At 68.0% G+C, this 48,651-nt stretch carries 41 protein-coding genes and 1 pseudogene; 29 read left to right on the top strand and 13 right to left on the bottom strand.

Translation table 11 applies throughout. From position 1 onward, the window contains the following. Positions 1-49 precede the first annotated feature (49 nt). Both H610_RS0118410 and H610_RS0118415 read left to right on the top strand, forming a co-directional pair. Positions 50-421 (top strand): YkgJ family cysteine cluster protein, encoded by a 372-nt coding sequence (locus H610_RS0118410; RefSeq protein ID WP_028241021.1) that lies wholly within the window; start codon positions 50-52, stop codon positions 419-421. A gap of 531 nt (positions 422-952) precedes the next feature. Next, positions 953-1,513, top strand: a complete 561-nt coding sequence (locus tag H610_RS0118415; RefSeq protein WP_028241022.1) for a nitroreductase family protein — start codon at positions 953-955, stop codon at positions 1,511-1,513. A 13-nt stretch (positions 1,514-1,526) separates the two neighbouring features. Here H610_RS0118415 and H610_RS0118420 read toward each other — a convergent pair whose 3' ends face one another. The 5 genes from H610_RS0118420 to H610_RS0118440 form a co-directional block, all read right to left on the bottom strand. Next, positions 1,527-2,864, bottom strand: coding sequence for a sensor histidine kinase (locus H610_RS0118420; protein ID WP_028241023.1), 1,338 nt, complete (start codon positions 2,862-2,864; stop codon positions 1,527-1,529). 56 nt (positions 2,865-2,920) lie between these two features. Continuing rightward, positions 2,921-3,331 carry a Spy/CpxP family protein refolding chaperone gene (locus H610_RS0118425; RefSeq protein ID WP_028241024.1) on the bottom strand — a complete coding sequence of 137 codons (411 nt, stop codon included), beginning with the start codon at positions 3,329-3,331 and terminating at the stop codon, positions 2,921-2,923. A 124-nt stretch (positions 3,332-3,455) separates the two neighbouring features. Next, positions 3,456-4,133, bottom strand: a complete 678-nt coding sequence (locus tag H610_RS0118430; RefSeq protein ID WP_028241025.1) for a response regulator transcription factor — start codon at positions 4,131-4,133, stop codon at positions 3,456-3,458. Positions 4,134-4,173: 40 nt separating this feature from the next. After that, positions 4,174-4,473: a YciI family protein gene (locus H610_RS0118435; RefSeq protein ID WP_028241026.1), complete on the bottom strand. Its 300-nt coding sequence runs from the start codon at positions 4,471-4,473 to the stop codon at positions 4,174-4,176. A gap of 2 nt (positions 4,474-4,475) precedes the next feature. After that, positions 4,476-5,063 (bottom strand): septation protein A, encoded by a 588-nt coding sequence (locus H610_RS0118440; RefSeq protein WP_028241027.1) that lies wholly within the window; start codon positions 5,061-5,063, stop codon positions 4,476-4,478. A gap of 132 nt (positions 5,064-5,195) precedes the next feature. Here H610_RS0118440 and H610_RS0118445 point away from each other — a divergent pair, with 132 nt between their 5' ends. The 5 genes from H610_RS0118445 to scpB all read left to right on the top strand — a co-directional run bounded on the left by H610_RS0118445 (position 5,196) and on the right by scpB (position 9,989). Further along, entirely contained in the window at positions 5,196-6,062 is an 867-nt protein-coding gene (locus H610_RS0118445; RefSeq protein WP_028241028.1) for a PHP domain-containing protein, read from the top strand. Positions 6,063-6,075: 13 nt separating this feature from the next. Further along, positions 6,076-6,705, top strand: coding sequence for an L-threonylcarbamoyladenylate synthase (locus tag H610_RS0118450; RefSeq protein WP_028241029.1), 630 nt, complete (start codon positions 6,076-6,078; stop codon positions 6,703-6,705). A gap of 40 nt (positions 6,706-6,745) precedes the next feature. Then, positions 6,746-7,960 (top strand): tryptophan--tRNA ligase, encoded by a 1,215-nt coding sequence (locus tag H610_RS0118455; RefSeq protein WP_043239008.1) that lies wholly within the window; start codon positions 6,746-6,748, stop codon positions 7,958-7,960. Between the two features lie 417 nt (positions 7,961-8,377). Continuing rightward, positions 8,378-9,199 (top strand): segregation and condensation protein A, encoded by an 822-nt coding sequence (locus H610_RS0118460; RefSeq protein ID WP_028241031.1) that lies wholly within the window; start codon positions 8,378-8,380, stop codon positions 9,197-9,199. Positions 9,200-9,206: 7 nt separating this feature from the next. After that, positions 9,207-9,989: an SMC-Scp complex subunit ScpB gene (gene scpB, locus H610_RS0118465; protein WP_028241032.1), complete on the top strand. Its 783-nt coding sequence runs from the start codon at positions 9,207-9,209 to the stop codon at positions 9,987-9,989. 393 nt (positions 9,990-10,382) lie between these two features. Here scpB and H610_RS0118470 read toward each other — a convergent pair whose 3' ends face one another. After that, entirely contained in the window at positions 10,383-10,847 is a 465-nt protein-coding gene (locus H610_RS0118470) for a methylglyoxal synthase (RefSeq protein WP_028241033.1), read from the bottom strand. 37 nt (positions 10,848-10,884) lie between these two features. Further along, a pseudogene (gene gap / locus H610_RS24200) lies at positions 10,885-11,885 on the bottom strand (type I glyceraldehyde-3-phosphate dehydrogenase). 121 nt (positions 11,886-12,006) lie between these two features. Here gap and edd point away from each other — a divergent pair. The 9 genes from edd (at position 12,007) to H610_RS0118520 (ending at position 23,092) form a co-directional block, all read left to right on the top strand. Continuing rightward, a complete protein-coding gene (edd, locus tag H610_RS0118480) occupies positions 12,007-13,836 on the top strand; it encodes a phosphogluconate dehydratase (protein WP_028241034.1) in 1,830 nt (609 codons plus the stop codon). Then, positions 13,833-14,795: a glucokinase gene (locus tag H610_RS0118485; RefSeq protein ID WP_028241035.1), complete on the top strand. Its 963-nt coding sequence runs from the start codon at positions 13,833-13,835 to the stop codon at positions 14,793-14,795. The genes edd and H610_RS0118485 overlap by 4 nt, the downstream gene beginning before the upstream one ends. Before the next feature lie 147 nt (positions 14,796-14,942). After that, positions 14,943-15,677, top strand: a complete 735-nt coding sequence (locus H610_RS0118490) for a response regulator (RefSeq protein WP_028241036.1) — start codon at positions 14,943-14,945, stop codon at positions 15,675-15,677. Further along, complete coding sequence (locus H610_RS0118495; RefSeq protein WP_043239012.1) at positions 15,661-17,142, top strand: ATP-binding protein; 1,482 nt, start codon at positions 15,661-15,663, stop codon at positions 17,140-17,142. Before H610_RS0118490 ends, H610_RS0118495 begins: the two co-directional genes overlap by 17 nt. 147 nt (positions 17,143-17,289) lie before the next feature. After that, positions 17,290-18,537: an ABC transporter substrate-binding protein gene (locus H610_RS0118500; protein WP_028241038.1), complete on the top strand. Its 1,248-nt coding sequence runs from the start codon at positions 17,290-17,292 to the stop codon at positions 18,535-18,537. Positions 18,538-18,650: 113 nt separating this feature from the next. Next, entirely contained in the window at positions 18,651-19,571 is a 921-nt protein-coding gene (locus tag H610_RS0118505; protein WP_028241039.1) for a carbohydrate ABC transporter permease, read from the top strand. A gap of 79 nt (positions 19,572-19,650) precedes the next feature. After that, complete coding sequence (locus H610_RS0118510) at positions 19,651-20,469, top strand: carbohydrate ABC transporter permease (protein ID WP_028241040.1); 819 nt, start codon at positions 19,651-19,653, stop codon at positions 20,467-20,469. 34 nt (positions 20,470-20,503) lie between these two features. Further along, a complete protein-coding gene (locus H610_RS0118515; protein ID WP_028241041.1) occupies positions 20,504-21,658 on the top strand; it encodes an ABC transporter ATP-binding protein in 1,155 nt (384 codons plus the stop codon). 222 nt (positions 21,659-21,880) lie between these two features. Next, a complete protein-coding gene (locus H610_RS0118520) occupies positions 21,881-23,092 on the top strand; it encodes a maltoporin (RefSeq protein WP_028241042.1) in 1,212 nt (403 codons plus the stop codon). Positions 23,093-23,841: 749 nt separating this feature from the next. Here H610_RS0118520 and H610_RS0118525 read toward each other — a convergent pair. Continuing rightward, on the bottom strand, positions 23,842-24,702 hold the full coding sequence (locus tag H610_RS0118525) for a MurR/RpiR family transcriptional regulator (protein WP_028241043.1): 861 nt from the start codon (positions 24,700-24,702) through the stop codon (positions 23,842-23,844). A 154-nt stretch (positions 24,703-24,856) separates the two neighbouring features. Here H610_RS0118525 and zwf point away from each other — a divergent pair, with 154 nt between their 5' ends. The 4 genes from zwf to rluB all read left to right on the top strand — a co-directional run bounded on the left by zwf (position 24,857) and on the right by rluB (position 28,933). Next, the gene (gene zwf / locus H610_RS0118530) at positions 24,857-26,326 is read left to right on the top strand and encodes a glucose-6-phosphate dehydrogenase (RefSeq protein WP_028241044.1); all 1,470 of its coding nucleotides are present in this window, start codon (positions 24,857-24,859) and stop codon (positions 26,324-26,326) included. Beyond that, complete coding sequence (gene pgl / locus H610_RS0118535; RefSeq protein ID WP_028241045.1) at positions 26,313-27,026, top strand: 6-phosphogluconolactonase; 714 nt, start codon at positions 26,313-26,315, stop codon at positions 27,024-27,026. The genes zwf and pgl overlap by 14 nt, the downstream gene beginning before the upstream one ends. A 20-nt stretch (positions 27,027-27,046) precedes the next feature. Next, a complete protein-coding gene (locus tag H610_RS0118540; RefSeq protein WP_028241046.1) occupies positions 27,047-27,691 on the top strand; it encodes a bifunctional 4-hydroxy-2-oxoglutarate aldolase/2-dehydro-3-deoxy-phosphogluconate aldolase in 645 nt (214 codons plus the stop codon). 96 nt (positions 27,692-27,787) lie between these two features. Beyond that, positions 27,788-28,933 (top strand): 23S rRNA pseudouridine(2605) synthase RluB, encoded by a 1,146-nt coding sequence (gene rluB, locus H610_RS0118545; protein WP_028241047.1) that lies wholly within the window; start codon positions 27,788-27,790, stop codon positions 28,931-28,933. Positions 28,934-29,675: 742 nt separating this feature from the next. On the opposite strand, the gene H610_RS0118550 is transcribed toward rluB, so the two are convergent. From H610_RS0118550 to H610_RS0118570, 5 genes are all read right to left on the bottom strand, one after another. After that, a complete protein-coding gene (locus H610_RS0118550) occupies positions 29,676-30,599 on the bottom strand; it encodes a GGDEF domain-containing protein (protein WP_236614325.1) in 924 nt (307 codons plus the stop codon). A gap of 186 nt (positions 30,600-30,785) precedes the next feature. Beyond that, positions 30,786-31,532, bottom strand: a complete 747-nt coding sequence (locus H610_RS0118555) for a YciK family oxidoreductase (RefSeq protein ID WP_028241049.1) — start codon at positions 31,530-31,532, stop codon at positions 30,786-30,788. 109 nt (positions 31,533-31,641) lie between these two features. Then, on the bottom strand, positions 31,642-32,313 hold the full coding sequence (gene mupP / locus H610_RS0118560) for an N-acetylmuramic acid 6-phosphate phosphatase MupP (protein WP_028241050.1): 672 nt from the start codon (positions 32,311-32,313) through the stop codon (positions 31,642-31,644). Continuing rightward, entirely contained in the window at positions 32,313-33,011 is a 699-nt protein-coding gene (gene ubiG / locus H610_RS0118565) for a bifunctional 2-polyprenyl-6-hydroxyphenol methylase/3-demethylubiquinol 3-O-methyltransferase UbiG (RefSeq protein ID WP_028241051.1), read from the bottom strand. Before ubiG ends, mupP begins: the two co-directional genes overlap by 1 nt. A 133-nt stretch (positions 33,012-33,144) precedes the next feature. Further along, positions 33,145-34,473: a TRZ/ATZ family hydrolase gene (locus tag H610_RS0118570; RefSeq protein ID WP_028241052.1), complete on the bottom strand. Its 1,329-nt coding sequence runs from the start codon at positions 34,471-34,473 to the stop codon at positions 33,145-33,147. 143 nt (positions 34,474-34,616) lie between these two features. Here H610_RS0118570 and mtnA point away from each other — a divergent pair, with 143 nt between their 5' ends. From mtnA to rpsA, 9 genes are all read left to right on the top strand, one after another. Further along, positions 34,617-35,693 (top strand): S-methyl-5-thioribose-1-phosphate isomerase, encoded by a 1,077-nt coding sequence (gene mtnA, locus H610_RS0118575; RefSeq protein ID WP_028241053.1) that lies wholly within the window; start codon positions 34,617-34,619, stop codon positions 35,691-35,693. A 605-nt stretch (positions 35,694-36,298) separates the two neighbouring features. Continuing rightward, the gene (gyrA, locus tag H610_RS0118580; protein ID WP_028241054.1) at positions 36,299-39,097 is read left to right on the top strand and encodes a DNA gyrase subunit A; all 2,799 of its coding nucleotides are present in this window, start codon (positions 36,299-36,301) and stop codon (positions 39,095-39,097) included. 171 nt (positions 39,098-39,268) lie between these two features. Next, positions 39,269-40,354 carry a 3-phosphoserine/phosphohydroxythreonine transaminase gene (serC, locus tag H610_RS0118585; RefSeq protein ID WP_028241055.1) on the top strand — a complete coding sequence of 362 codons (1,086 nt, stop codon included), beginning with the start codon at positions 39,269-39,271 and terminating at the stop codon, positions 40,352-40,354. Next, positions 40,354-41,451, top strand: coding sequence for a prephenate dehydratase (gene pheA, locus H610_RS0118590; RefSeq protein WP_028241056.1), 1,098 nt, complete (start codon positions 40,354-40,356; stop codon positions 41,449-41,451). The genes serC and pheA overlap by 1 nt, the downstream gene beginning before the upstream one ends. A 146-nt stretch (positions 41,452-41,597) precedes the next feature. Further along, entirely contained in the window at positions 41,598-41,996 is a 399-nt protein-coding gene (locus H610_RS24205; protein WP_051231865.1) for an endonuclease domain-containing protein, read from the top strand. A 578-nt stretch (positions 41,997-42,574) separates the two neighbouring features. Continuing rightward, positions 42,575-43,684 carry a histidinol-phosphate transaminase gene (gene hisC / locus H610_RS0118600; protein WP_028241057.1) on the top strand — a complete coding sequence of 370 codons (1,110 nt, stop codon included), beginning with the start codon at positions 42,575-42,577 and terminating at the stop codon, positions 43,682-43,684. Then, positions 43,681-45,924, top strand: a complete 2,244-nt coding sequence (locus H610_RS0118605; protein ID WP_028241058.1) for a bifunctional prephenate dehydrogenase/3-phosphoshikimate 1-carboxyvinyltransferase — start codon at positions 43,681-43,683, stop codon at positions 45,922-45,924. Before hisC ends, H610_RS0118605 begins: the two co-directional genes overlap by 4 nt. Further along, the gene (gene cmk / locus H610_RS0118610; RefSeq protein WP_028241059.1) at positions 45,921-46,610 is read left to right on the top strand and encodes a (d)CMP kinase; all 690 of its coding nucleotides are present in this window, start codon (positions 45,921-45,923) and stop codon (positions 46,608-46,610) included. Before H610_RS0118605 ends, cmk begins: the two co-directional genes overlap by 4 nt. 168 nt (positions 46,611-46,778) lie before the next feature. Continuing rightward, positions 46,779-48,461 carry a 30S ribosomal protein S1 gene (gene rpsA, locus H610_RS0118615; protein WP_028241060.1) on the top strand — a complete coding sequence of 561 codons (1,683 nt, stop codon included), beginning with the start codon at positions 46,779-46,781 and terminating at the stop codon, positions 48,459-48,461. Positions 48,462-48,651: the final 190 nt, after the last annotated feature.

Here is a 48,651-nt window from a genome sequence, read left to right on the forward strand (position 1 = left end):
TAGAATAGCCGCCCGGGCGCCGGCCTTTTCCGGTTTCTGAGTAGCCTCCATGTCCGTCGAGAATCCCTGCCTCACCTGTGGTGCCTGCTGTGCATATTTTCGTGTGTCTTTCTATTGGGGCGAGTGCGCCTCCAGCGGGGGGACCGTGCCGGACCACCTCACCGTGCAGGTGAGTCCCTACCATGTGGCCATGCTCGGCACCGAGTCCAAGCCGGCGCGCTGCGTCGGCCTGATGGGCGACGTGGGCTGCGGCGTTCGCTGCACGATGTACGAGCAGCGGTCGACGACCTGCCGGGAGTTCGAGGCGTCCTGGGAGAACGGGCAGCACAACGCCCATTGCGATGCGGCGCGAGCGGCCCACGGGCTGCCGCCGTTGACGCCGCCGCTGCAGCCGCACCTTTCGCCGGATCGGGTGGCCTGAGCGTTGACGGTTTAGGCCGGACGCATGATGCATCGCTAAAAACAGCGTTTGTTGACGAAGGGGGTGGCCCACCCTTGCTGATCGCATGCCGCTGCTCCTTCGGCTGGAAAGACTGGGGGCGGGTGCGTAACGACACTACCGGGGGGTAGACGCTTTGCGGTCGAGACCGCTCCACAACGGCATCGCCCCAAGGGCGGGCCTCCCACGAAAGCAAACGGTATCCACCGAATCCTGTGGGAGGCCGCGCCCGTTCCCGATGGGCTTGCGGTATTCACCACATCCCTGTGGATTGCGCGCCCTCGCGGCGACTGCTGGCTGCGAATGACGATCGGGACTCGTTCTGCGGTCAAGACAGTTGTTCCCACGGGGCGCACCACCGAACGCCATCCATCGTTCGTCTGGCGTAAGCTCATGTGGAAGCGGCCTCGGCCGCGAATGGCGGTGGGCACGCATACGGTCTCCGGATCGGACATCCCCGCCCCGGAGACCCACGAACCCCCTACAATGACCTCCTTTGCCGAGGAGGTTTGGATGGACGCGCTCGACCTGTTGCTCAATCGCGTATCGGTAACCCGTCTTTGCGATCCGGCGCCGGATGCCGCGCAGCGTGACCTGCTGTTCCGCGCCGCGCTGCGTGCGCCGGATCATGGCCAGCTGCGCCCCTGGCGCTTTCTCACCGTCGAGGGCGAGGCGCGCCAGGCCCTGGGCGAGCTGTTCGCCGAGGCGGTGGCCGGCAAGCCCGACGCCACGCCGGAAATGCTGGCCAAGGCGCGCAAGATGCCGCTGCGCGCGCCCTTGCTGGTGGTGGTGGTCGCCACTCTGCGCGACCACTCCAAGGTGCCGAAGGACGAGCAGTTGCTCGCCGCCGGCTGCGCCGCGCACGGCATGCTGCTGGCCGCGCACGCGCTGGGCATCGGCGCGGTGTGGCGCACCGGCGCGCTGGCGTACGACGAACAGGTGGCGGCCGGCCTCGGCCTCGAGGGCGACGAGCGGATCGTCGGTTATCTCTACCTCGGCACGCCGGAAGGCAGCCCGCGCACGCCGCCGGCGCTGGAGCCGGAGCAGTTCGTCAAACGCTGGCCAGCCGCCTGAGGCTGGCGTCGCTTCACTCGACGGTGGTCCCGGCGAGCGGAATGCGTAGCGTGGCGAGGAAGCCGCCGTCGGGGTGATTGGCCAGCTGCAGTTCACCGCCATGCCGCTGGGCGGCCCGCCGGGCGATGGCGAGGCCGAGCCCGTGTCCGGCGGCGGTCTGCCCGGGCGCACGGAAGAACGGCTTGCCGAGTTCCGGCAGGTGTTCGGGATCGGCGCCAGGCCCGTGGTCGCGTACGTTGATCGACAGCCAGCCGGCGGCCCGGTCGATGTCGATCTCGATCGGCGCCGGCGGCTGGTTGAAGCGCAGCGCGTTGCGCACCAGGTTGTCCAGCGCGCGTTCGAGCATGTCCGGCCAGCCCTGCAGCTCGAGCCCGGCCGGTGGCTCGCGGGTGACTTCGACGCGTTGTTCCGGGGCCGAGAGGCGGGCGTTGTCGCGCACGCGGGCGAGGATCGGCTGCAGGTCCACCGGCCGCGCCGCACCCGGATCGGCGTCCAGGCGGGCGAGTTCGAGGATTTCGGCGATCAGCGCTTCGAGCCGGTCGCATTCCTGTTCCAGCCGTGGCCAGATCGCCTGGCGCTCGCTTTCCGAGCCGCGCTCGGCCAGCGCCAGCGCGACCTTCAGCCGTGCCAGCGGCGAACGCAGCTCGTGGGAGACGTCGCGCAGCAGTTGACGCTGGCTGCCGATCAGGCTCTGCAGGCGCGCGCCCATGCGGTTGAAGTCGTTGGCCAGCACGCCCAGCTCGTCGCGCCGGCGCGCCAGGCGCGCCAGCGAGTTCTGCTGGTAGGCGGTCTGCCCGAGGTCGTGCACGGCGCCGCGCAGGCGGTCCAGCGGGCGGGTGATCGAGAGCGTCAGGAGCAGGGCGAAGGCGGTCAGCACCACCAGCGCGATGCCCAGCGCGCTGAGCGGCCACAGCAGACTGCCGCGGTGCCAGGCCGCCAGTTCGGTGAGCGGGATGCGGTAGATGAACAGGTAGGTCTCGCCCGTCAGCGGGCTGGTGTAATCGTTGGTCAGGCGGCGCCAGGGCAGGCGTTTGGCGTTGGGCTGGCGCGCTTCGAAGGCGGCGGCGCGAGCCGGGAAGGTGCCGCGTACCACCGGGCGACCGGTTTCGCCGAGCACCTGGATGTCGACGCGGAAGCGCTGCTTGTGCGCCTCCAGCGCTAACTGCGCGGCAAGCGGGCCCTGTTCTTCGTAGAGCTGGGCCCAGCGCGGCGCGAACTCACGCAGCGCCGGATGCCGGCTGAGGATCCAGGCGTCCTGGTTCAGCGCCTGGCCGAGCAGGATGGCGAGTGCGGCGACCACCGCGATGGCGAGCCAGAAGGTGGCGAGGATGCGCCAGAACAGTGATCGCACGACGTCTCTCCGTCAGGTTGGCGCCGCCACGCCCGGGCATGGCGGCAGGGCTGGGATCAGGCCTTGTCCTTCTCGGCCTTCCACTTGAGGAATTCGGCGCGCTCGGCGCGGCGTTCCTCCATCTTCTTCTGCATCTCGTCGAAGGCTTTCTGCTGCTCGGGCTTGAGCAGGTCGCGCATGGCCTTGCGGTTGGCCTCGCGGCTGGCGACCAGCTCGTCCTGCATGGCCTTGCGCTGGGCTTCCGGCAGTTTCTCGAGATAGCGCTGGGTGATCTCGTGACGGCTCTTCATCTGCTGGCTCATCAGCTCGTGCATCTCACGGCGCTGTTCGCGGGTCAGGTCGAGCCCCTTGAAGGCGTGCATGTGGTGGCGGCCGCCGTCATGCTTGCCACCGTCGTGACCAGGGGCGGCGAGGGCGAGAGCGGGCAGGGTGGCGGCGAACAGGGCGGCGATAAGGGTCTTGCGCATGATGACTCTCCTTGGGCTTGCCGGCGGCGCTGGCGTTTGCTGGGCCAGTTGCCTTCACCGGATGCTTGCAGCTTACGGCGCGCTCGGTCAGCGGCGGTCAGTGCTGGGTAAAGCCTCGGTAAAGTCAGGGGGCGTAGAGATAACCGCGGCTGCGCAGGGCGACGATGCGCGGCCGCCCGTCCGGGTGCGGGCCGAGCTTGCGGCGCAGGTTGCTGACGTGCATGTCCAGGCTGCGGTCGTAGAGCGTCAGCTTGCGGCCCAGCGCGTTCTGCGCCAAGGCCTGCTTGTCCACCGGCTCGCCGGGGCGGGCGAGCAGCGCTTCGAGAATGCGTCCCTCGGAGAGGGTCAGGCTCACCTCGTGGTCGCCGATGTTGGCGACGCCGCGGCCGGGGCTGTAGGCGAGGTCGCCCAGCTCCAGCTGGCTCGGGGTGGCGGCCGGGCGGCTGCGGCGCAGCACTGCGCGCAGGCGCGCGGTCAGTTCGCGCGGGTCGCAGGGCTTGGCCAGGTAGTCGTCGGCGCCGAGCTCCAGGCCGAGGATGCGGTCGAGCGGCTCGCCGCGCGCCGACAGCATCACCACGGGCAGTTCGGCATGCTCGGTACGCAACTGCTTGAGCAGTTCCAGGCCGCTGCCGTCGGGCAGCATGACGTCGAGCACCACGGCGTCCGGTGGCGTTTCCGCCAGCGCGGCACGGGCGTTCTGGCCGTCATGGCAGGCGCGCACGGCGAAGCCTTCCTGGGACAGCCAGCTGACCAGCAGCTCGCAAAGTTCCTGGTCGTCGTCGATCAGCAGCAGTTCGCTCATGGCGTATCCCTTCGCTCGCTGGCGGCACGCGCGGGCCCGGTCAGGGCAGGACCTTCTTGAACGGCTTGACCACGACCTCGCCGTAGACGCCGGCCGCCTTGTAGGGGTCGGCGGCGGCCCAGGTCTGCGCGGCTTCCAGCGAGTCGAACTCGGCGACCACCAGGCTGCCGCTGAAACCGGCGCTGCCCGGGTCGTTGCTGTCCACGGCCGGGTGCGGGCCGGCCAGCACCAGGCGGCCTTCTTCCTTCAGTTGCTCGAGCCGCGCCAGGTGCGTCGGGCGGGCGGCCATGCGGGCGTCGAGGGAGTTGGGGACGTCGGTGGCAATGATGGCGTAGAGCATGGCTACTCCTTGAGATTCGCTTCGGAGGGTTGAAGGTGGCGGGCCAGGTAGACGCCCTGGCCGACCAGGAACAGCAGCGTCAGCGCCAGGCTGCCGAAGACCTTGAAGTCCACCCAGAAGGCCGGGTAGTGGAAGGCGACGTACAGGTTGGCGAAACCGCAGACGAGGAAGAACAGGATCCAGGCGACGTTCAGCCGTGTCCAGCGTACCGCGTCCAGGCGGATGGCATGGCCGATCATGCGCTGAATCAGCGGCCGGTCGCCGATGAAGTGGCTGCCGAGGAAGGCCAGGGCGAACAGCCAGTTCACCACCGGCGCCTTCCACATGAGGAAGGTCTCGCTATGGAAGGTCAGGGTCATTCCGCCGAACAGCAGACAGGCGGCGAGGGTCAGCCACTGGCCCTTTTCCAGCCGGCGCTGGCGTACCAGCAACAGGCCGTAGACGACCAGAGAACTCAGGATCAGCACTGCGGTGGCGCTGTAGATGCCGCCGATCTGCAGGGCATGGCCGGCCAGGTCGAGGCTGCGGGGTTCGAGTTTGTAGACGACGAAGAACAGCAGGAGAGGGATGAAATCGATCAGTTGTTTCACGTTGCGCGCCAGGAGCCGAAGTGCCCGGCATAATAGCAAACCCTGTCCGACGCGGAATCGGCTGCTCCGAACGGCACGCGCGACTCCGCGGACGGTCTGTTGAACATGATCGCTTCTGGAGAACGCCAGCGCATGACCGTCGACCTGCACTGCCACAGTACCGCTTCCGATGGCGTGCTCGCGCCCGCCGCCCTGGTGGAGCGGGCGCACGCGCGCGGGGTCCGGTTGCTGGCGCTGACCGACCACGACACGCTGGACGGCCTGGACGAGGCCCGCGCCGCCGCCGAGCGGCTTGGCATCCGCCTGGTCAACGGCATCGAGCTGTCCTGCCTGTGGGGCGGGGCGACCATCCACGTGCTGGGCTACGGCTTTTCCGCCGACGCCCCGGCGTTGCGCGCGGCCATCGCCGAGCTGCACCAGGGCCGCTGGCGGCGCGCCGAACTGATCGGCCAGCGGCTGGAAGCCAAGGGCATGCCCGGCGCCTTCGAAGGCGCCCGCGCCGTCCAGCAGGCGCTGGGCGACAGCGGCAACGCGCCGGCGCGTCCGCACTTCGCCGAATACCTGGTGCGCGCCGGCTACGTGAAGGACCGTGCCGAAGCTTTTTCCAAATGGCTCGGCGCCGGCAAGCTGGGCGACGTCAAGCAGCACTGGCCGGCGCTGGAGGCGACCGTCGGCCTGTTGCGCGAGGCGGGCGCCTGGGTCAGCCTGGCGCACCCCTGGCAGTACGATTTCACGCGCAGCAAGCGGCGCCGGCTGGTCGCCGAGTTCGTCCAGGCCGGCGGCCATGCCCTGGAGGTGGTCAACGGCATGCAGCCGGCCGAGCAGGTCGGCGGGCTGTCGATCCTGGTCCGCGAGTTCGGGCTGATGGCCAGCGTCGGCAGCGACTTCCACGCGCCGGCGGACTGGTCGGAGCTGGGCATGTATCGACCCCTGCCGGATGACCTGTCACCCTTGTGGCGTCATTTCGAGCGCGAACCTCGCCTCCATGCGGCCGGCTGAACAGGGAGTCGCCATGAGCCAGTTCTTCCAGATCCATCCGGAAAATCCCCAGCCGCGCCTGATCAAGCAGGCAGTGGAAATCCTGCGCAACGGCGGGGTGGTGGTCTATCCCACCGATTCGTCCTATGCCCTGGGTTGCGCCATCGGCAACAAGTCGGCGATCGAACGCATCCGTCGGATCCGCCAGCTCGATGACAAGCACAACTTCACCCTGGCCTGCAAAGACCTGTCGCAGCTCGGGCTCTTCGCCAAGGTGGACACCACCGCCTTCCGCCTGCTCAAGGCGCACGTGCCCGGGCCCTACACCTTCATCCTCGACGCCACGCGCGAGGTGCCGCGCATGCTCATGCATCCCAAGCGCCGCACCATCGGCCTGCGCGTGCCTTCGCTGCCGATCGCCCAGGCGCTGCTGGAGGAGCTGGGCGAGCCGCTGATGAGCGTCAGCCTCATCCTGCCCGGCGAGAGCGAACCGATGAGCGATCCGTACGACATGCGCTCGACGCTGGAACACCAGGTCGACCTGATCATCGATGGCGGGTACGGTGGCCTCGAGGCTTCGACGGTGATTAATCTGACCGAGGGGCGGCCGGAGGTGGTTCGCGTCGGCTGCGGCGATCCGCAACCCTTCCTCGAACAGGCCTGAGCGCCATGAAACACGGACCCAACCGATCAAGGAACCGGATTTGAGCGCACTGGATTCGCAACGGCGCGTCGTCTCGGGCATGCGGCCCAACGGGCGCCTGCACCTGGGCCACTATCACGGCGTGCTGAAGAACTGGATACGGGTGCAGCACGAGTACGACTGCTTCTTCTGCATCAGCGACTGGCACGCGCTGAGCACCGACTACGAGGCCAGCGCCGGCATCGCCCAGCACGTCATGGACATGGCGGTGGACTGGCTGGCCGCCGGCATCAGCCCCAGTTCGGCCACGCTGTTCGTGCAGTCGCAGGTGCAGGAACACGCGGAAATGCACCTGCTGCTGTCGATGATCTGCCCGCTTGGCTGGCTGGAGCGCATGCCGTCCTACCGCGATCTGCAGCACGACCTGCAGCACACCGACCAGAACAGCTACGGCTTCCTCGGCTATCCGCTGCTGCAGGCCGCCGACATCCTGCTCTACCGCGCCGGCCTGGTGCCGGTAGGCGGCGACCAGGTCAGCCACGTCGAGTTCGCCCGCGACATCGCCCGCCGCTTCAACCACCTGTACGGCCGCGAACCCGACTTCGAGGTCAAGGCCGAGGCGGCGATCCGCAAGCTCGGACGCAAGACCTCGAAGCTCTACGTCAGCCTGCGCAAGGCCTACCAGGAGCAGGGCGACCTCGAGGCGCTGAACACCGCGCGGGCGGTGGTCAAGGAACAGCAGACCATCACCCTGGGCGACCAGGAGCGGCTGTACGGCTATCTCGAAGGCAGCGGCAGGCTGCTGCTGCCCGAACCGCGCGAGCTGCTCAGCGACAACCCGCGGCTCGCCGGGCTGGACGGCGAGCGCATGGGCAAGTCGGTGAACAACGCGATCTTCCTGCGCGACACCGCGGAGGAGGTCGAGGAAAAGGTTCGGCGCATGCCCACCGACCCGGCGCGGGTGCGTCGCGAAGACCCCGGCGAGCCGACGCGCTGCCCGGTGTGGCACATGCACCGGGCGCATTCCGGCGAGGATGTCTGCCGCTGGGCCGAGCAGGGCTGCCGCAGCGCCGGCATCGGCTGCCTGCAATGCAACACGCCCCTGATCGACGCGATCAAGGCCGAACTGGCACCGCTGCAGGAGCGGGCGCTGGATTACGAACAGAACCCCGACCTGGTGCGCAGCATCCTCGCCGAAGGCGCCGACCGCGCCCGCGACGAGGCCCGCGAGACCCTGGCCGACGTGCGCCGGGCGGTGGGGCTGAATTACCGCTGACTGTCGGCCGCCGGGAGAGGGTCGCAGGCAGAGCCTGCTCCTACAGGAGAGCACCCAGGCCGCCGGTTTTTCCCTTCTCCCTTGGGGAGAAGGTGGCCCGCAGGGCCGGATGAGGGATTCCAGAACAACGGTACGGTTATGGGAGGCCCGCCCCCGGGGCGAGCTTTTGGTTGTGCCTGCTCAGTCGCCGCGAGGGCGCGCCTCCCACAGGCGGAGCGTGCTCCACAGGTGTGCGCCGAAGCCGCGGGCTTTTCCCTTCTCCCTCTGGGAGAAGGTGGCCCGCAGGGCCGGATGAGGGATTCCGGAACAGGGCTTCCCACAGGCAACCCGCGCGACGGATTCCACGCCCGTGGGGTCGGCAGCGCGGCGTCGGCGTGGCACCATGCGCACTTTCCGTCCAACCGCAGGCGAGGTTCCATGCAGGAGTCCGAGGCCCAGGCCGCCGACGTCCCCCAGCCCGGCGAGCAGCTGCCGCTGGCGCTGGTCTATGGCGAGGCGTTCACCGAACTGCCGCTGGATCTGTACATTCCGCCGGACGCCCTGGAGGTCTTCCTCGAAGCCTTCGAGGGGCCGCTCGACCTGCTGCTGTATCTGATCCGCAAGCAGAACATCGACATCCTCGACATCCCGGTGGCCGAGATCACCCGCCAGTACATGGGCTACGTCGAGCTGATGAAGTCGGTGCGCCTGGAGCTGGCGGCCGAGTACCTGGTCATGGCCGCGATGCTGGCCGAGATCAAGTCGCGCATGCTGCTGCCGCGCTCGTCCGGGGCCGAGGCCGAGGAGGACGACCCGCGTGCCGAGCTGATCCGCCGCCTGCAGGAGTACGAGCGCTTCAAGACCGCCGCGGAGGACCTCGATGCGCTGCCGCGGGTCGGCCGCGAACTGCACGTGCCGCGCCTGGACGCGCCGGCCGCGCGGGCCCGCAAGCTGCTGCCGGAAGTCAGTCTCGAGGAGCTGCTGTTGTCCATGGCCGAGGTGCTGCGCCGCGCCGACATGTTCGAAAGCCACCAGGTGACACGCGAGGCGTTGACCACCCGCGAGCGCATGAGCGAAGTGCTGGAGCGGCTCAAGGGCGGCGGCTTCGTGCCCTTCGTGCAGCTGTTCCGCCTCGAGGAGGGACGGCTGGGCGTGGTGGTGACCTTCATGGCGGTGCTCGAACTGATCAAGGAGTCGCTGGTGGAACTGGTGCAGAACGAACCCTTCGCCCCCATTCACGTGCACGCCCGAGTCGAGTGAACGCCCCATGAACCTCTCCGATCCCAAACACCTGGCCGGCCTGCTGGAGGCCTTTCTGCTCGCCGCCGGCCGGCCCCTGTCGCTGGAGCGGCTCGCCGAGCTGTTCGAGGAACACGAGCGGCCCGGCCCGGCGCTGATGAAGAAGGCGCTAGGCGAGCTGGAGAAGTCCTGCAAGGGGCGGGCGTTCGAGCTCAAGGAGGTGGCCACCGGCTACCGCCTGCAGGTGCGCGAGCGTTACGCGCCCTGGGTCGGCCGGCTGTGGGAGGAGCGGCCGCAGCGCTACTCCCGCGCACTGCTGGAAACGCTGGCGCTGATCGCCTACCGGCAGCCGATCACTCGCGGCGAAATCGAGGAGATCCGCGGCGTGGCGGTCAACAGCCAGATCGTCAAGACCTTGCAGGAGCGCGAGTGGATCCGCGTGGTGGGCTACCGCGACGTGCCCGGGCGCCCGGCGATGCTGGCCACCACCAAGGCCTTCCTCGACCACTTCAACCTCGCCAGCCTCGACGAACTGCCGCCGCTCGCCGTGCTCCGCGAGATGGAGCCGGAGCCCCTGCCGGTGCTCGACGACGACCGCCCGGTGCCCGACGACCTGCAGGCCCGCGCCGACCTGGAAACCCCCGCCGAACCGCACGAGCAGACCAGCTTCCGTTCGCTACTGGCCGAACTCGACAACATGGAGCAGGGGCTCAAGACCGATTTCGATGACCTCGCCCGGCAGCAGGAGAGCGACGATGCGGAGCAGGGGGCCGACGAGGCGTCGACGCAGGCGGAGCGGACGGATTCCTAGCAAGCAGGCAGCGCACCAACTTCTTGCAGGTGCGTCCTGACCGCGATGGGCTTGTTCGCGGTCAAGACCGCTCCTACCAGAAGCATCGCCCCGGGGGCGGGCCTCCCACGGAAGCCGCGGTGCCGCACCGGCCCCTGTGGGAGGCGCGCCCTCGCGGCGATCTTCGGTCCCAGTCCGGCTTTTCGTAGGAGCGGCCTTGGCCGCGAATGGGGCGGTGGGAATTTCGTTCGCGGTCAAGACCGCTCCCACAATAAGCGTCGCCCCGGGGGCGGGCCTCCCACGGAAGTCGCGGTGCCGCACCGGCTTTCTGTGGGAGGCGCGCCCTCGCGGCGATCTCCGGCCAGGGGCCGGCTCTTCGTGGGTTGAGCCAGGCCCGACCCCCGGACTCCATCCTCACGGCCGCGCCGCCAGGTAACCCTCGTAGTCGGGGATGCGGCAGGTATGCGCCTGGTCCAGCAACGGGCTGGAGAGCAGGTAGTCGGCGGTGCTTTCGGTGCTCGCCACCGGAATGTTCCACACCGCCGCCAGCCGCAGCAGCGCCTTGACGTCCGGGTCGTGCGGCTGCGATTCGAACGGGTCCCAGAAGAACACCAGCACGTCCACGCGGCGCTCGGCGATGCGCGCGCCGATCTGCTGGTCGCCGCCCAACGGGCCGCTCAGCATGCTCTCGATCGGCAGGCCCAGGCGCTGCGACAGCAACCGCCCGGTGGTGCCGGTGGCGAGCAGCTCATGGCGGGCGAGCACCGCCTTCTGCCGTTCCGCCCAGGTCAGCAGGTACGGCTTGCAGCGATCGTGCGCCACCAGCGCGAAGCGCTTGCGGGCGGGCAGCTGGCCGTTGACGAATTTCATTGGTTCCATGGTCGATCCCTTCTTCGTCTCGCCGGCAGTCGCCGCCTCAGGCCGCGGCGAACAGCGCGCGGCAGGTGTCCAGCATGCGGTTGGAGAAGCCCCACTCGTTGTCGTACCAGGCCATTACCTTGAGCAGGCGACCGCTCACCCTGGTGTGGCTGGTGTCGAAAATGGACGACATGGGGTGTGATTGAAGTCGCAGGAGACCAGCGGCAGCGCGTTGCAGGCGAGGATCGGCGAGTTCCGGCTGGCCTCCAGCATGGCCGCGTTCACCTGCTCCGCGCTGACCTCGCGCGCCACCTCGACGGTCAGGTCGACCAGCGACACGTTGATCACCGGGACGCGCACCGCCATTCCGGTAAGCTTGCCGGCGAGTTCCGGCAGCACCAGGCCGACGGCCTCGGCGGCGCCGGTCTTGGTGGGAATCATCGACTGGGTGGCCGAGCGGGCCCGGTACGGGTCGCTGTGGTAGACGTCCGAGAGGTTCTGGTCGTTGGTGTAGGCGTGGATGGTGGTCATCAGCCCGTGTTCGATGCCGAACTCGCGGTGCAGCACCTGGGCCACCGGGGCCAGGCAGTTGGTGGTGCAGGAGGCGTTGGAGACGATCTGGTGCGAGGCGCGCAGGCTGTCGTGGTTGACGCCGTAGACGATGGTCGCGTCCACCCCCTTGCCGGGGGCGGAGATGATCACCTTGCGCGCGCCGGCCTGCAGGTGGGCGGCGGCCTGGTCGCGGCTGGTGAACAGGCCGGTGCATTCGAACACCACGTCCACCGCGTGCTCGCGCCAGGGCAGCTCGGCGGGGTTGCGGATCGCGCTCACCGCGATAGGGTCGCCGTTGACGACGAACTGCTCGTCATTCGCCTCGACCCGGGCGTCGAATGGGCCATGAACGCTGTCGTACTGCAGAAGGTGCGCATTCATGGCCGGGGTGCCGAGGTCGTTGATGGCGACCACCTGCAGTTCCTGGCGGTGGGGCGAGGCGTACAGCGCACGAAGGACATTGCGGCCGATACGGCCGAAACCGTTGATGGCGATGCGGATGGTCATAGGCTGTCCCGAGTCGTAAATGTTATGGGAATTACGAGATTATTCCTGACAAAATAGAAATCAAGCCGTCGACCACGCATTTTTGTAGCTGAAGCTACGAAGTCTGATCAGGAGTGATGACATGCATCCACGAGTCCAAGAAGTCACCGAGCGGCTGATCGAACGCAGCCGCAAGACCCGTGAACGCTATCTGGCCATGATGGCCGCCGCGGCGAGCGAGGGGCCGCAGCGGGCGCGGCTGCCGTGCGCCAACTTCGCCCACGGGGTCGCCGGCTGCGGGGTGGCGGACGACAAGCAGCGCCTGCGCCTGATGAACGAGGTCAACGTCGCCATCGTCTCGGCCTACAACGACATGCTCTCGGCGCATCAGCCCTACGAGCATTTCCCGAACGTCATCAAGGAGGCCCTGCGCGAGGTCGGCTCGGTCGGCCAGTTCGCCGGCGGCGTGCCGGCCATGTGCGACGGCGTCACCCAGGGCGAGCCGGGCATGGAAATGAGCCTGGCCAGCCGCGAAGTGATCGCCATGTCCACCGTGGTCGCGCTCTCGCACAACATGTTCGATGCGGCGCTGATGCTCGGCATCTGCGACAAGATCGTGCCCGGGCTGATGATCGGCGCCCTGCGCTTCGGCTACCTGCCGACGGTCTTCGTGCCCGGCGGCCCGATGCCCTCGGGCATCCCGAACAAGGAGAAGGCCGAGGTGCGGCAGCGTTTCGCCGAAGGCAAGGCGACCCGTGAGGAACTGCTCGACTCGGAGATGAAGTCCTACCACAGCCCCGGCACCTGCACCTTCTACGGCACCGCCAACACCAACCAGGTGGTCATGGAGATCATGGGCCTGCACCTGCCGGGCGCGTCCTTCGTCAACCCCTACACGCCGATGCGCGACGCGCTGACCCGCGAGGCGGCGCTCCAGGTGACGCGCCTGACCAGTCAGACCGGCAACTACCTGCCGCTGTGCCGGATCGTCGACGAGAAGTCCATCGTCAACTCGGTGGTGGCGCTCAATGCCACCGGCGGCTCGACCAATCACACGCTGCACATCCCGGCATTCGCCCGCGCCGCGGGCATCCAGCTGACCTGGGAGGACATGGCCGACCTCTCGGCGGTCACCCCGACCCTGGCCAAGGTCTATCCCAATGGCAGCGCCGACGTGAATCACTTCCACGCCGCCGGCGGCGTCGGTTTCATGGTGCGCACGCTGCTCGATGCCGGGCTGCTCCACGAGGACGTCAACACCGTGATGGGGCACGGTCTGCGCCGCTACACCCAGGAGCCCTGCCTGGAAGACGGCCGGCTGGTGTGGCGCGAGGGCGCGACCCATAGCCTCGACGAGAACATCCTGCGCCCGGCCGACCGGCCGTTCTCGCCGGAAGGCGGCCTGCGCGTGCTGGACGGCAATCTCGGCAGGGGCGTGACCAAGATCTCCGCGGTCGCGCCGGAGCACCGGGTGGTCGAGGCGCCCGCGCGGGTGTTCGCCGACCAGGCGGAGCTGGCCGAGGCCTTCAAGGCCGGCGAGCTGGAGCGGGACTTCATCGCCGTGGTGCGCTTCCAGGGCCCGAAGGCCAACGGCATGCCCGAGCTGCACAAACTCACGCCCTTCCTCGGCGTGCTGCAGGACCGCGGCTTCAAGGTCGCGCTGGTGACCGACGGGCGCATGTCCGGGGCCTCCGGCAAGGTGCCGGCGGCGATCCACGTCAGCCCCGAAGCGATCGACGGCGGCCCGCTGGCACGCGTGCGCGACGGCGACATCATTCGCGTCGACGGCGAGACGGGCGAGCTGTTCATCCGCGTCGACGCCGCCGAATGGGCCGCCCGCGAGCTGGCGCCGCCGCCGAGCGACCGCGGAATCGGCTACGGGCGCGAACTGTTCGCCTTCATGCGCAACGCGTTCAGTCCGGCGGAGAAGGGCGCCAGTGCCTTCACCGAAGCGCTCGAGGAGCTCGAGTGATGACGGCACTGGTTGGAGACATCGGCGGCACCAACGCCCGCTTCGCACTCTGGCAGGACCAGCAGCTGGAGTGCATCCGCGTGCTGCCAACGAAGGAGTTCCCGACGCCTGAGGATGCCGTGCGCGCCTATCTTGATGACATCGGCGCGTCGGTGGATGCGCTCACCGCGGTGTGCCTGGCCTGCGCCGGCCCGGTCGGCGGTGACGAATTTCGCTTCACCAACAACCGGTGGGTGCTGAGCCGCTCGAACTTCAGCCGCAATCTGGGGCTGGACGACCTACTGCTGATCAACGACTTCGCCGCCATGGCCCTGGGCATGACGCGCCTGCAGCCGGACGAGCGCATCTGCGTGCGCCAAGGCGAGGGCGAGCCGGGGCGGCCGTGCCTGGTGATCGGCCCCGGCACCGGGCTCGGCGTGGCCACGCTGCTGTCGCTGCCCGGCGGCTGGATGGCGCTGCCGGGCGAGGGCGGGCACATCTGCCTCCCGGTGGGCAGCGAGCGCGAGGCGGCGCTCTGGACCTACGTGCACCGGCAGATCGGCCATGTGAACGCCGAAGCCATTCTCAGCGGCGGCGGCCTGCTCAACCTCTACCGGGCCAGCTGCGCGCTCGACGGCTGCGAGGCGACGCTGGACTCGCCGGCGCAGGTCACCGCCTCGGCGCTGGCGGGCGACCGCTACGCCGAGGCCGTGCTGGAACAGTTCTGCACCTGGCTCGGCCGGGTCGCCGGCGACAACGTGCTGACGGTCGGCGCCCGCGGCGGCGTGTACATCGTCGGCGGGGTGGTGCCACGCTTCGCCGATTTCTTCCTGCGCAGCGGCTTCGACGCGGCCTTTTCCGACAAGGGCGGCATGAGCCGCTACCTCGACGGCATCCCGGTGTGGCTGGTGACCGCCGAGTATCCGGGCCTGGAAGGCGCCGGCGTGGCGGTCCAGCAGGTGCTGGCCGGCCGGCGCTGAGCGGCCGCACGGACGGCGCTGGCCGCCGCGACTGCGTGCTCGATCGCAGAACCGCGAGGCGGCCGCCGCCACAGGCGCGGCCTGGTTGACATGGCGCGGCGGCGCGCCATGCTTGGCCGGCCGATATAACAAGAAAAGGGACGCGATGTGACGCAAGCCGGGAAATCCATCCTGCTGGTGGACGACGATCGGGAAATCCGTGTACTGCTGGACACCTACCTGAGCCGCTCCGGCTTCCAGGTGCGCACCGTGCCCGATGGCGGGAGCTTTCGCGAGGCGCTGCTCGAGACGGCGCCCGACCTGGTGATCCTCGACGTGATGCTGCCGGACGAGGACGGTTTCAGCCTCTGCCGCTGGGTGCGCGGCCACCAGCGCCTGGCGCAGATGCCGATCATCATGCTCACCGCCAGTTCCGACGAGGCGGACCGGGTGGTCGGCCTCGAGCTGGGGGCCGACGACTACCTCGGCAAGCCGTTCAGCCCGCGCGAGCTGCTGGCGCGGATCAAGGCGCTGCTGCGCCGCGTGCACTTCGGCCAGGAGCGCAGCAGCGACGTGCTGGCCTTCGGCGAGTGGCGGCTGGACATGATCAACCACCGGCTGTTCCACAGCGACGGCGAGGAAACCTTCCTGTCCGGCGCCGACTTCGCCCTGCTCAAGCTGTTCCTCGACCATCCGCAACAGATCCTCGATCGCGACACCATCGCCAACGCCACCCGCGGGCGCGAAGTGATGCCGCTCGACCGCATCGTCGACATGGCGGTCAGCCGCCTGCGCCAGCGCCTGCGCGACACCGGCAAGTGCCCGCGGCTGATCCGCACCGTGCGCGGCAGCGGCTACCTGCTGACGGCCACCGTGGTGCCGCACCATGACACCCTCGGCTGAGCCGCGCCGCCGTCTGCGCCTGGTGCCGCGCTCGCTGCTCGGGCGCATGCTGCTGCTGACGCTGCTCGCGGTGCTGCTGGCGCAGGGGCTGTCGAGCCTGATCTGGCTGTCGCAGCTGCGCGCCAGCCAGATGGAAGGGCTGCGCACCAGCGCCCGCAGCCTGGCGCAATCGATGGCCGCCAGTGTCGCCTACTTCCGCTCGCTGCCGCTGGGCTACCGGCCGCTGGTGCTCGATCAGCTGCGCAGCATGGGCGGCACGCGCTTCTTCGTCTCGCTCAACGACAAGGAGCTGAGCATGCGCGTGCTGCCGGAGACGCCGCGCAAGCGCGCCGTGCTGAGCGAGGTGGAGCAGGTCCTGCGGCAGCAGCTGGGGCGCTCGGTGGACCTCGCCGTGGAGTTCGTCAGTCCGCACGACCTGCGCATCTTCAACGGCGGCCTGAAGCTCGACGAACTGCCGCGCTCCTGGGCCCACTATGCGCTCGGCTTCGAGCCGCTGGCGCCGCCGGTGCTGGTCACGCAGATCCGGATCGCGCCGAACGAGTGGCTGTACCTGGCGTCACTGATGCCGGCGCCCTACGTCAGCCTGGAGAGCGAGGGGCTGCCGGCCCAGCAGCTGTGGTTCATCGTGCTGACCGGCGCCTTCCTGCTGCTGTTCATCGGCGTGCTGGTGCACTGGCAGAGCCGGCCGCTCAAGCGCCTGGCGGCGACGGCGCGCAACATGTCGGTGGGCGACGAGGTCGAGCCGCTGCCGGAGGCGGGCGGCAGCGAGGTGGTGGAGGTCAGCCGCGCGTTCAACAGCATGCGCGAGCGGATCGGCCGCTATCTCACCGAGCGCGGCCAGCTGTTCAGCGCCATCTCCCACGACCTGCGCACGCCGATCACGCGCCTGCGCCTGCGCGTGGAGCTGCTCGACGACGAGGAGCAGCAGGAGAGCTTCCGCCACGACCTGGACGAACTCGAGCTGCTGGTCAAGGGCGCCCTGCAGTGCGTGAAGGACACCGACATCCACGAGAACGTCGAGCCGGTGGACGTCAACCAGCTGATCCGCTACATCGTCGAGCCCTACCTGCCGCCGCAGGGCGACGGCCGCGTGTCCATCGAGGGGCGGGCGCTGGCGCCCTATCCGGGCAAGCCGCTGGCGCTCAAGCGCTGCATCGGCAACGTGCTGGACAACGCGCTGAAGTACGGCGAGCGGGCGCACCTGCGCATCGAGGACGGCGCCGAGGCGCTGGTGCTGCACGTCGACGACGAGGGGCCGGGTGTGCCCGAGCAGCGCCTCGAGGAGGTGTTCGAGCCGCACGTCCGGCTGTCCGGCCAGCAGCAGGGCTACGGCCTGGGCCTGGGCATCGCGCGCAACATCGCCCATGCCCATGGCGGCGAAGTCAGCCTGCGCAACCTGCGCCAGGGCGGCTTGCGGGTGACGCTGCGCTTCCCGCGCGAGGCGGGGCGCAGCCATGCCGCCTGAGCCGGTTACCGATCCCCATGCATTTGTAACGGCCCGGTGACCTTTGCTTTTCCCTTCGTTACCCATCCTGCTGCCGGCCGCTCCTAGACTCCCTTCAGCACAAGCACACCGACTTGTGGACAGAACAACAAGAAGGAACCGATCGAGATGAATGCCATGAATCGCCTGGCGCTCGCCATTTCCCTTGCCTTTCCCCTGGTCGGCCATGCCGGTGAAGTGGAGGTGCTGCACTGGTGGACCTCCGGCGGCGAGAAGCGCGCGGCCGACACCCTGCAGAAGCTGGTCGAGCAGAAGGGCCACACCTGGAAGGACTTCGCCGTTGCCGGCGGTGGCGGCGAAGCGGCGATGACCGTGCTCAAGACCCGCGCCGTCTCCGGCAATCCGCCCTCGGCGGCGCAGATCAAGGGCCCGGACATCCAGGAGTGGGGCGAGCTGGGGCTGCTCGCCGACCTCGACGAGGTCGCCGAGCAGGGCAGGTGGGACGAGCTGCTGCCCAGGCAGGTGACCGAGGTCATGCAGTACGACGGTTCCTACGTGGCGGTGCCGGTCAACGTGCACCGCGTCAACTGGCTGTGGGTCAACCCCGAGGTGTTCGAGAAGGCCGGCGCCCAGCCGCCGACCACCCTCGACGAGCTCTGGGCGGCGGCCGACAGGCTCCAGGCCGCCGGCTACATCGCCATCGCCCACGGCGGCCAGCCCTGGCAGGACGGCACCGTGTTCGAGGACCTGGCGCTGAGCATTCTCGGCCCCGAGGACTACCACAAGGCCTTCGTCGACCTCGACGAGGAGGTGCTGACCGGCGACAGGATGGTGCAGGCCTTCGCCGCGCTGAAGAAGCTGCGCAGCTACGTCGACGCCGACGCCGCCGGGCGCGACTGGAACCGCGCCACCGGCCTGGTGATCGACGGCAAGGCCGGCATGCAGATCATGGGCGACTGGGCCAAGAGCGAGTGGACCGCGGCGAACAAGAAGGCCGGCGAGGACTATCAGTGCCTGCCGTTCCCCGGCACCCAGGGCAGCTTCGCGTACAACATCGACTCCCTGGCGATGTTCAAGCTCAGCGACGAGGACGACCGCAAGGCCCAGGAAGACTTGGCGCGCACCGTGATCGAGCCGGAGTTCCAGCAGGTCTTCAACCAGAACAAGGGCTCGATCCCGGTCCGCCTGGACCAGGACATGAGCGCGTTCGACAGCTGCGCGCAGAAATCCATGCAGGACTTCAAGCAGGCCGCCCAGGGCGAGGGCCTGCAGCCCAGCCTGGCGCACGGCATGGCCGCCTCCAGCTACGTGCAGGGCGCGGTGTTCGACGTGGTGACCAACTTCTTCAACGACCCCAACGCCGATCCGCAGCAGGCGGCCCGGCAGCTGGCAGCCGCGATCCAGGCGGTGCAGTAGTCGTCCGGCCGCCGGCGCATCGGCGGCCGTCTCCAATTCTTTCCAGGTGCCGCAGGCGCCTTCGGGAGCGTTCGTCCCGAAGGTGCCGGCGAGCCCGGGTCGCGGAGCGCTTCATGAGTTCAGTCGCGGTGTTTTCCCCCAAGGCCTCGCACGGCCGGTCGACGGACTGGCTGCAGGCGTGGCTGCCGAAGCTGGTGCTGGCCCCGAGCGTGGTCATCGTGCTGGTGGGCTTCTACGCCTACATCCTGTGGACGCTGCTGCTGTCGTTCACCAACTCGCGCTTCATGCCGAGCTACAAGTGGGTCGGGCTTGCCCAGTACATGCGCCTGATGGAGAACGATCGCTGGTGGGTCGCCAGCCAGAACCTGCTGGTGTTCGGCGGCCTGTTCATCGCCATCAGCCTGTGTCTCGGCGTGCTGCTGGCGGTGCTGCTGGACCAGCGCATCCGCGCCGAGGGCGCGATCCGCACGATCTACCTGTACCCCATGGCACTGTCGATGATCGTCACCGGGACCGCCTGGCAGTGGCTGCTCAACCCCGGGCTCGGCCTGGACAAGCTGCTGCGCGACTGGGGCTGGGAAGGCTTTCGCTTCGACTGGCTGGTGGACCCCGACCGGGTCGTCTACTGCCTGGTGATGGCCGCCGTGTGGCAGGCCTCGGGCTTCGTCATGGCGCTGTTTCTCGCCGGGCTGCGCGGCGTCGATCCGTCCATCGTGCGGGCGGCGCAGGTCGACGGCGCGAGCCTGCCGACCATCTACCTGCGCATCGTGCTGCCGAGCCTGCGCCCGGTGTTCTTCAGCTCGCTGATGATCCTCGCGCACATCGCCATCAAGAGCTTCGACCTGGTCGCGGCGATGACCGCCGGCGGGCCGGGCTACGCCTCGGACCTGCCGGCGATGTTCATGTACACCCACACCTTCACCCGCGGGCAGATGGGCCTGGGCGCGGCCAGCGCAATGCTGATGCTCGGCGCCGTGCTGGCGATCCTGGTGCCCTACCTGTATTCCGAACTGAGGACCAAGCGCCATGAGTGATGTGAGCGTCGCGCAGCGACGATCCTCCGATGTCCTTCTTCCCCCGGGAGAAGGCGGCGCGAAGCGCCGGATGAGGGCGATGAGCTTAAGCCGCCTGGCCATCCACGCCACCCTGATCCTGGCCTGCGCCCTGTACCTGGTGCCGCTGGTGGTGATGCTGCTGACCAGCTTCAAGACGCCGGAGGACATCCGCACCGGCAACCTGCTGAGCTGGCCGGAGGCATTCACCCTGATCGGCTGGATCAAGGCCTGGGGCGTGGTCGGCAGCTACTTCTGGAACTCGGTGATGATCGTGGTGCCGGCGGTGCTGATCTCCACCGTGATGGGCGCGCTCAACGGCTACGTGCTGTCCATGTGGCGCTTCCGCGGCTCGCAGCTGTTCTTCGGCCTGCTGCTGTTCGGCTGCTTCCTGCCGTTCCAGGTGATCCTGCTGCCGGCGTCCTTCACCCTCGGCAAGCTCGGCCTGGCCAACACCACCACCGGCCTGGTGCTGGTCCACGTGGTCTATGGCCTGGCCTTCACCACGCTGTTCTTCCGCAACTTCTACGTCAGCGTGCCGGAGGCGCTGGTGCGCGCCGCGCGGCTGGACGGCGCCGGCTTCTTCACCATCTTCGGGCGCATCCTGCTGCCGATGTCCATCCCGACGATCATGGTCTGCCTGATCTGGCAGTTCACCCAGATCTGGAACGACTTTCTCTTCGGCGTGGTGTTCGCCAGCGGCGACACCCAGCCGATCACGGTGGCGCTGAACAACCTGGTGAACACCAGCACGGGAATCAAGGAATACAACGTCGACATGGCCGCGGCGATGATCGCCGGGCTGCCGACCCTGGTGGTCTACGTGCTGGCGGGCAAGTACTTCCTGCGCGGGCTCACGTCCGGCGCGGTGAAGGGCTGAGCCTGGCGCGGCCATACGTTTTCGGAGACTGAAGATGGCATCCCTCGAACTGCGCAACCTCAACAAGCGCTACGCCAGCGGCGCGCCGGACACGCTGAAGGACATCGAGCTGAAGATCGACTCGGGCGAATTCCTGATCCTCGTCGGGCCTTCCGGATGCGGCAAGTCGACCCTGATGAACTGCATCGCCGGGCTGGAGGCGATCACCGGCGGGCAGATCCTGATCGACGGGCAGGACGTGGCCGGCACGGGACCGAAGGACCGGGACATCGCCATGGTGTTCCAGTCCTACGCGCTGTACCCCACTATGACGGTGCGCGACAACATCGCCTTCGGCCTGAAGATGCGCAAGGTGCCGCAGGCGACGATCGACGAGGAGGTCGCCCGCGTGGCCCGGCTGCTGCAGATCGAGCACCTGCTCGAGCGCAAGCCGGCGCAACTCTCCGGTGGCCAGCAACAGCGCGTCGCGATGGGCCGTGCGCTGGCCCGGCGGCCGAAGATCTACCTGTTCGACGAGCCGCTGTCGAACCTCGACGCCAAGCTGCGGGTGGAGATGCGCACCGAGATCAAGCTCATGCACCAGCGCCTGAAGACCACCACCGTCTATGTCACCCACGACCAGATCGAGGCCATGACCCTCGGCGACAAGGTGGCGGTGATGAAGGACGGGGTGATCCAGCAGTTCGCCAGCCCGCGGGGGATCTACAACGACCCGGCCAACCTGTTCGTCGCCAGCTTCATCGGCTCGCCGCCGATGAACTTCGTGCCGGTGCGGCCGCGGCGCCAGGGCGCGCAGTGGCTCGCCGCGCTGGACAGCGGGCAGGCGCGTTGCGAGCTGCCGCTCGAGCTTGCCGGGGACGAGACGCTGGACGGGCGCGAACTGTTGCTCGGCATCCGTCCGGAGCAGATCGGCATCGCCGGCAGCCATTCGCTGCCCACCGTGCTGGCGGAGGTGAAGGTCACCGAGCCCACCGGGCCGGACACCCTGGCCTTCGTCGAGCTGAACGACACCAAGGTGTGCTGCCGGTTGCCGCCGGAGATCGACCCGCGGGTCGGCGAGGTGCTGGCGTTGCAGTTCGACCCGGCGCGTGTGCTGCTGTTCGATGCCGGCAGCGGCGAGCGAATCGCCCTGGGGCCGGCCAGGAGCAACGGTTCGGCAAAGAAGGTCAGCCGCCTGCATCCGCGCTGAAACCTCCGGTCCAGAGCGGTACTCATAGGTCCGGAAGGAAACGGTGCAGGCAAGAACGGCGCAGCCGCCGGGTGTTTTCGTACCGGCGGCCGCCGGGGCCGCGTGTTCTGATGGTGCAAGGAGCGCAGGCAGTGACGCGCCGTCCTGTCGCCAGGAGCGATGTTGCGCAGGACGGCGTTCGGTTCCGAGCGGTGAATAACAATAAGAGCAGATGGAGAAACTATGAAAACAACAGCTGGTTTGACGCTGGCAGCGGCTGCGGTTGGGCTGAGCCTGCCCTTGAGCGGTCATGCGCTGGAATTCAGCGGCTACATGCGTTCCGGCATCGGCGACTCCTCGGGCAGCGATTCGCAGAGTTGCTTCCAGCTGCCGGGTGCGCCCGCCAAGTACCGCCTCGGCAACGAATGCGAACAGTACGCCGAGCTGGACCTGCGCCAGGACCTGGTGACCTTCGCCGACGGCTCGGTGCTGAGCGTGGAGGGCATGCTGGCGCTGTACAACGAGTACGACCACACCCCGCGCTTCGACGGCGACCACGGCTGGGCGCGGCTGGTGCAGAACTGGGTCGAGTGGTCGGACATCCCGGCGCTCTACAACGGCTCGCTGTGGGCCGGCCGCCGGTTCTACAAGCGCAACGACATTCACATCAACGACTACTACTACTGGAACCAGAGCGCGACCGGCTTCGGCGTCGAGGACATGGAGATCAACGGGCTGACCTACAGCTACGCCTTCTCGCGCAAGGACAGCTACTTCCAGGACGAGTACATCAGCCGGCACGACTTCAACGTCGGCGGCTTCGATTCCAATCCCAACGGCCAGCTCGAATTCGGCCTCAGCTACATCGACAAGCCGAGCGGGCACGACAAGAACAGCGGCTGGGCGCTGACCGTGCAGCACAAGCAGGAAGAATTCCTCGGCGGCCTGAACACCTTTGCTGTGCAGTATGGCCGCGGGCCGGGCACCGGCCTGGGCTACACCGGCGACGTCACGCTCGACAGCAGCGACCGCAGCTGGCGGTTCGTGGAATTCTTCGACTGGGCCATCGCCCCGCGCTTCTCCGGGCAGGTCGCGGCCATCTACCAGAAGGACAAGCGCAACCTCGGCCCGGACTCGGAGTGGATGTCCTTCGGCATCCGCCCGGTCTACGCATTGACCGAGGAAATCAAGCTGATGGCCGAGCTGGGCCATGATCGCATCGAGACCGACGACGACACCCGCAAGCTGACCAAGGCGACGCTCGCCACTGCCTGGTCGCCGGCCGGCGGTGGCTTCTGGGCACGCCCGGAAGTGCGCCTGTACTACACCTACGCGAAGTGGAACGAGGCGGCCCAGGCGGCGGCCGAGGCGGGCAGCGCCCTGTCGGACACGGGCACCTTTGGCAACGACCTGCACGGCTCGAACTACGGGGTGCAGGTCGAATACTGGTGGTGAAGACTTCGGGCGACCGAGGGTAGGGCGGGGGCGCAAGCCACCGTGCGTGAGCTTGGGGGTTCCGAGGGGACGGACTCGGGGCCTCCTTTTTTATTCAGGCGGCTTCGCCAGGGCGGGGCCGGCAAGGCGGTACGTCTACCGGAGCAGGTCCGCAACCGGGCGGCGCAGACCGCGAGCTTTTCCCTTCTCCCGCGGAGAAGGTGGCCCGCAGGGCCGGATGCGGGCCGTCAGTGCCTCGCGGGCAAGCCCTCACCCCAGCCCTCACCCGGAGGGAGAGGGGGGTGTTCAGTGTTGATTCGCCGTAGCGTGCAGGCCCGGTCGCAGGCAGAGCCTGCTCCTACAGGCGTACGTCGAAGCCATAGACGCGTGCTTTTCCCTTCTCCCCGCGGGAGAAGGTGGCCCGCAGGGCCGGATGAGGGGGCGTGCACGCAAGCCCTCACCTGGCCCTCTCCCGATGGGAGAGGGGGATGGCGTGGCAATGGCCGGGCGTCGTGCAGCCCGGTTCGCGAGCAAGCTCGCTCCTACGGACCTCGTGCCAGAATCTCCGGCTGCACGATCTTTCCCTTCTCTCTTCGGGAGAAGGTGGCCCGCAGGGCCGGATGAGGGCGAGGTCCGGCGAGCTTGCCTGCCTGGTCGCCGCGGGGGCGCGCCTCCCACAGGGCGGGGTGGCGCAGGTTGCTTTTGTGGGAGGCCCGCCCTCGGGGCGATGCTCTGCTGCTACGCCGGGCCACTCGGTCACCAGACCGGGCTCACTCCTCGTTGGGATAGCGCGTCGGCAGCAGGCTTTCCTTGATCTTGCGCAGGTGCGGCTGGAAGTCCACGCCGCGGCGCAGGGTGACGCCGGCGGCCAGGGTGTCGAGCACCGTCAGCTGGATCAGCCGCGAGGTCATCGGCATGTAGATGTCGGTGTCCTCCGGCAACGGGATGTCCAGGCTCAGCGTGCAGACGCGCGCCAGCGGCGAGCCGGCGGCGGTCAGGCCGAGCACCGAGGCGCCGTTGTCGCGCACCAGGCGCGCGACGTCCACCAGCTCGCGGGTGCGGCCGGTGTAGGAAATGATCACGAACAGGTCGCCGGTGTGCGCCACCGAGGCCAGCATGCGCTGCATCAGTACGTCGTCGTGCGCGCTGACCGGCAGGTTGAAGCGGAAGAACTTGTGCTGCGCGTCCAGTGCCACCGGCGCCGAGGCGCCGAGGCCGAAGAAGTGGATCTGCCGGGCCTGGATCATCAGATCCACCGCGCCGCTGATGGCCTGCGGGTCGATGCTCTTGCAGGCGGCGTCCAGCGAGGCGATGGCGCTGCCGAAGATCTTGCGGGTATAGGCCTCCGGCCCGTCGTCGGCCTCCACCGCGCGGCTGACGTAGGCCGCGCCGCTGGCCAGGCTCTGCGCCAGCTGGATCTTCAGCTCCGGGTAGCCGCCGACGCCGAAGGAGCGGCAGAAGCGGTTGACCGTCGGCTCGCTGACCCGGGCGGCCTGCGCCAGGGCGGCGATGCTGTAGCGGGTCGCCTGCTGCGGGTCGCGCAGGATCACTTCGGCGACCTTCTTCTCGGCCTTGTTCAGGTCATCCAGTCGGTTTTTGATCTGCTCGAGAAGATTTCGCACGTGATCCATGTCTGTTCCTTTGAGTGCCGCTGCGTGCGGATCATACCGGGCATGCGGCGCAGCCAGAAAAGAGCCCACAATGTTGTTTGAATAACAACATGGGCTGCTTAAGATACGCCGTGTCGCACGGTTGAAACGCTATTAATTGGTCAGTATTCAGAACATGCCAGCCATCTCTGTCGAAGCCACCACCTTCGCCCTGTTCGGCGCCCTTGGCGATCTCGCCTTGCGCAAGCTGTTTCCGGCCCTGTACCAGCTCGACCGCGCCGGCCTACTGAACGGCGCCACCCGCCTGCTGGCACTGTCGCGCGACGGCGGCGAGTCCGAGGCGCATCTGGCGCGTATCGATGAAGCGCTGCGGCGCTACGTGCCGCCCCACGAACTGGACGAGCGGGTGCTCGACCGCTTCCGCTCGCGCCTGCAGTACCTGACGATGGATTTCCGCCGCGGCGAGGACTACCAGGCGCTGGCCGAGCGGGTCGATCCGGGCCTGCCACTGATCGCCTACTTCGCCACGCCGGCGGCAGTTTACGGCGACATCTGCCGGCACCTGGCGGCCGCCGGCCTCGCCGAGCGAACCCGGGTGGTGCTGGAGAAGCCGATCGGCCACGACCTGGCGTCTTCGCGCGTGGTGAACGATGCGGTGGCCGAGCACTTTCCGGAGAGCCGCATCTACCGGATCGACCACTACCTGGGCAAGGAGACGGTGCAGAACCTGATCGCACTGCGCTTCGCCAACAGCCTGTTCGAGACCCAGTGGAACCAGCACCACATTTCCCACGTGGAGATCACCGTCGCCGAAACCGTCGGCATCGAGGGGCGCTGGGGCTACTTCGACCAGGCCGGGCAGCTGCGCGACATGATCCAGAACCACCTGCTGCAGCTGCTCTGCCTGATCGCCATGGACCCGCCGGCGGACCTGACCGCCGACAGCATCCGTGACGAGAAGGTCAAGGTGCTCAAGGCGCTGGCGCCGATCCCGCCGGAAAAGCTCAGCCAGCGCGTGGTGCGCGGCCAGTACGCGGCCGGCACGGTGGGTGGCAAGGCGGTGCCCGGTTACCTTGAGGAGGAGAACTCCAACGCCGAGAGCAGCACCGAGACCTTCGTTGCCCTGCGCGCGGAGATCTGCAACTGGCGCTGGTCCGGCGTGCCCTTCTACCTGCGCACCGGCAAGCGCATGGCGCAGAAGGTGTCGCAGATCGTCATCCACTTCAAGGAGCCGCCGTTCTACATCTTCGCCCCCGAACAGCGCTCGCTGATCAGCAACCGGCTGATCATCCGCCTGCAGCCGGACGAGGGCATCTCGCTGCAGGTGATGACCAAGGAGCAGGGGCTGGACAAGGGCATGCACCTGCGCAGCGGCCCCTTGCAGCTGAATTTCTCGGAAACCTACAAGAGCGTCCGCATTCCCGATGCCTACGAGCGGCTGCTGCTGGAGGTGATGCAGGGCAATCAGAACCTGTTCGTGCGCAAGGACGAAATCGAATACGCCTGGAAATGGTGCGACCAGCTGATCGATGGCTGGACGCGCCTGGGCGACGTGCCCAAACCCTATCCGGCCGGCTCCTGGGGGCCGGTGGCATCCATTGCACTCATCACCCGTGACGGGAGGTCCTGGTATGGCGATCTCTGAACTCGAACTGCCCACCGGGGTGATCGCGCACAGCCTGGCCAGCGCCGATCAGCAGGCCGAAAAGCTGGCCGACTGCGTGGCCCGTGCGTTGCAGTTCGCCCTCGAAATCGACGACACCGCGAGCCTGGTGGTGTCCGGCGGGCGCAGCCCCGTGCCCTTCCTCGAAGCGCTGTCCAGGCGCGAGCTGGACTGGCGCAAGGTGCAGGTCAGCCTGGCCGACGAGCGCTGGGTGCCACCCGCGCACCCGGACAGCAACGAAGGCCTGGTGCGGCGCCACCTGCTGCAGAACCAGGCCGCGTCTGCGCAGTTCATCGGCCTCTACCATCCGGCAGCGAGCCTCGAAGAAGCCGCGCAGCACGCCGACCAGGCGCTGGCCGCGCTGAAGCAGCCGATCGACGTGCTGGTGCTCGGCATGGGCGACGACGGCCACACCGCGTCGCTGTTCCCCGGCAGCCCGAACCTCGCGCGCGCGCTGGAGCCCGAGGGCGAGGCGCGCTGCCTGCCGATGCTGGCGCCGAGCGTGCCGCACCAGCGCATCACGCTGACCTACCCGGTACTCGCCGCCGCGCACCTGCAGTGCCTGGCGATCCAGGGCGCCGCCAAGCTCGACACGCTCAACCGCGCGCTCGGCGCGACCGATGAAGAGATGCCGGTCAAGGCCTTCCTGCATTCCCCACTCGAGATCTACTGGTGCCCCTGAGGCCCGAGGACGACATGCCCATGAACCTGGAGCAGAAGAACGAACAGATCGAGCGCCTCTGCGAGCAGGCGCGAATCCTGCCGGTAATCACCATCGCCAGCGAGGAGCAGATCCTGCCGCTGGCCGATGCGCTGGCCGCCGGCGGGCTGAAGGCGCTGGAGATCACCCTGCGGTCCGAGCACGGCCTGACGGCGATCCGCCGCCTGCGCCAGGAGCGCCCGGAGCTGTGCATCGGCGCCGGCACGGTGCTGGACAAGGCCATGCTGGATGCGGCGCTCGACGCCGGCGCGCAGTTCATCGTCTCGCCGGGCTCCACGCCCGAGTTGCTGCAGGCCGGGATCGACTGCCCGGTGCCGCTGCTGCCCGGCGTCAGCACCGCCTCCGAGGTGATGCTCGGCTACGCGCTCGGCTACCGGCGCTTCAAGCTGTTCCCGGCCGAGGTGGTCGGCGGCGTCGCGGCGCTGAAGGCGCTCGGCGGCCCCTTCCCGAACGTGCGCTTCTGCCCGACCGGCGGGGTCAACGCCGGCAATGCCGCGCAATACCTGAAACTGCCCAACGTGATGTGCGTCGGCGGCACCTGGATGATCGAGGCAGCCAGCCTGGCCAGCGGCGAATGGGCAGCCATCGAGCGCAAGACCGCCGAGGCGCTCGCCGCCCTCGGCTGACCAGGAGCGCTCGCCGGAGCGTGCGGGGCGCTCGGCGAGCGCGTATGATGCGCGCCCCTTCTTTCCATCGGAACTGACACACCGGGAGGTGCCTCGATGACCGAACATGACCTGAACCAACCCCACGCCCCGGAAGGCGAGAAACTGCAGAAGGTGCTCGCGCGCCTGGGCCTGGGCTCGCGCCGGGAAGTCGAAAGCTGGATCGCCGAGGGCCGCGTGCAGGTCAACGGCGTGGTCGCCACCCTCGGTCAGCGCATCGGCGCCCGGGACGCGATCGCCGTCGACGGCCGACCGCTCAAGCGCGAGCAGGCGACCGAAACCGTGCGCCGAGTGCTGATCTACAACAAGCCCGACGGCGAAATCTGCACGCGCGACGATCCCGAAGGCCGCCCGACCGTGTTCGACCGGCTGCCCAGGCCGAAGGAAGGGCGCTGGATCAACATCGGCCGGCTGGATATCAACACCACCGGGCTGCTGCTGTTTACCACCGACGGCGAGCTGGCCAACCGCCTGATGCATCCTTCCTACGAGATGGACCGCGAATACGCCGTGCGCGTACGCGGCGAGGTCGACGAGGCCATGATCGAGCGCCTGAAGACCGGCGTGATGCTCGAGGACGGCCCGGCGCGCTTCACCGACGTTCAGGAAGCGCCTGGCGGCGAAGGGCTGAACCACTGGTACCACTGCGTGGTGATGGAAGGCCGCAACCGCGAGGTGCGCCGCCTGTGGGAATCGCAGGGCGTGGTGGTCAGCCGGCTCAAGCGCGTGCGCTTCGGACCGGTGTTCATGACCTCCGACCTGCCGATGGGCCGCTGGCGCGAGATGACCCAGGCGGAAGTCGACATCCTCAGCGAGGAAGTCGGGCTGAAGCCGGTGGCGCTGCCGAACGTCAAGGGCAAGGTCCGCGAGAAGCTCGAGCGCATGCAGCGCAAGGCTGCCAAGCCGATGGCGCGCAGCGAGCGGCGCCCGCGCGTACTGCGTCCGGCGCACGAGGCCGACGCGCCGCCGGTGAGCACGGAACGCCGCCCGGCCCGCACGCGCCCGGACACCGAGCGCAAACCGCGTCCCGACACCGAGCGCGGCCGCGGCACACCGCTGGCCGAACGCCCTACCGAAAGCGGCCGCAAGCGCCCCCGGCGTCCCGATGACGAAGCCGGCAACACGCCGAACAAGCGCCGCCCCGTCGCCCGCGACGGCCAGCGCCCGGGGTTCGGCCGTGGTGACCGTCCCAAGCGGCCGTAAGACCGCGAACGCTTCTGCAGCCCCTCATCCGGCCCTTGCGGGCCACCTTCTCCCGGCGGGAGAAGGGAAAGCGCCGGCGCCGCTTAGGGTTGCGGTGAACACCTGTAGGAGCAGGCTCTGCCTGCGACCGGCACCTGCACGGTGCCACGCCCCCCGGCACCAAACAACCCCCTCTCCCCTCGGGAGAGGGCTGGGGTGAGGGCGCTGTGCACGCTTCCCTCATCCGACCCTGCGGGCCACCTTCTCCCGGCGGGAGAAGGGAAAAGCGCCGGCGCCGCCTGGGGTTGCGGTTAGCACCTGTAGGAGCAGGCTCTGCCTGCGACCGGCACCTGCACGGTGTGCCACGCCCCCCGGCACCAAACAACCCCCTCTCCCCTCGGGAGAGGGCTGGGGTGAGGGCGCTGTGCACGCTTCCCTCATCCGACCCTGCGGGCCACCTTCTCCCGGCGGGAGAAGGGAAAAGCGCCGGCGCCGCCTGGGGTTGTGGTGAACACCTGTAGGAGCAGGCTCTGCCTGCGACCGGCACCTGCACGGTGCCACGCCCCCCGGCACCAAACAACGCCCTCTCCCCTCGGGAGAGGGCTGGGGTGAGGGCGCTGTGCACGCTTCCCTCATCCGGCCCTGCGGGCCACCTTCTCCCGGAGGGAGAAGGGAAAAGCGCCGGCGCCGCCTGGGGTTGTGGTGACCACCTGTAGGAGCAGGCTCTGCCTGCGACCGACGGGCTGGCCTCCGAGGCTTTCGCTCAAACCGCCAGACTCAGGCGATTCCTCCCGCTGCGCTTGGCCAGGTAGAGCGCCTGGTCGGCACGGCCGAGCAGTTCGTCCAGGTTCTCCGGCGCCAGGTAGGTGGCGCAGCCGAGGCTGATGGACAGCGGCACCGACTGCCCCTCGACCTGGAAGGGCAAGCCTTCGACGGCCGAGCGCAGGCGCTCGCCGACCACCATGGCGGCCTCCGGGCCGGTGTTCGACAGCAGTACCAGAAACTCCTCGCCGCCGAACCGGAACAGCATGTCGGCGTTGCGCAGTCGCATCTTGAGCAGGGCAGCCACCTGCCTGAGCGCCTCGTCCCCGGCCGGGTGGCCGTGGCGATCGTTGAGCGCCTTGAAATGATCCAGGTCCAGCATGATCACCGAAAGCGCATGCCCATGGCGGCGCGCCAGTTCCACCTCGCGTGTGAGCATCTGATTCATCGCCAGGCGGTTGCCGACGGCGGTCAGCGGGTCGCGGGTGGCGGTCAGCAGTGCGCGCCGGTACAGCAGGGTGTTGCGCAGCGGATAGAACAGGGCGCCGAGCAGGGCCTCCAGCTGACTCAGCTGGAAGTCGTCGAGGGGCCGACGGTATTCGAATCGCAATTCGCCGAGGTCCTCACCTTGGTGGCGCAGGCGATAGGCGACGCTATGGGGCGCCGATTCGCCGATCTGCAGCTGCAGATCGGTGTCCGGGTGGCGATAGTCCAGCGCGGCAAGCGGCAGCAGGGTGGCGGCCCGCTCGAAGAAGATGCCCAGCAGGCGGTCCGCTTCCAGGGTGGTCTGCAGTTGCTGGCCGAGTTGCTGGTACAGCTCGGTGAAGCTGGGCGGACGTTTCGAGGGCGGGGCGGCGGGGCGCTTGGCGCGCGCGCTCGAGATGTCGATGGTGTTGGTCTCGCTCTGGGTCATTGCTCGTGGCATGCCGATCCTTATGGCACGACCTGTGCCGATGACGGTTGTCTGGCGAGAAAGATGCCAAATTGCCAACTGATTGATTTTAAAGGGATTAATCGTTAGTCCAGGCGAGGGCGGCAAGCGCTTGCCGCCGTTGGGTGCCGGTCTGCTGGCAGATTGCCTGCCTAGGCCGGCCGGTGCGTCAGAAAGACGTCAGCGGGTCTGGGCGTCGAACGCCTGGCCGTTCACGCCGCGGCTGTCAGGCCCCATGAGGTAGAGGTAGACCGGCATGATCGCCTCGGGCAGCGGGTTGACCTCGGGGTTCTCGCCCGGGTAGGCCTGGGCGCGCATGGCGGTGCGGGTCGCACCCGGGTTGACGCTGTTGGCGCGGACCGCGCAGGTGCCGTCGACCTCGTCGGCCAGCACCTGCATCAGGCCTTCGGTGGCGAACTTGGAGACCGCGTAGGCGCCCCAGTAGGCGCGTCCCTTGCGGCCGACGCTGCTGGAGGTGAAGACCACCGAAGCGTCCTCGGAAAGCTTGAGCAGCGGCAGCAGGGTGCTGGTGAGCATGAAGGTCGCGTTGACGTTCACCTGCATCACGCGCATGAAGTTGTCGCCGGACAGCTGCTCGAGGGGCGTGCGCGGGCCGACGATCGAGGCGTTGTGCAGCAGCCCGTCGAGGCGGCCGAACTCGCGCTCGATCATGGCCGCCAGTTCGTCGTACTGGTGCGGCAGCGCGGTTTCCAGGTTGAACGGAATGATCGCCGGCTGCGGATGGCCGGCCGCCTCGATCTCGTCATAGACGCCGTTCAGGTGCTCCTCGGTCTTGCCGAGCAGCAGCACGGTGGCGCCATGGGCTGCGTAGGTTTTGGCCGCTGCCGCGCCGATCCCGCGCCCGGCGCCGGTGACCATGATGATGCGCCCGGCCAGCAGGTCGGGGCGGGCGGTGTAGTCGAACATCGAAATACCTTTCTAAATCAAGAGACGATAAAAGCGCTGGAGGCTTGAGGCTGGACGGAAAAGCGGCTTCGCAGCCTTCCAGCCTTCCAGCCTTCCAGCCTTCCAGCCTTCAGCAACCACACGCCGCCCGATCCAGCACCGCCCGCAGCTCCAGCGGATGCTCGATGACCACGTCCGCGCCCCAGGAGCGCGGGTTGTCCTCGGGATGGATGTAGCCGTAGGTGACCGCCGCGGTGCGGCTGCCGGCGGCTCGGCCGGATTCGACGTCGCGCAGGTCGTCGCCGACGAACAGCACGCTGGCCGGGTCCAGCTCCAGGTGGCGGCAGGCGAGGGTCATCATTTCCGGGTCGGGCTTGCTGCGGGTGACGTGGTCGGGGCACACCAGCACGGCCGAGCGCTCGGCCAGGCCGAGGCGCTGCATGATCGGCTCGGCATAGCGGATCGGCTTGTTGGTCACCACGCCCCAGCGCAGGCGCGCGCGTTCGATGTCCTCGAGCACCTGCGCCATGCCGTCGAACAGCCGGGTCTTCACCGCGCAGTGGTCTTGGTAGCGGTCGAGGAACTCCAGGCGCAGCCGCTCGAAGTCTTCGGAGAGCGGATCGACCTCGAAGGCGTTGATCACCATCGCCCGCGCGCCGCCGGACACCACGTCGCGCACCTGCTTTTCGGGCACCAGCGGCAGGCCGCGCGCCTCGCGCATGGCCTGGATCACGGCGACGAAATCCGGGGCGGTGTCGAGCAGCGTCCCGTCCATGTCGAACAATACGGCGCGTAGACGCATCAGGCCTCCCGGACCGTCTGGATCATGTAGTTGACGTCGACGTCCGCGGCCAGCTTGTAGTGGCGGGTCAGCGGGTTGTAGGTCAGGCCGGTGATGGCGCCCACCGCCAGGCCGGCGTCGCGGCACCAGGCGCCGAGCTCGGACGGGCGGATGAACTTGCGGAAATCATGGGTGCCGCGCGGCAGCAGCTGCAGCACGTATTCCGCGCCGACGATGGCGAACAGGTAGGCCTTGGGGTTGCGGTTGATGGTGGAGAAGAACACCTGGCCGCCGGGCTTGACCATCTGCCGGCAGGCGCGGATCACCGAGGCCGGATCGGGCACGTGCTCGAGCATTTCCAGGCAGGTGACCACGTCGAACTGACCCGGGCACTCCTCGGCCAGCGCCTCGGCGGTGATCTGCCGGTAGTCGATTTCCAGGTTGGACTCGAACAGATGCAGGCGGGCGACCGACAGCGGCGCCTCGCCCATGTCGATGCCGGTGACCTGCGCGCCGCGGCGTGCCATGGCCTCGCTGAGGATGCCGCCACCGCAGCCGACGTCGAGAACCTTCTTGCCGGCCAGCGGAACGTGCTCGTCGATCCAGTTGACCCGCAGCGGGTTGATCTCGTGCAGGGGTTTGAATTCGCTTTCGCGGTCCCACCAGCGATGGGCGAGGGCTTCGAATTTGGCGATTTCCGCGTGGTCGACGTTGCTCATGTTCCGTTCCGTTCGTGGGCGCTTCGGCAAGCGTGGCTCCGAATCGCGCATGTTGCCAGCTTCCGCCGCTGCCAGGGGGTTGGCTGGCCGGCAGGCGCTGCTTCAATTTGTCACGCCGTGCGTCGGCGCGGTCTCACCGGCCGGCGATCTTCCGGCCCCAGTCCCGTGCATTGGCGATCAGCCGCTGCTCGTCCATGCGCAGCAGCCGTCCGTCCTCGAGCAGTTGCTTGCCGCCGACCCAGAGGTGGCGCACCGAATCGCGGCCGCTGGCGTAGACCAGCTGCGAGACCGGGTCGTAGATCGGTTGCTGGGCCAGGCCGGAGAGGTCGAAGGCGACCAGGTCCGCGGCCTTGCCGACCTGCAATGAGCCGGTCCGCTCGTCGAGGCCCAGCGCACGAGCGCCGTTGAGGGTCGCCATGCGCAGCGCGCGGTGGGCGTCGAGCGCGGTCGCCGAGCCGGCCACGGCCTTGGCCAGCAGGGCGGCGGTACGGGTTTCGCCGAGCAGGTCCAAATCGTTGTTGCTGGCCGCGCCGTCGGTGCCGATCGCGACGTTGACGCCGGCTTCCCAGAGCCGCTCCACCGGGCAGAAGCCGCTGGCCAGCTTGAGGTTGCTTTCCGGGCAGTGGATGACGCTGCAGTTGTGCTCGACCAGCAGGGCGAGGTCTTCCTCGTTCACCTGGGTCATGTGCACGGCCTGGAAGCGCGGGCCCAGCAGCTGCAGCCGGGCCAGGCGCGCCAGCGGGCGCTCGCCGTTGCGCTCGACGGCCTCGCGCACCTCGTGGGCGGTCTCGTGCACGTGCATGTGGATGCCGACGTCCATCTCGGCGACCAGCACGCGGATGCTTTCCAGCTTGTCGTCGCCTACCGTGTAGGGGGCGTGCGGGCCGAAGGCCACCGAGAGGCGCGGGTGGTGCTTGATGTCGTCGTACAGCGCCACGCCCTTGCGCAGCGCCTCGTCGGCGTCGCGCGCGCCGGGGATCGGGAAATCCAGCACCGGAATGGCGATCTGGCAGCGGATGCCGCTGTTGTGCGCCACCTCGCTGATGACCTCCGGGAAGAAATACATGTCGGAGAAACAGGTGATGCCGCTTTTCAACTGCTCGGCGATCGCCAGTTCGCTGCCGTCGCGGATGAAGGCCTCGTCAACCCATTTGGCCTCGGCCGGCCAGATGTGCTCCTGCAGCCAGGTCATCAGCGGCAGGTCGTCGGCCAGGCCGCGGAACAGCGTCATCGCCGCGTGGCCATGGGCGTTGATCAGTCCCGGGCTGAGCAGCATGCCCGGCAGCTCGCGGGTTTCGGCGGCGGGGTATTTGAGGGCTTCGGCGCGCGGCGCGATGAGCGCGATACGTCCATCGCGGATGCCGAGGCCGTGGTCCTGCAACACCACGCCGGCCGGCTCCACCGGCACCAGCCAGGTCGGCAGCAATAGAAGGTCGAGGGGCTCGGCGGCGGGTTTGGGCATGGGCGGCGACCGGTCGGTGGCTAAAGCGCCGAGTGTAAAGCAAAGGCTCGCGGGCATCAGCCCGACGCGGCGAGCGCCGGTCGACTGTCAGGCCGCCGCCGCGCGCGTATAATGCCGGCCTTTTGAATTCGGGGTGGGGCGAAATGCGCGAGCGCTTGCTGGCAGCGGAAAAGGTGAAGGCCATCGAATGGCGCGACGGTACGCTGCACCTGCTCGACCAGCGCAAGCTGCCGATCGAGGAGCAGTGGCTGGCGTACGGCTCGGCCGCCGAGGTGGCGCGCGCCATCCGCGACATGGTCGTGCGCGGGGCGCCGGCCATCGGCATCGCCGCCGCCTACGGGCTGGTGCTTGGCCTGCGCGCGCGGCTGGCCGAGGGCGGCGACTGGCGGGCGGCGCTGGAGGCGGATTTCGAGGTGCTGGCCGACTCGCGGCCGACCGCGGTGAACCTGTTCTGGGCGCTCAACCGCATGCGCGAACGGCTGGATCACCTCAAGCCCGGCGAGGACCTTTACCCGGCCATGGAAGCCGAGGCGGTGGCGATCCACGACAGCGATCGCGAAGCCAACCTGACCATGGCGCAGTTCGGCGTCGACCTGATCCGCAAGCACATGGCGCGGCCGCAGAGCCTGCTGACCCACTGCAACACCGGGGCGCTGGCGACCGGCGGCTTCGGCACCGCGCTCGGGGTGATCCGCGCGGCGCACCTCGACGGCCTGATCGAGCGCGTCTACGCCGACGAAACGCGCCCGTGGCTGCAGGGCTCGCGGCTGACCGCCTGGGAACTGGCGGGCGAGGGCGTGCCGGTGAGCCTCAACGCCGACTCGGCGGCTGCGCACCTGATGAAGACCCGCAGCATCACCTGGGTGATCGTCGGCGCCGACCGCATCACCGCCAACGGCGACGTCGCCAACAAGATCGGCACCTACCAGCTGGCGGTCAACGCCATGCACCATGGCGTGCGCTTCATGGTGGTGGCGCCCAGCTCGACCATCGACATGAGCCTGGAGACCGGCGACGAGATCATCATCGAGGAGCGCCCGGGTCACGAGCTGCTGGAGGTGCACGGCCAGCGCTTCGCCGCGGAGGTGGAGGCGATCAACCCGGTGTTCGACGTCACCCCGGCCGATCTGATCGACGCCATCGTCACCGAGAAGGGCGTGGTCGAGCGTCCGGATGCGAAGAAGATGGCGGAGTTGATGAACCGTAAGCGGCTGCATTAAAAGCCCATAACGAGGCTGGAAGGCTGGAAGGCTGGAAGGCTGGAAGGCTGGACGAAGGGCAGGCTGCTTTTGTGGGAGGCCCGACCTCGGGGCGATTCCTTCCAGAGCGATGGCTTTCGGGCAGGCCTGTGGCCTACTGTCGCCGCGAGGGCGCGCCTCCCACAGGGTGGGTGTGAGCAGGCTGTTTTTATGGGAGGCCCGGCCTCGGGCGATTTCTTCCGGGGCGATGGTTTTCGGGCAGGCCTGTGGCCTGCATCGCCGCGAGGGCGCGCCTCCCACAGGTTTGGCGTAGCTGCGAGGCTGGGCTTGGCTGTGGGAGGCCCGCCCTCGGGGCGATTTCTGGTCGCAGGCAGAGCCTGCACCTGCAGGTGTTCACCGAGGCGACGGGCAGCGCCGTGCCTTTCCCTTCTCCCCCTGGGAGAAGGTGGCCCGCCGGGCCGGATGAGGGCGCGCGAGGCCTGGCCTCGGCGCGGGACTTTCCTGCCAGGTCGCCGAGACGGCGCGCCGCTCTTTCGTCCCGCCTCCAGCCTCCAGCGGCCCGTCGCCTTGTGGTATGATCCGGCGCTTTCGCACGACCTTCCGAAACAACAAGGATCCCGGCTTCCATGGGCGAACTGGCCAAAGAAATCCTCCCGGTCAATATCGAAGACGAGCTGAAACAGTCCTACCTCGACTACGCCATGAGCGTGATCGTCGGCCGGGCCCTGCCGGACGCGCGCGATGGCCTGAAGCCGGTGCACCGCCGTGTGCTTTTCGCGATGAGCGAGCTGGGCAACGACTGGAACAAGCCCTACAAGAAGTCGGCCCGTGTGGTCGGCGACGTGATCGGTAAGTACCACCCGCACGGCGACTCGGCGGTGTACGACACCATCGTGCGCATGGCCCAGCCGTTCTCGCTGCGCTACATGCTGGTCGACGGCCAGGGCAACTTCGGTTCTGTGGACGGCGACAACGCGGCGGCCATGCGTTACACCGAAGTGCGCATGGCCAAGCTGGCCCACGAGCTGCTGGCCGACCTGGACAAGGAAACCGTCGACTGGGTGCCGAACTACGACGGCACCGAGCAGATCCCGGCGGTCATGCCGACCAAGATCCCCAACCTGCTGGTCAACGGTTCCAGCGGCATCGCGGTCGGCATGGCGACCAACATCCCGCCGCACAACCTGGGCGAAGTCATCGACGGCTGCCTGGCGCTGATCGAGAATCCGGAGATCAGCATCGACGAGCTGATGCAGTTCATCCCGGGCCCGGATTTCCCCACCGCGGGCATCATCAACGGCCGCGCCGGTATCATCGAGGCTTACCGCACCGGTCGCGGGCGGATCTACATCCGCGCGCGCGCCGACGTCGAGGACATCGACAAGGTCGGCGGCCGCCAGCAGATCGTCATCACCGAGCTGCCGTACCAGTTGAACAAGGCGCGGCTGATCGAGAAGATCGCCGAGCTGGTGAAAGAGAAGAAGCTCGAAGGCATCACCGAGCTGCGCGACGAGTCCGACAAGGACGGCATGCGCGTGGTCATCGAGCTGCGCCGCGGCGAGGTCCCGGAGGTCATCCTCAACAACCTCTACGCCCAGACCCAGCTGCAGAGCGTGTTCGGCATCAACGTGGTGGCGCTGGTCGACGGCCAGCCGCGCACGCTGAACCTCAAGGAGCTGCTCGAAGCCTTCGTCCGCCACCGCCGCGAGGTGGTGACCCGGCGTACCGTCTACGAACTGCGCAAGGCGCGCGAGCGTGGCCACATCCTCGAAGGCCAGGCGGTCGCGCTGTCGAACATCGACCCGGTGATCGAGCTGATCCGGTCGTCGCCGACCCCGGCGGAAGCCAAGGATCGCCTGATCGCCACCGCCTGGGAATCCAGCGCCGTGGAGGCCATGGTCGAGCGCGCCGGCGCCGACAACTGCCGCCCCGAAGGGCTCGATCCGCAATACGGTTTGCGCGACGGCAAGTACTACCTGTCCCCCGAGCAGGCCCAGGCCATCCTCGACCTGCGCCTGCACCGCCTGACCGGCCTGGAGCATGAGAAGCTGCTGGCCGAGTACCAGGAAATCCTCGGCCAGATCGGCGAGCTGATCCGCATCCTCACCGACCCGGTGCGCCTGATGGAGGTCATCCGCGAGGAACTCGAGGGCGTCAAGCGCGACTTCGGTGATGCGCGCCGGACCGAGATTCTCGAGTCGCGCCTGGACCTGACCCTGGCCGACCTGATCACCGAGGAAGAGCGCGTCGTCACCATTTCCCATGGCGGCTACGCCAAGTCCCAGCCGTTGACCGCGTACCAGGCGCAGCGTCGCGGCGGTCGTGGCAAGGCGGCCACCGGGGTGAAGGAAGAGGACTACGTCGAGCACCTGCTGGTGGCCAACAGCCACACCACGCTGCTGTTGTTCTCCAGCAAGGGCAAGGTGTACTGGCTCAAGACCTACGAGATACCGGAAGCCTCGCGCACCTCGCGCGGGCGGCCGCTGATCAACCTGCTGCCGCTTTCCGAAGGCGAGCGAATCACCGCGATGCTGCCGGTGAACATCGCCGCGCTGATCAAGCAGGCCGAGGAAGAGGCGACTCTGATCGAGGACGGCGAAGTCGTCGTGGTCGAGTCTGAAGACGGCGAGGAGGGCGATGCCGCTCCGGTCGACAAGACCCGCGGGCCGTTCGTGTTCATGGCCACCGCCCTGGGCACGGTGAAGAAGACCCCGCTCAAGGAGTTCGCCTTCCAGCTGCAGAAGGGCAAGATCGCCATCCGCCTGGAAGAGGGCGACGAGCTGGTCCGCGTGGCGCTGACCGACGGCAACAGCGACGTGCTGCTGTTCGCCTCCAACGGCAAGGCGGCGCGCTTCGACGAGAACAAGGTGCGCTCCATGGGCCGTACCGCGGCCGGCGTGCGCGGTATCCGCCTGGCCGACGACGCTCGCGTGGTGTCGCTGATCGTGGCCGCCGAGGGCGACATCCTGCTGGCCACCGAGCGCGGCTACGGCAAGCGCACGCCGCTGGAGGAGTTCACCAAGAAGGGTCGCGCCACCCAGGGCATCATCGGCATCGTCACCAACGAGCGTAACGGAAACCTGGTCGGCGCCGTGCAGGTGCTCGAGGGCGAGGAGATCATGCTCATCTCCAACCAGGGCACCCTGGTGCGCACGCGGGTTTCCGAGGTCTCCTCGCAGGGCCGCAACACCCAGGGCGTGACCCTGATCAAGCTGGCGCCGGACGAGCATCTGGTCGGCCTCGAACGCGTCCAGGAGCCGTCCGAAGAGGACGTGCTGGAGGACCTCGAGGACACGCTCGGCGAGGACGCTCTGGAGAAGGAAATGCCGGTGGTCAGCACCGAGCCGAGCGAGGACGAGCTGCTCGGCGGTGGCGGCGACGTGCCGCCGGACGTGGTGCCGACCGACGACGACCTGGGCGACTGAGGCGCGAGGCGCCGGGCGCCTCGTCACCGAAGCATCCATGCGCCGCGGAAGGGGAACCTCCGCGGCGCGATAACGAAGACCGGTCGGCCGCAGCCGACCACGCGTGGAAGCCAGGCAGTGCTTTCGGGGCCTGGCGTAGATGGCAATCGACAGGCTTTTGAGAGACCAACGATGAACAAACGTGCCTTCAACTTCTGCGCCGGCCCGGCCGCGCTTCCCGAGCCGGTGCTGCAGCGCGCCCAGGCCGAACTGCTGGACTGGCAGGGCAAGGGACTGTCGGTGATGGAGATGAGCCACCGCAGCGACGAATTCGTGTCCATCGCCGAGAAGGCCGAGCAGGACCTGCGCGACCTGCTGTCGATTCCGTCGAACTACAGGGTGCTGTTCCTGCAGGGCGGTGCCAGCCAGCAATTCGCCCAGATCCCGCTGAACCTGCTGCCCGAGGGCGGCCGGGCCGACTACGTCGACACCGGCATCTGGTCGAGGAAGGCCATCGACGAGGCGCGCCGCTTCGGCAACGTCAACGTCGCCGCCAGCGCCAAGCCGAACGACTACTTCAGCATTCCCGCGCAGCGCGACTGGCAGCTGTCGAAAGACGCCGCCTACCTGCACTACACGCCCAACGAGACCATCGGCGGCCTGGAGTTCGACTGGATTCCGGACGTCGGCGAGGTGCCGCTGGTGGCCGACATGTCCTCCACCATCCTTTCCCGCCCGCTGGACGTGTCGCGCTTCGGCCTGATCTACGCCGGCGCGCAGAAGAACATCGGGCCCAGCGGCCTGGTGGTGGTCATCGTCCGCGAGGACCTGCTCGGCCGCGCGCGCAGCAGCTGCCCGACCATGCTCGACTACAAGGTCGCGGCCGACAACGGCTCGATGTACAACACCCCGCCGACGTTCGCCTGGTACCTGGCCGGCCTGATCTTCCAGTGGATGAAGGAGCAGGGCGGCGTCGAGGCGATGGGGCAGGTCAACGATCGCAAGCAGCGCAAGCTGTACCAGGCGATCGATGCCAGCGCGCTGTACAACAACCCCATCGCGCCGGCCGATCGCTCGTGGATGAACGTGCCCTTCCGCCTGGCCGACGAGCGCCTGGACAAGCCGTTCCTGGCCGGTGCCCAGGCCCGCGGCCTGCTCAACCTCAGGGGCCACCGCTCGGTGGGCGGCATGCGCGCGTCGATCTACAACGCGGTCAGCGAGGGCGCGGTCGATGCCCTGCTGGCCTACATGGCGGAGTTCGAGAAGGAGCACGGCTGATGAGCGAGGCCGACCAGCTGAAGGCATTGCGTGTCCGGATAGACAGCCTGGACGAGCGCATCATGGAGCTGATCAGCGAGCGGGCGCGCTGTGCCCAGGAAGTGGCCCGGGTCAAGTCCGCGTCGCTGCCCGAAGGCGAGCTGCCGGTGTACTACCGCCCCGAGCGCGAGGCCTGGGTGCTCAAGCACATCATGGAGCTGAACAAGGGCCCGCTGGACAACGAGGAGATGGCGCGGCTGTTCCGCGAGATCATGTCCTCCTGCCTGGCGCTGGAGCAGCCGCTGAAGGTCGCCTACCTCGGCCCGGAAGGCACCTTCACCCAGGCCGCGGCGCTCAAGCACTTCGGCCATGCGGTGATCAGCCAGCCGATGGCGGCGATCGACGAGGTGTTCCGCGAGGTGGTCGCCGGCGCAGTGAACTTCGGCGTGGTGCCGGTGGAGAACTCCACCGAGGGCGCGGTGAACCACACCCTCGACAGCTTCCTCGAGCACGACATGGTGATCTGCGGCGAAGTGGAGCTGCGCATCCACCACCACTTGCTGGTGGGCGAGACCACCAAGACCGACCGCATCACCCGGATCTATTCGCATGCCCAGTCGCTCGCGCAGTGCCGCAAGTGGCTCGATGCGCACTATCCGAACGTCGAGCGGATCGCCGTCTCGAGCAACGCCGACGCCGCCAAGCGCGTCAACAGCGAGTGGAACTCGGCGGCCATCGCCGGCGACATGGCTGCGCAGCTCTACGGGCTGAGCAAGCTGGCCGAGAAGATCGAGGATCGCCCGGACAACTCCACGCGCTTCCTGATCATCGGCAACCAGGAAGTGCCGCCGACCGGCGACGACAAGACCTCGATCATCGTCTCCATGCGCAACAAGCCCGGCGCGCTGCACGAGTTGCTGATGCCGTTCCACACCAATGGTATCGACCTCACGCGCATCGAGACCCGCCCGTCGCGCAGCGGCAAGTGGACCTACGTGTTCTTCATCGACTTCGTCGGCCACCATCAGGACCCGCTGATCAAGGACGTGCTGGAGCGGATCAACGGCGAAGCCGTGGCGCTGAAGGTGCTCGGGTCGTATCCGAAGGCGGTGTTGTAAGAGGCTTTCCCTCACCCCCGGCCCCTCTCCCGAGGGAGAGGGGAGAAAAGCGGCTTGATCCCCGCTGCGTAAATCCCCCTCTCCCCACGGGAGAGGGGCTAGGGGTGAGGGAGAAGAGGATAAACCAGTAACGAAGGAAGGCACGGATGCCAACCTCACACAAGCCATTGCCGGACTGGCGCAGGCAGCGGGCCCGGGCTTTGCGCGGCGATGCCACCGATGCCGAGGCGTGCCTCTGGTATTACCTGCGCGCCCGGCGCCTGGGTGGATTGAAGTTCCGCCGGCAGCATCCCATGCCGCCGTACATCCTCGACTTCTACTGCGAGACGGCCAGGCTCGCCGTGGAGCTGGATGGCTCCCAGCATGGTGAAAAGGCCGACGGGCGGCGGACGTTGAGGCTCGAGGCGCAAGGGGTTATGGTGCTGCGCTTTTGGAACGACCAGATGCTGAAGCAGACCGCTTCGGTGCTGGAAGAGATCTACCGGGTGGCGACCGAGCGTCAGCGGGCCCTCGATCCTGATGCCTCGCCAGGGAGCGGGGAGTGAAGGTTGGGAGGCTGGGTGCGGCAGGCCCTCACCCCTAGCCCCTCTCCCGTGGGGAGAGGGGGACGAAGCAAAGCGGTAAGCCGATGCGCATGGTGGCGGTCGGTACAGAGGGAAGGCTGGTGCAGCGGGCCCTCACCCCTGGCCCTCTCCTGTGGGGAGAGGGGAACGAAGCAAAGCGGTAAGCCGATGCGCATGGTGGCGGTCGGTACAGAGGGAAGGCTGGGTGCGGCAGGCCCTCACCCCTGGCCCCTCTCCCGTGGGGAGAGGGGAACGAAGCAAAGCGGTAAAAAGCCGATGCGCATGGTGGCGATCGGTACAGAGGGAAGGCTGGGTACAGCGGGCCCTCACCCCTAGTCCCTCTCCCGTAGGGAGGGGGGATGGCTGGTGGTGGGGGCGATGCCGCCCTGCTTGTCTCCCCTCTCCCTCGGGAGAGGGGCGGGGGTGAGGGAAGGCCTCACCAGAAAGGAAAGCCACGCCGATTTTTCATCCAACCCCCGTACACTTCCGCGGGCCTACAGGAAGCCCCGTCCGAACCGGTGGGTGAAAGCGAAGCGGTTCGATAACCAAGAGATATGGCAATGACCTGCGATTTTCTCGCCCTGGCGCAGCCGGGTGTCCAGAAGCTGTCCCCCTACGTCCCCGGCAAGCCGGTCGAAGAACTGGCGCGCGAGCTCGATCTCGACCCGGCCAACATTGTCAAGCTGGCGAGCAACGAGAACCCGCTCGGGCCAAGCCCCAGGGTTCTCGACGCGATCCGCGGCGCGCTACCGGAGCTGACCCGCTATCCGGACGGCAACGGCTACGAACTCAAGCGCGCGCTGGCCGACCGCTACGGAGTGGGGCTGGACCAGGTCACGCTGGGCAACGGTTCCAACGACATCCTCGAACTGGTCGCCCGCGCCTATCTCGCGCCAGGGCTGAACGCGGTGTTCAGCGCGCACGCCTTCGCCGTCTATCCGATCGCCACCCAGGCGGTCGGCGCGGCCAGCAAGGTGGTGCCGGCGCGCGACTGGGGCCATGACCTGCCGGCCATGCTCCAGGCCATCGACGCCGACACCCGCGTGGTGTTCCTCGCCAACCCGAACAACCCGACCGGCACCTGGTTCGGCGCCGAGGCGCTGGCCGCGTTCCTGGCGGACGTGCCGGAGCACGTGCTGGTAGTGCTCGACGAGGCCTACATCGAATACGCCTCCGGCGACGAGCTTCCGGACGGCCTGCAATTCCTCGCGCGCCACCCGAACCTGCTGGTTTCCCGCACCTTCTCCAAGGCCTACGGGCTGGCCGCGCTGCGCGTGGGCTACGCACTGTCCTCGGCAAAAATCGCCGACGTGCTGAACCGCGTCCGCCAGCCGTTCAATGTCAACAGCCTGGCCCTGACCGCGGCCTGCGCCGCGCTCGGCGACCAGGACTACCTGGCCCGCAGCCGCGCCCAGAACGATGCCGGCATGGCGCAGCTCGAAGCCGGTCTGCGCGAACTGGGCCTGGCGTGGATTCCCTCGCGCGGCAACTTCATCGCGGTCGACTTCGGGCGCGACGCCGCGCCGATCAACCAGGCGCTGCTGCGCGCCGGCGTGATCGTGCGTCCCGTCGCCGGCTACGGCATGCCGAGCTTCCTGCGCGTATCGATCGGCACCGAGGCGGAGAACGCACGCTTCCTGGCGGTGCTGCGCCAGGTGCTGAGCGCGTGAGCCAGGCGCTCGAACGTCGGCTCGACCAGCCGATCGTCGGCCGGCTGACGGTCATCGGGCTGGGGCTGATCGGCGGCTCCTTCGCCAAGGGACTGCGGGCGGCCGGTGCCTGCCGCGAAGTGGTCGGCTTCGACCTGGACGCCGGCTCGCGCCAGCTCGCCGTCGAGCTCGGGGTCGTCGACCGCTGCGCCGAGAGCCTGGCCGAGGCCTGCCGGGGCGCCGATGTCATCCAGCTGGCGGTACCGATCCTGGCCATGGAGCGGTTGCTGACCGAGCTGGCACAGCTGGACCTTGGCGAGGCCATCCTCACCGACGTCGGAAGCGCCAAGGGCAACGTGGTGCGCAAGGCGACCGAGGTCTTCGGCGCCATGCCGGCGCGCTTCGTGCCCGGCCATCCGATCGCCGGTTCGGAACAGAGTGGCGTTATCGCGGCCAAAGGGTCGCTGTTCCGCCGCCACAAGGTGATCCTGACGCCCGTTCCGAACACCGCGCCCGACGCGCTCGATCGGATCGACGCGCTGTGGCGCGCGCTGGGGGCGGACGTCGAGCACATGGACGTCGAGCACCACGACGAGGTGCTGGCCGCCACCAGCCACCTGCCACACCTGCTGGCGTTCGGGCTGGTGGATTCGCTGGCCAGGCGGCACGAGAACCTGGAGATTTTCCGCTACGCCGCGGGCGGCTTTCGCGACTTCACCCGAATCGCCGGGAGCGATCCGGTGATGTGGCACGATATCTTCCTCGCCAACCGTGAGGCCGTGCTGCGCATCCTGGACGCCTTCCGCCACGATCTGGATGGCCTGCGCGCGGCGGTCGACGAAGGAGACGGGCACCAGCTGCTGGGCGTGTTCACCCGCGCCCGGGCGGCCCGCGAACATTTCAGCAAAATACTGGCTCGCAGAGCCTATGTGGACGTTATGCATTCCAATGACCTGATCTTCCTGGCCAGTCCCGGTGGCAGCCTGTCCGGCCAGATTCGTGTGCCCGGCGACAAATCCATTTCCCACCGCTCGATCATGCTCGGCTCGCTGGCTGAAGGCGTGACCGAGGTCGAGGGCTTCCTCGAGGGCGAGGATGCGCTGGCGACCATCCAGGCGTTCCGCGACATGGGGGTGGTGATCGAGGGGCCGCATCAGGGCAGGGTGACCGTCCACGGAGTCGGCCTGCACGGCCTGCAGCCGCCGCCCGGGCCGCTCTACCTGGGCAACTCCGGCACCTCCATGCGCCTGCTCAGCGGGCTGCTGGCGGCGCAGCCGTTCGATACCACGCTCACCGGCGACGCCTCGCTGTCCAAGCGCCCGATGAACCGCGTCGCCAAGCCCCTGCGTGCCATGGGCGCGGTGATCGAGACCGCTTCCGAAGGCCGGCCGCCGCTGGTCATCCGCGGCGGGCAGCGGCTGTCCGGGATGCACTACGAGATGCCGATGGCCAGCGCCCAGGTCAAATCCTGCCTGCTGCTCGCCGGCCTCTACGCCGCCGGCGAGACCTCGGTCACCGAGCCGGCGCCGACGCGCGACCACACCGAGCGCATGCTGCGCGGCTTCGGCTATCCAGTGGCGGTGGAGGGCCGCACCGCCCGCGTCGAGAGCGGCCACACGCTGACCGCCTGCCATATCGAGGTGCCGGCGGACATTTCCTCGGCGGCCTTCTTCCTGGTCGCCGCGAGCATCGCCGAGGGTTCCGAACTGGTCCTGCAGCACGTGGGCATCAATCCGACCCGCACCGGGGTGATCGACATCCTCAAGCTGATGGGCGCCGACATCCAGCTGGAAAACCAGCGCGAAGTCGGCGGCGAGCCGGTGGCCGACCTGCGCGTACGCTCGGCCAGGCTCCAGGGCATCGACATCCCGGAAGACCTGGTGCCGCTGGCCATCGACGAATTCCCGGTGTTGTTCGTGGCGGCGGCCTGTGCCGAGGGGCGGACCATCCTGCGCGGCGCCGAGGAGCTGCGGGTCAAGGAGTCCGACCGCATCCAGGTGATGGCCGACGGCCTGCAGACGCTCGGCGTGAAGGCCGAGCCGACCGCCGACGGCATCATCATCGACGGCGGGCCGATCGGCGGTGGTGAAGTCTGGGCCCATGGCGACCATCGCATCGCCATGTCCTTCAGCGTGGCCTCGCTACGTGCCAGCGCGCCGATCCGCATCCACGACTGCGCCAACGTCGCCACCTCCTTCCCGAACTTCCTGGCGCTGGCCAAGCAGGCCGGCATCCGCGTAAGCGAAGAGGGCAACTCATGAACACGCCATCGCCCGTGATCACCATCGACGGCCCGAGCGGGTCCGGCAAGGGCACGATCGCGGCACTGCTCGCCCGCCAGCTCGGCTGGCACCTGCTCGATTCCGGCGCGCTGTACCGGCTGCTGGCCTTCGCCGCGCGCAACCACGGCGTCGACCTGACCAACGAAGAAGCGCTCAAGGTGCTCGCCGCGCATCTTGACGTGCAGTTCGACGGCCGGATTCCAGGGCAGGGGCCGACCATCGTGCTGGAAGGCGAGGAAGTCACCCAGGCCATCCGCAACGAGCAGGTCGGGGCAGGGGCCTCGCAGGTCGCCGCCCTGCCGGCCGTGCGCGAGGCGCTGCTGCAGCGTCAGCGGGCCTTCCAGGAGCCGCCGGGGCTGGTGGCCGACGGCCGCGACATGGGCACCGTGGTATTCCCGGACGCGCCGCTGAAGATCTTCCTCACCGCCAGCGCCGAGGAGCGTGCTCGCCGCCGGTACGAGCAGTTGAAGGCCAAGGGGGATGATGTTAATCTCGCGAGTCTTCTTGAGGAGATACGGGTGCGCGACGAGCGCGACACCCAGCGCGCGGTGGCGCCGCTCAAGCCGGCGGATGACGCCATTCAGCTGGATTCCACCACGCTCTCCATCGAAGAAGTGCTGAACCTGGTGCTCAGCGAGGCGGCCAAGCGCGACCTCGTCAGCTAGCAGGCGTTGCAAGGATGATCGGGGCTCGCGCATGGGCGCGGCCTCGAATCAAGGAGGCGTGCGGGAGACCAGACACAGTCCCGCAGGCCTTTTTTTATATGAACGAGCCCGCGTCGTCTGGGATGCGGAAGTTGGACGGTCATGCCGTCCGCAACAGCAGGAATCAACATGAGCGAAAGCTTCGCAGAACTTTTTGAAGAAAGCCTGAAATCCCTCGACATGCAGCCGGGCGCCATCATCACCGGCATCGTGGTCGACATCGACGGTGACTGGGTCACCGTGCATGCGGGCCTGAAGTCCGAGGGCGTCATCCCGGTCGAGCAGTTCTACAACGAACAGGGCGAACTGACCATCAAGGTGGGTGACGAGGTCCACGTCGCACTGGACGCGGTTGAAGATGGCTTCGGTGAAACCAAGCTGTCCCGCGAAAAGGCCAAGCGTGCCGAGTCCTGGCTGGTTCTCGAAGCTGCGTTCAACGCCGAAGAAGTCGTCAAGGGCGTCATCAACGGCAAGGTCAAGGGTGGCTTCACCGTCGACATCAACGGCATCCGCGCGTTCCTGCCGGGTTCGCTGGTCGACGTCCGTCCGGTGCGCGACACCACGCACCTGGAAGGCAAAGAGCTCGAATTCAAGGTCATCAAGCTCGACCAGAAGCGCAACAACGTCGTCGTCTCCCGCCGCAGCGTGCTGGAAGCCGAGAACAGCGCCGAGCGTGAAGCCCTGCTGGAATCCCTGCAGGAAGGCCAGCAGGTCAAGGGTATCGTCAAGAACCTCACCGACTACGGCGCGTTCGTCGACCTGGGCGGCGTGGACGGCCTGCTGCACATCACCGACATGGCCTGGAAGCGCATCAAGCATCCGTCGGAAATCGTCAACGTCGGCGACGAGATCGACGTCAAGGTGCTGAAGTTCGACCGCGAGCGCAACCGCGTCTCCCTGGGCCTGAAGCAGCTGGGCGAAGACCCGTGGGTCGCCATCAAGGCCCGTTACCCGGAAAACACCCGCGTCATGGCCCGCGTCACCAACCTCACCGACTACGGCTGCTTCGCCGAGCTGGAAGAGGGTGTGGAAGGCCTGGTGCACGTCTCCGAAATGGACTGGACCAACAAGAACATCCACCCGTCGAAGGTCGTTCAGGTCGGCGACGAAGTGGAAGTCATGGTTCTGGACATCGACGAAGAGCGCCGTCGTATCTCCCTGGGCATCAAGCAGTGCAAGTCCAACCCGTGGGAAGACTTCTCCAGCCAGTACAACAAGGGCGACCGCATCTCCGGCACCATCAAGTCGATCACCGATTTCGGTATCTTCATCGGTCTGGAAGGCGGCATCGACGGTCTGGTGCACCTGTCCGACATCTCCTGGAACGAGGCGGGTGAAGAAGCCGTTCGCCGCTTCAAGAAGGGCGACGAGCTGGACACCGTTATCCTCTCCGTGGATCCGGAGCGCGAGCGCATCTCCCTGGGCATCAAGCAGCTGGAAGACGATCCGTTCTCCAACTACGTCGCCCTGAACGACCGCGGCAGCATCGTGCGCGGCACCGTCAAGGAAGTCGACGCCAAGGCCGCCATCATCGACCTGGGCAACGACATCGAAGCGACCCTGAAGGCGTCCGAAATCAGCCGCGACCGCGTCGAAGACGCCCGCAACGTGCTGAAGGAAGGCGACGAAGTCGAAGCCAAGATCATCAGCATCGACCGCAAGAGCCGTGTCATCAACCTGTCCGTCAAGTCCAAGGATGTCGAGGACGAGAAGGACGCGATGACCCAGCTGCGCAACAAGCAGGAAGTGGAAAGCACCGGCCCGACCACCATCGGTGATCTGATCCGTGCTCAGATGGAAAACCAGCAGTAATACTGCCGAGTAACCATCCGCAAAAAAGGGCGACTTCGGTCGCCCTTTTTTGTGCCTTCAGGAAATCCCGTTGGAGTACCCATGTGAGGGGGCTTGTGTGGGAGGCGCGCCCCCGCGGCGACAGGCAGGCACAGCCTGCCCAACCAACCCAAAAGCTCGCCCCGAGGTCGGGCCTCCCACAGCCAAACCC

Origin of the sequence: Stutzerimonas azotifigens DSM 17556, from assembly GCF_000425625.1 — a bacterium.
Lineage (GTDB): Bacteria > Pseudomonadota > Gammaproteobacteria > Pseudomonadales > Pseudomonadaceae > Stutzerimonas > Stutzerimonas azotifigens.

Coding starts and splice junctions, on each gene's coding strand:
- H610_RS0118495 (WP_043239012.1), top strand. CDS start 15,661: ATGACACCCTCGGCTGAGCCGCGCCGCCGTCTGCGCCTGGTGCCGCGC.
- H610_RS24205 (WP_051231865.1), top strand. CDS start 41,598: ATGCCAACCTCACACAAGCCATTGCCGGACTGGCGCAGGCAGCGGGCC.
- H610_RS0118525 (WP_028241043.1), bottom strand. CDS start 24,702: ATGGATCACGTGCGAAATCTTCTCGAGCAGATCAAAAACCGACTGGAT.
- H610_RS0118500 (WP_028241038.1), top strand. CDS start 17,290: ATGAATGCCATGAATCGCCTGGCGCTCGCCATTTCCCTTGCCTTTCCC.
- pheA (WP_028241056.1), top strand. CDS start 40,354: ATGAGCGAGGCCGACCAGCTGAAGGCATTGCGTGTCCGGATAGACAGC.
- H610_RS0118410 (WP_028241021.1), top strand. CDS start 50: ATGTCCGTCGAGAATCCCTGCCTCACCTGTGGTGCCTGCTGTGCATAT.
- H610_RS0118450 (WP_028241029.1), top strand. CDS start 6,076: ATGAGCCAGTTCTTCCAGATCCATCCGGAAAATCCCCAGCCGCGCCTG.
- serC (WP_028241055.1), top strand. CDS start 39,269: ATGAACAAACGTGCCTTCAACTTCTGCGCCGGCCCGGCCGCGCTTCCC.
- H610_RS0118445 (WP_028241028.1), top strand. CDS start 5,196: ATGACCGTCGACCTGCACTGCCACAGTACCGCTTCCGATGGCGTGCTC.
- H610_RS0118425 (WP_028241024.1), bottom strand. CDS start 3,331: ATGCGCAAGACCCTTATCGCCGCCCTGTTCGCCGCCACCCTGCCCGCT.
- rpsA (WP_028241060.1), top strand. CDS start 46,779: ATGAGCGAAAGCTTCGCAGAACTTTTTGAAGAAAGCCTGAAATCCCTC.
- H610_RS0118540 (WP_028241046.1), top strand. CDS start 27,047: ATGAACCTGGAGCAGAAGAACGAACAGATCGAGCGCCTCTGCGAGCAG.
- mupP (WP_028241050.1), bottom strand. CDS start 32,313: ATGCGTCTACGCGCCGTATTGTTCGACATGGACGGGACGCTGCTCGAC.
- H610_RS0118515 (WP_028241041.1), top strand. CDS start 20,504: ATGGCATCCCTCGAACTGCGCAACCTCAACAAGCGCTACGCCAGCGGC.
- zwf (WP_028241044.1), top strand. CDS start 24,857: ATGCCAGCCATCTCTGTCGAAGCCACCACCTTCGCCCTGTTCGGCGCC.
- gyrA (WP_028241054.1), top strand. CDS start 36,299: ATGGGCGAACTGGCCAAAGAAATCCTCCCGGTCAATATCGAAGACGAG.
- cmk (WP_028241059.1), top strand. CDS start 45,921: ATGAACACGCCATCGCCCGTGATCACCATCGACGGCCCGAGCGGGTCC.
- rluB (WP_028241047.1), top strand. CDS start 27,788: ATGACCGAACATGACCTGAACCAACCCCACGCCCCGGAAGGCGAGAAA.
- H610_RS0118415 (WP_028241022.1), top strand. CDS start 953: ATGGACGCGCTCGACCTGTTGCTCAATCGCGTATCGGTAACCCGTCTT.
- H610_RS0118430 (WP_028241025.1), bottom strand. CDS start 4,133: ATGAGCGAACTGCTGCTGATCGACGACGACCAGGAACTTTGCGAGCTG.
- H610_RS0118550 (WP_236614325.1), bottom strand. CDS start 30,599: ATGCCACGAGCAATGACCCAGAGCGAGACCAACACCATCGACATCTCG.
- ubiG (WP_028241051.1), bottom strand. CDS start 33,011: ATGAGCAACGTCGACCACGCGGAAATCGCCAAATTCGAAGCCCTCGCC.
- H610_RS0118555 (WP_028241049.1), bottom strand. CDS start 31,532: ATGTTCGACTACACCGCCCGCCCCGACCTGCTGGCCGGGCGCATCATC.
- scpB (WP_028241032.1), top strand. CDS start 9,207: ATGAACCTCTCCGATCCCAAACACCTGGCCGGCCTGCTGGAGGCCTTT.
- H610_RS0118510 (WP_028241040.1), top strand. CDS start 19,651: ATGAGCTTAAGCCGCCTGGCCATCCACGCCACCCTGATCCTGGCCTGC.
- H610_RS0118505 (WP_028241039.1), top strand. CDS start 18,651: ATGAGTTCAGTCGCGGTGTTTTCCCCCAAGGCCTCGCACGGCCGGTCG.
- hisC (WP_028241057.1), top strand. CDS start 42,575: ATGACCTGCGATTTTCTCGCCCTGGCGCAGCCGGGTGTCCAGAAGCTG.
- H610_RS0118470 (WP_028241033.1), bottom strand. CDS start 10,847: ATGGAACCAATGAAATTCGTCAACGGCCAGCTGCCCGCCCGCAAGCGC.
- pgl (WP_028241045.1), top strand. CDS start 26,313: ATGGCGATCTCTGAACTCGAACTGCCCACCGGGGTGATCGCGCACAGC.
- H610_RS0118435 (WP_028241026.1), bottom strand. CDS start 4,473: ATGCTCTACGCCATCATTGCCACCGACGTCCCCAACTCCCTCGACGCC.
- edd (WP_028241034.1), top strand. CDS start 12,007: ATGCATCCACGAGTCCAAGAAGTCACCGAGCGGCTGATCGAACGCAGC.
- mtnA (WP_028241053.1), top strand. CDS start 34,617: ATGCGCGAGCGCTTGCTGGCAGCGGAAAAGGTGAAGGCCATCGAATGG.
- H610_RS0118520 (WP_028241042.1), top strand. CDS start 21,881: ATGAAAACAACAGCTGGTTTGACGCTGGCAGCGGCTGCGGTTGGGCTG.
- H610_RS0118570 (WP_028241052.1), bottom strand. CDS start 34,473: ATGCCCAAACCCGCCGCCGAGCCCCTCGACCTTCTATTGCTGCCGACC.
- H610_RS0118460 (WP_028241031.1), top strand. CDS start 8,378: ATGCAGGAGTCCGAGGCCCAGGCCGCCGACGTCCCCCAGCCCGGCGAG.